This window comes from Kitasatospora sp. NPDC098663, assembly GCF_044760075.1.
Taxonomy (GTDB): domain Bacteria; phylum Actinomycetota; class Actinomycetes; order Streptomycetales; family Streptomycetaceae; genus Kitasatospora.
On record NZ_JBIWAP010000020.1, the window covers coordinates 115,343 to 173,013 of the forward strand.

Here is a 57,671-nt window from a genome sequence, read left to right on the forward strand (position 1 = left end):
GGCCGGCTCGACGACCAGGTCAAGCTGCGCGGCTACCGGATCGAGCCGGGCGAGATCACCGCGGCCCTGGACGCCCACCCGGGCGTCGCCGAGTCCGTCGTCCTGGTCCGCGGCGAGGCCGAGCACGCCCGCCTGGTCGCCTACCTGCGGCCGGCCGCGGGCGGCGTCCCCGGCGCCGCCGAGCTCGCCGGCTACCTCGCCGAGCGGCTCCCGGCCCACCTGGTGCCGGCCGCCTTCACCGAGGTGGAGTCCTTCCCGCTCACCCGGCACGGCAAGATCGACCGGGCCGCGCTGCCCGACCCCGCCGAGACGGCCGTCGAGGCCGCCGAGGAGTGGGTGGAGCCGCGCGACGAGACCGAGAAGCTGATCGCCGCGATCTGGTCCGAGACCCTGCACGTGGAGCGGGTCGGCGCGCACGACAGCTTCTTCGCCCTCGGCGGGCAGTCCCTGACCAGCGTGCAGGCGATCACCAGGATCAAGCAGACCTTCGGCATCCGGATCGCCTTCCGCAGCCTCCTGGAGAACCCCACCGTGGCGGGGGTGGCGCGACTCGTCGAGGACGCGCTGCTGGAGGAACTGGAGCGAGAGGCCGCGCGCCAGTCGGCGCCGGCGGCGGAGTAGGGGCAACCGACATGAGTGAGACCCAGACGTCCACGTCCCGCGAGGACCGCATCGCGGCCCTGCCCGAGCACCTGCGGGCCCTGCTGCGGGACCGCCTGGCGGGCGCCGAGGCGCCCGCCGCCGAGGCCGCCGCGAGCACCGCGCTGCGCCCCGCCGACCGCGACCGCCCGCTGCCGATGTCCTTCGCCCAGCAGCGGATGTGGTTCCTGTACGAGTTCGACCCGGAGTCGGTCGGCTACAACTCCTCCTTCGCGCTGCGGCTGCGCGGCGACCTCGACCGCGCCGCGCTGCGGGGCGCGCTGGCCGCCGTCGTCGACCGGCACGAGGCGCTGCGCACCACCTACGACCAGGTGGACGGCGTCCCGGTGCAGGTCCCGCACCCGAGCGTGGACATCCCGCTGCCGGTCGTGGAGGCCGGCGGCGGGACGCCCGAGGAGCGGGAGGAGGAACTGCTGCGCCTGGTCCGGGAGGAGGCCGGCCGGCCCTTCGACCTGCGCACCGGCCCGGTGCTGCGGACCCTCCTCGTCCGGCTCTCCGACCACGAGCACGTGCTCGTCCTGAGCATCCACCACATCGCGCACGACGGCTGGTCGCTGTCGATCGTCACCCGCGAGCTGGGCCAGTACTACGCGGCCGCGCTCCAGGGGCGCGAACCCGACCTGCCCGCGCCGGGGCCGCAGTACGCGGACTACTCGGTGTGGCAGCGCGAGCGGGCCTCCGGCGGGCGGCTCGACGAGCAGCTCGACTACTGGCGCGAGCAGCTCGACGGCGTCCCCGTGCTGGAGCTGCCGACCGACCGGCAGCGCCCCGCCGTGCCCACCGGGGCGGGCGCCTTCCACGAGTTCAGCGTCCCGGCGGAGACCGTCGCCGGGCTGCGCGAGCTCACCGAGTCCGCCGCGGCGACGCTGTTCATGACGCTGACGGCGGCCACCCAGCTGCTGCTGGCCCGGCTCTCCCGGCAGGAGGACGTCGCGATCGGCACCCCGGTGGCCGGCCGCGACGAACCCGAACTCGCCGACCTGGTCGGCCTGTTCCTCAACACCCTGGTGCTGCGCGCCCGGATCGAGCCGGGCCTGGGCTTCCGGGACTTCCTGGGCCAGGTCCGCGACACCGTGCTGGCCGGCTTCGACCACGCGGAGGTCCCGTTCGAGCGGGTGGTGGACGCCGTCCAGCCCGAGCGCGACCCCAGCCGGATGCCGCTCGCGCAGGTGCTCATCGTCCTGCAGAACGCCCCCGAGGCCGTCCTCGACCTGCCCGGGCTGACCATGGAGCAGCTGGCCCTGCCGCAGGCGAGCACCGGCTTCGACCTCGTGGTGGCCTTCGAGGAGCGTTCCGACGGCAGCCTCTGGTCCGCCCTGGAGTACAGCACCGACCTGTACGACGAGGCCACGGTGCGCCGCTTCGCCGGCCACCTGACCACCCTGCTCGGCTCGATCGCCGCCGACCCCGACCAGGAGCTGGGCCGGCTCGACCTGCTCGACCCTAAGCAGCACAATCGGCTCACCGTGGACTGGGCCCGCAACCCGGTGGCCTTCCCCGAGCAGGACCCGGTGCACCTGCTGGTGGCCAAGCGGGCCGCCGAACGCCCCGACGGCCTCGCGGTGGTGCGCGGCGACGAGCGGCTCAGCTATGCCGAACTCGACCGCCGGGCCGGGCTGTTGGCCGAGGTGCTGCGCTCCCGCGGCACCCGCCCCGGCGACGTCGTCGGCGTCTGCTGCGAGCGCGGCCCCGACCAGGTGGCCGCCACCCTCGCGGTGCTCAAGGCCGGCGCCGCCTTCCTGCCGCTGAACCCGCGCTTCCCGGCCGCCCGCCGGGAGCTGATGCTGGCCGAGACCGGCGCCGGGTTCGTCTTCACCGAACGCGCGCTGGCCGCCGACGCGGGCGAGTCCGCCGCCGAGCCGCTGATCCTGGAGGACCTGCGCCCGCAGCTCGACGCGCACACCGGCCCGGTGCCCGAGGGCGACCGGGTGGGGCCGGACGCGCTCGCCTACATCGTCTACACCTCCGGCTCCACCGGGACGCCCAAGGGCGTGCTGCTGGGCCACGGCGGCCTGACCAACGTGGTCAACGCCTCCCGGCTGATCGTCGGCACCGGCCCCGAGAACACGGTGACCCAGCTCTCCTCGCCCAGCTTCGACGGCGCGGTCTGGGAGACCTTCCTCGCCCTCGTCTCCGGCGCGGCGCTCGCCCTCCCGGCGGACGAGTCCGAGGCGCTGGGCAGCGAGCAGTTGCGCGCCATGGCGGGGGGCCGGCCCACCGTCCTCGCGCTGCCGCCCGCGGCCCTCGCGGCGGTCGAGCCCGAGGCGCTGCCCGCCGGCTCGGTGGTGCTCGCCGTCGGCGACCGCTGCCCGGTCGGCCTGGCCCGCAAGTGGTCGCGGGTCCACCGCTTCATCAACGGCTACGGTCCGACCGAGAACACCGTCGGCGCCACCATGTTCGAGGTCCAGGACGAGGAGGCCGGCAGCCGGCTGTCGATCGGCCGGCCGCTGCCCAACACCGAGGTCTACCTGCTGGACCCGCACGGCAACCCGGTGCCGCCCGCCGTCACCGGCGAGATCCACCTCGGCGGCCGCGGCGTCGCCCAGGGCTACCTGGGCCGCCCGGAGCTGACCGAGCAGCGGTTCGTCCCGCACCCCTTCGCGGACGACCCCGGGGCCCGGCTCTACCGCACCGGCGACCTCGGCGCCTGGCTGCCCGACGGGCGGATCGACTTCCGCGGCCGCGCCGACGACCAGGTCAAGATCCGCGGCTTCCGGGTCGAGCCCGGCGAGATCGAGTCGGTCATGCAGCGCCACCCCGCGGTCGACCAGGCCGCCGTGGTGATCCGCGAGAGCGACCGCGGCAAGCAGCTCGTCGGCTACCTGGTCGCCGCGCCCGGCCGTGACCGGGGCGAGGCGGTCCGCGAGGTCCGCGAGGCCCTGACCGAGGAACTGCCCGCCTTCATGGTGCCGGCCGCGCTGATCCCGCTGGACGCGATGCCGCTCACCACCAACGGCAAGGTCGACCGGGACGCCCTGCCGGATGCCCGGGAGGCCCTGACCAGGGTCTCCACCCCGCCGAACGGCCCGGTGGAGACCGCGCTGGCCGAGGTGTTCCGCTCGGTGCTGGGCATCGAGGACGTCGGCGCCGAGGACGACTTCTTCCTGCTCGGCGGCGACTCCATCCTCTCCACCCAGGTGGTCGCCCGGGCCCGCCAGGAGGGCCTGCACTTCACCGCCCGGGACCTCTTCCAGCACAAGACCGTCGCGGCGCTCGCCAAGGCCGCCGGGACGGGGGAGAGCGGCCCGGTCGAGGAGGACCCGTACGCCACCGGGCCCGTGCCGCTGACCGCCGTGCAGCAGTGGTTCTTCGAGCACCACACCGTCAACCCGGGCCACTTCAACCAGTCGCTGCTGTTCGAACTCGTCCCGGGCGCCGACACGGAGGCCCTGCGCGCCGCCCTGGCCGCGCTGGTCGGGCAGCACGACATGCTGCGCGCCCGCTACACCCGCGACGCCGGGGGCACCTGGTCCCAGGAGGTGGCGGCCGAGGCCGACGGCTGCTGGGACTTCCAGCGGCTCGACCTCGCCGGGGCGCCGGACGCCGAGGAGCGCGCCACCGAGGCGTTCCGGCAGGCCCAGAGCGGCCTGCGGCTGGCCGAGGGGCCGCTGCTGCGCGCCGTCCTGGCCGACCTCGGGCCGGACCGCCCGGCCCGGCTGTTCCTGACCGCGCACCACCTGGTGGTCGACGGCGTCTCCTGGCGCATCCTGCTCGACGACCTGCGCTCCGCCTACGCCGACCTGGCGGCCGGCCGGTCCGTGCGGCCCGCCCCGCGCTCCACCTCCTTCGGCCAGTGGTCCCGCCGACTGCGCGAGCACGCCCTGACCGGCGGCTTCGACGACGAGCTGGCGCACTGGCGGTCGCTGCCCGAGCCCGCCGGGGAGCCCCTGGACACCGGCCGGTTCGGCGACCGCCGCACCGCGCGGCACACCCTGACCGAGGACGACACGGAGGCGCTGCTGCGCCGGGTGCCCGGCGTGCTGCGCGCGCAGGTCCACGAGGTGCTGCTGACCGCCCTCGCCCAGGCGCTCGCCGCCCAGGGCCACGCCGGTGACGGCGGCACCGTGATCGACCTGGAGGGGCACGGCCGCGAGGAGATCCTGGACGGCGTCGACCTCTCCCGCACCGTCGGCTGGTTCACCACGATCTACCCGGTGCTGCTCGACGTGCCCGCGGACCTGGCGCCGACCGCCGCCGTCCGGGTGGCCAAGCGCCGGCTGCGGGCCGTCCCGCGCCGCGGCATCGGCCACGGCGTCCTGCGGCTGGCGGCGGCCGCCGAGGCCCGGGAGGACCTGCTGGTCCCGGCGCCCAGGGCCCGGATCGGCTTCAACTACCTCGGCCAGTGGGACAACCAGCTGCCCGAGGGGGACCGGCTGATCCTGCGCCACCTGGACCACGGCGGCGGCGACCACGAGCCGGCCGAGACCCGCACCTACGAGCTGGACGTCGCCGCCGCGGTCGAGGGCGGCCGGATGGAGCTGTCCTGCGTGTACGCGGGCGGCCGGTTCGACGAGGCGGCGGCCACCGCCCTGCTCCAGCGCATGCACGAGGCCCTGCGTGAGATCGTCCGGGCCTGCGGATGACCGGCCGGGCCGGTACGGACACGGCCCCGCGGGGCCGACGGAAGGAAGTGACCGTTTGAACGACGACCAACCCTGGCTGGTGATCCCCCGGCCGCGCCCGGAGGCGACCCGTCGGCTGGTCTGCCTGCCGCACGCCGGCGGCAGCGCGGGTTTCTACCGGCCCTGGGCCAACCACCTCTCGGCGGCCGTCGAACTCCAGCTCGTCCAGTACCCGGGGCGGGAGGAGCGGATCGAGGACCCCTTCGTCCAGGACGCCGCGACCCTGGTGGCCCAGCTGACGCGGGCGCTGCTGGAGACCGACCGCCCCGGTGTCGAGACGGTCGTCTTCGGCCACAGCATGGGCGCGCTGCTCGCGTACGAGACCGTGCAGTCGCTGCACGCGCAGGGCCTGCCGGTGGCCCGGCTGGTGCTCTCCGGCTACCCGCCGCCGCAGGCGCCGGCCGGCTCCGGCGACGGACCGGCCGGGCGGGCGCCGGCCCTGCCCCGCGGCGACGACGAGCTCCTCGCGACGGTCGCGGGCCACGGCGGGACCCAGATGTCGATCTTCGACGACCCGGACATCCGGGAGATGGTGCTGCCGATCCTGCGCAACGACTACCTGCTGATCGACTCCTACCGGCCCACCGCGCTGCGCCCGGTGGACTGCGGGGTCGTGGTGCTCACCGGGGACTCCGACGTCACGGTGAGCGTCGAGCGGGCCCGCGGCTGGGAGGCGCTGGCCGGCAAGGAGTTCGCGTTCCACGTGCTGCCCGGCGGGCACTTCTACCTGACCGCGCAGCGGGCCCGGGTCATCTCCTTGCTGCACGACTACCTGCTGGACGGGGGCTGAGCCGGCCCGGCCGGACCGCGAACCCCCGCCGAACGCCCGTCGAACCCCCGCCGAATTCCGGCGAGTTCCGGCGAGTTCCGCCGAACAGATGGCACCCCCAACCATCGGGTGCCATCTGTTCGGCATGTCGGAAAACCCCCGGCGAACGCCGGGACGCGCTGGAGTGCGTGTTTCCGCTGAGGCTTAAAAGCCTGTTTTCCGGAGGCTCCGCTGCCGCAGGATTTCGAGCCATGGGACAGCCCGGGGCTCCGGGTTGAACGACCGGCTGAGAGGGTCAGGAATGCTGGGCAACGTCGTCATCGTCGGTGGTGGGACATCCGGTTGGATGACCGCCTCGTACCTGCGCGCCGCATTCGGCGATCGCATTTCCGTCACGCTGGTGGAATCCAAGCGAATCAAGTCCATCGGGGTCGGCGAGGCGACCTTCAGCACCGTCCGGCATTTCTTCAACTACCTGGGCCTGCCGGAGCACGTCTGGATGCCCAAGTGCAATGCCACCTACAAGCTCGGCATCCGATTCGAGAACTGGCGGCGCAAGGGCCACTACTTCTACCACCCCTTCGAGCGCCTCCGGGTCGTCGACGGCCTGCCGCTCACCGACTGGTGGCTGAACAGCCGCTCCGGCGACCGCTTCGACCAGGACGTGTTCCTGATGGCCGCGATCTGCGACGCCGAGAAGTCCCCGCGCTACCTCGACGGCACCCTCTTCGAGCAGGACTTCAAGGAGGGCGGCAACACGGCCGAGCGCGACACCCTCACGGAGCAGGACACCCAGTTCCCGTACGCCTACCAGTTCGACGCCTCGCTGCTGGCCGACTTCCTCTCCGGGTACGCCACCGAGCGCGGCGCCAAGCACATCGAGGACGACGTCGTCGAGGTCGTCCAGGACGAGCGCGGCTGGATCAGCGGCGTGCGCACCAAGGAGCACGGTCTGATCGAGGGCGACCTCTTCATCGACTGCACCGGCTTCCGCGGCCTGCTGATCAACCAGACCCTGGAGGAGCCGTTCAACTCCTTCCAGGACACCCTGCCCAACAACCGCGCGGTGGCGCTGCGCGTCCCGGTCGACATGGAGAAGCGCGGCCTGCGCCCCTGCACCACCGCCACCGCCTCGGACGCCGGCTGGATCTGGACCATCCCGCTGTTCGGCCGCATCGGCACCGGCTACGTCTACTCCGACGAGTACGCGACGCCCGAGGAGGCCGAGGCCACGCTGCGGGCCAAGGTCGGCCCGGAGGCGGAGGGCCTGGAGGCCAACCACATCAGGATGCGGATCGGCCGCACCCGCAACGCCTGGGTCAACAACTGCGTCGCCATCGGCCTGTCCAGCGGCTTCGTCGAGCCCCTGGAGTCGACCGGCATCTTCTTCATCCAGCAGGGCATCGAGGAACTGGTCAAGCACTTCCCGGACGCCAACTGGGACCCGGGGCTGCGCCGCTCCTACAACCGCATCGTCGGCAACACCATCGACGGCGTACGGGAGTTCCTCGTCCTGCACTACAAGGCCGCGGCCCGCGAGGACAACGCCTACTGGCGGGACGCCAAGACCCGGGTGATGCCCGACGGCCTCGCCGAGCGGATCGAGCTGTGGAAGGCCAAGCCTCCGACGGAGGCCACCATCTTCCCGCACTTCCACGGGTTCGAGTCCTACTCCTACCTGGCCATGCTGCTCGGCCTCGGCGGCATCGAGCTCAAGGCCCCGCCCGCGCTCGCCCTTCAGGACGGCAGCCGCGCGGAGAAGGAGTTCCAGCTGCTGAGCGACCAGTCCGCCGAGCTCCTGAAGCGCCTGCCCAGCCAGTACGAGTACCTCGCCCAGATGCACTGACCCTTCGGCGCCCCGAGAAAGGAGGCACCATGGACAGTCTTCCGTACGTACCGGCCGCGGTGACGCTCGCTCTGCTCGTCCCCGTGGCACTGCTCGGACGCCGGCTGGCGAAGCTGCTGCGGCAGCCGGAGATCGTCGGCGAGATCATGGCCTGCCTCCTGCTCGGGGCGCTGCTGGCGAGCCAGTGGCACTGGAAGCCGGCCACCATGGACGGCGGGGCCGTCCTGGAGAAGGCGGGCCACCTCGGCCTCGCGCTCTTCCTGGTGGGCGCCGTCCACGAGATCCGGGCCGGCGGCAGCCGGCTGGGCGGGCGCACCATCGCGATGACCGCCGTGGGCTCGTTGCTGCTGCCGCTCGGCTGCGGCGTCGCGTTCGCCGCGTGGGTGCTGGCCGACGGCTCCCCGGCGCTGCGCGGCGGCGCCCCGGCCGGGGTGCTGGTCCTGATGCTGGCGATCGCGCTGGCGGTCACCGCCGTCCCGGTGCTGGCCGGCATCCTGGACGACCGCGGCATGCTCAACACCGCGATCGGCCGGCTCTGCATGGCGGTCGCGGTCTCCATCGACGCCGTCACCTGGTCGCTGCTGGCGATCGCGGTCGGCCTGGCGCACGGCGGCGGGAAGATCACCCCGTACCTGGTGTTCGTCGTCGGCCTGCTGGGCGCCTGGCTGATCCGCCGGGCCGGAGCCCTGCCCGGGCCCCGGGCCTGGGCCGAGCGGATTCCGGTGGCGGTGCCGATCGGGCTGACGGCCGCCGCGGCCGTGGCCGCCGCGCTGACCACCTCGCGGCTGGGCCTCACCGACGTGCTCGGCGCCGTCCTGGTGGCCCTGGCGCTGCCGGGCGACGACGGCGTCGGCCCCTGGACCAGGGCCGCCCACACCGTCGGCGGCTGGGGCCGGATCGTGCTGCCGCTGCTGTTCACGGTGACGGGCATGGGCCTCGCCTCGGCGCCGCTCAGCGTGTTCTCCTGGCAGGCCGTCGTCCTGTCGGTGGTGCTCGCGATCTTCGGCAAGCTGGTCGGCAGCTACTACGGCGCCCGGGCGGCCGGCCGGCCCCCGGTGGAGTGCATGCGGATCGCGGTGTTCCTCAACGCCCGCGGCCTGACCGAGCTCGCCGTCCTCCAGACGGGTTACCAGGCCGGGATCCTCACCCCGGCGCTCTTCCTCGCCCTCGTCGTGATGGCCCTGTTCACGACGGTGCTCAGCGGTCCGCTGCTGTGGGCCATCGACCGGCGCACGGCGAGCGCGGACGCGCCCCGGACCGCGGAGCCGGTCCCCTACCCAGTCGAGCGGTGAATCACGTGGAACTCGTCACCTCAACCCCCTCCGACTTCCGGACCTTCATGTCCGGCTTCCCGAGCGGCGTCGCCGTCGTCACCTCGCTGGACGACGTGGCCCGGCCCTGGGGCATGACCTGCTCCGCCCTGTGCAGCGTCACCGTCGAACCGCCCACCCTGCTGGTCGGCATGCGGGCGGAGAGCCCGACGCTGAAGGCCGTGCTGCGCAGCGGCCAGTTCGCGGTGAACCTGCTGCACGCCGAGGGCCGCGGCACGGCCGAACTGTTCGCCTCCGGCGACCCGGACCGGTTCGACGCCACCACCTGGCGGCTGCCCCCCGGCGCCGGCGGACCCCACCTCGTCCAGGACGCCCACGCGGTGGCCGACTGCCGGGTCAGTCAGCTGGTCCCCGTCGGCGGCCAGCGGATGGTCTTCGGCGAGGTCATCCGGATCACCGAGCTCAGCGACGCGTCGCCGCTGCTCTACGGGAGGAGACAGTTCAGCACCTGGCCCGCCTAGCAGAGCTAGCAGAGCGTCCCCACAGACGCCCAGACCACCGTTGTGGAGGAGAGATGACCGCTCAACCCACCGACGCGGACACGCCGCAGGGCACACCCGCCCGCGACCAGGGCATCCAGCGCCACAGCGCGATGCCGGTCCGGAAGTACCAGCCGTACCAGGCGGTCGGGCTGCCCGACCGCGGCTGGCCGGGCCGCCGCGCGGAACAGGCCCCGCTGTGGTGCAGCGTCGACCTGAGGGACGGCAACCAGGCCCTGACCGACCCCATGGACATCACCCGCAAGCGGCGGATGTTCGACCTGCTGGTCGCCATGGGGTTCAAGGAGATCGAGGTCGGCTTCCCCACCTCCTCGCAGGACGACCACGCGTTCCTCCGCCACCTCGTCGACTCCGGCGCGATCCCGGACGACGTCGTCGTCCAGGTCATGACGCCGATCCGCGGCGACTTCATCGAACGCACCGTCAAGGCCCTGGAGGGCGTGCCGCGCGCCGTCCTCCAGATCTTCAACCCGACCTCGGAGGTCCAGCGCCGCCTGGTCTTCCGCAAGGACCGCCGGCAGACCACCGCCATGGCGCTCGACGGGGCCGAACAGGCCCTCAAGCTCCAGGACTCGATCCCCGGCACGGAGATCTACCTCCAGTACGCGCCGGAGTCCTACACCCAGACCGAGCCGGACTACGCGCTCGAACTCTGCAACGCCGTCCTCGACTTCTGGGCCCCGCGGGCCGCGCACACGCTGCGGATCAACCTGCCCTCCACCGTCGAGGTGTTCCCGCCGCAGGAGTTCGCCGACCGGATCGAGTACACCCACCGCAACCTGCTCCACCGCGAGCGCACCATCCTCGGCGTGCACCCGCACAACGACCGCGGCAGCGGCGTCGCCGCCGCCGAACTCGCCGTCCTCGCCGGGGCCGACCGGGTCGAGGGCACCCTGTTCGGCAACGGCGAGCGCTCCGGCAACGTCTGCCTGGTCACCCTGGCCATGAACCTGTTCTCCCAGGGCGTCGACCCGATGCTGGACCTGGGCGACATCGACGGCATCCGCCGCATCGTCGAGAGCTGCAACCAGATGCCCGTCCCCGCCCGCCACCCGTGGGCCGGCGACTTCGTCTACACCTCCTTCGCCGGCTCCCACCAGGACGCCATCGCCAAGGGCCTGCGCGCCCGCGAGGAGTCCGGGCAGGAGGTCTGGGACGTGCCGTACCTGCCGATCGACCCGCGCGACATCGGCCGCGACTACCAGGCGCTGATCCGGATCAACACCCAGTCCGGCAAGGGCGGCATCGCCCACCTGCTGCGCACCGAGTACGGCATCGAGCTGCCGCGCCGCCTCCAGATCGACTTCGCCGCCGAGATGCAGGCGGTCTGCGAGGAGATCGGCGGCGAGATCACCGGCGACCAGCTGTGGGAGCACTTCGTCGAGCGGTACGTGGCGCTGGGCACCGAGACCGTGCCCGGCCTGCCGCAGCCGGAGCCGCTGACGGCGGAGCCCGGCGACACCCGCTGGAGCGTGGCGACCGCCGAGGCGGTGGCCGGCTACGGGCTCGACGCCGTCGTCCAGGGCCTCGTCGTGGAGCGGGCCGGCGCACCGCTGAACGCGGTCACCGCCGCCTTCGAGATCGTCGTGGACTCCCACTCCTACTGGGGGGTCGGCATCGCCGAGGAGGAGGGCGAGGCCGTCGGCCGGGCCGTCCGGGTCGCGTCCCTGCGGGCGCTGCTGGACACCGAGCGGTCAGGCCTGTCCGAGGCCCGCTAGGCCCTGTCCGGCCTAGGGCCGGCGGGCTTCACAGGGCCGACGGGCCGGGCCGGCAGGCCGAACAGGTCCGCAGGGCTTTGACAGGGCCGCCGGTGGGCGGGGGAGGGAGGAGCCAAGCATGCCCTGGAACACCTTGATCGACGTGGCGCGGGAGGACGTGCTCCCGCTGACCGCCCAGATCCGGGACGGCATCAAGCGGGAGATCGCCGAGGGGGCGCTGCACCCCGGCACCCGGCTGCCGTCGAGCCGTCAGCTCGCCGAGGACCTGCGGGTGTCCCGCAGCGTCGTCGTCGAGGCCTACGGGCAACTCGTCGCCGGCGGCTACCTGGAGGCGACCCGGGGATCGGGCACCCGGGTCGCCACCCACCTGGACCGGGGCACCCGGATGCCGACCCTGCTCGGCGACGCCCGCCCCGCCCCGGTGATCCGCTGGGACCTGCGGGCCGGCGGCGCCGACGCCTCCGCCTTCCCCCAGCGCGAGTGGCTGGCCGCCTACCAGCGGGCCGCGCGCCGGCTCGGCCCGCGCGACCTCGGGTACCCGCCGGTGTCCGGCGTCCCGGCGCTGCGCGCCGAACTCGCCCGCTACCTCGGGCGGGCGCGCGGCGTGCACACCACCCCCGAGCACGTCATGGTGGTCTCCGGATTCGCCCAGACGCTCGGCCTGGTCTGCGCCACCCTGCCCCGCACCGGCCTCGGCGCGCTCGCCGTCGAGGACCCGTGCCACCCGCAGCAGCGCCAGTTCATCGTCGAGTCGGGCCTGGACTGCCCGTCCGTCCCGGTCGACGAGCACGGCATCGACGTGGCCGCGCTGGCCCGCACCGGCGCCCGCGCGGTGCTGGTCACCCCCGCCCACCAGTTCCCCACCGGCGCCGTGCTCAGCGCCGAGCGGCGGGCCGCCCTGGTCCGCTGGGCGGAGGACGTGGACGGCTGGATCATCGAGGACGACTACGACGGCGACCTCTGGCTGGACCACGGCCGCCGGCCCACCGCGCTGCAACGGCTGTCCCCCTCCCGGGTGCTCTACGCGGGCACCGCGAGCAAGTCGCTGGCCTCCGGGATGCGGCTGGGCTGGCTGGTCGCCCCGCCCAGGCTGCGCCGCCGCCTGGAGGAGGTCCGCTCCCAACGGGACCTCGGCTGCGACGTGTTCACCCAGCACGCGTTCGCCGAACTGCTGGACGGCGGCGAACTCGACCGCCACCTGCGGCGCCAGCGCGAACGGCTGCGGGCCCGCCGCGAGGTCTTCCACGAGGCCGTGCGGCGCCGGCTGCCCGGGGCCCGGATCGTGGGCGCCTTCGCCGGGCTGCACGCCTACGTCCAGCTGCCGCACCGGGTGGACGAGGCCGCGCTGGTCGCCCGGGCGCTGCGCCGCTCGGTGCTGGTGCGCGGTGGCCGCTCGTACCACCACCGGTCCTGGCAGTCCGGGCCGGCCCTGGTGGTGGGGTACGCCGGGGTGCCCCGCAGCGGCGTCGCCGAGGCGGTGCGGGAACTGGGCGAGGCCTACGCCGAGTCGGCGGCGGACGGCTGCCTGCGCAGTGCCTGAGCCGCGCCCCGGCACGCGGCCGTACGAGACCGGGAGACGCCCGGACAGACAGCGGAGAGTCGAGGACACGGCATGGTGACGACGAGGACGGGCGGCGCCCCCGCGCCGCTCGCGGTGCGCGAGGCGGCCTGGCACCTGCCGGAGCAGCGGGTGCCGGTCGGCGAACTGCCCGAACTGGCGGGCCTGGACGGCGAACGCGCGACCACGCTGGCCGGCCTGGGGATCGACACCGTGGCCGTCGACCGCGAGCTCGGCCCGACCGGGCTGGCCGAGCGGGCGGCCCGCAGCGCGCTGGCCGGCGCCGGGCTCGCCGCCCAGGACCTGGACGCCCTGATCGTCGTCGACTCCCGGGCCCCCGAGACCCTGCTCAGCTCCGAGGCGACCAGGCTCCAGGCCCGGCTCGGTGCCGACCGGGCCGTCACCTTCGGCGTCGGCGGCCTCGGCTGCGTCTCGCTGGGCCCGGCCCTGCTCGCCGCCCGCGGACTGCTCGCCGCCGACCCGGACGTCCGGCACGTCCTGGTCGCCCACGCCTCCACCCCGGCCACTCCCGGCCGCTACCGGCACCCCGTCACCGTCAACGGGGACGCCGGGCAGGCCCTGCTGCTCGCCCGCACCGGCCCGGTGCGGGTGCTCGACCTGGTCCAGGAGACCAACGGCGCGTACTGGGACCTCTTCCGGGTGGACTACCGGGACCGCCCCTGGGAGAGCTGGCAGGAGGAGTGCCGGGACCTGCCCGGCTACTCCTTCCGGCTCGCGGTGGAGACCAGGAACCGGCTCACCGCGCTCCTGGAGCGGCTGCTCAAGCGGCACGGCCTCGACCGCGCCGACGTCGCCGGCTACGCCAGCCAGAACCTCTCGGCGGGCGGACTGCGCTTCCTGGCGGAGTCGCTGGGCGTCGACCTCCTGCCCGAGTGCCGGGAGAACCTGGCCCGGTACGGCCACCTGGGGCCGAACGACGTCTTCCTCAACCTCTGGACGGCGCTGGCGAACGGGCGGCTGGCCGAGGGCGACCGGGTCGTCCTGGTCAACGTCAGCCCGGTGGCGGCCTGGAACCTGCTGTTGGTGGAAATCGGACCCTGGGAGAGCACCGCGTGACCGACACGGCGATCGAGATACGGGAGTTCCTGACCGTCGCACTGCGCCGGCCGGTGGCGCCGGACGAGGACTACTTCGCACTGGGGCTCGCGGACTCGCTGTTCGCGCTGGAGCTGGTGGTCTTCGTCGAGGAGCGGTTCGACATCCGGATCGAGGTGGACGACCTCGACCTGGACTCCTTCCGCACCGCCGAGCGGATCGCCGCTCTGGTCGAGCGGAAGCGGGCCGGCCTGGCCCCGGGCGAGGAGACGGGGGCCGGCTGTGCCGCCCACGGCTAGCGAGACCAGGCCGTCCACCGGGGGGGCTTCGGTGGTCGACGCCGCGGCCGAACTGGCCGCCGCCGTCCGCGCCGAGGCCGCCCGCTGGGACGAGCAGGGCGCGCTGCCCGACGAGGCCGTCCGCGCGGTGGCCGCCGCCGGGCTGCTCGGCCTCGACCTGCCCGCGCGCCACGGCGGAGCCGGCGCCACCCCGGCCCAGCTGGGCGAGGCCGTCGCGCACCTGGGCGGCGTCTGCGGCGCCCTGCGCGCGCTGCTCACCGTCCAGGGCATGACGGCAGCGGCGCTGCTGCGCTGGGGCGGCGAGGAGCAGCGCGCGCGGTGGCTGCCCGCACTGGCCTCCGGCGAACGCCTCGCCGGCTTCGCCGCCACCGAACGGGAGGCCGGCAGCGCGCTCGCCGAGGTCGGCACACGGATCGAGGACGACGGCGAACGGCTGGTCGTCACCGGCGCCAAGCGCTGGGTGACCTTCGGACAGAGTGCCGACGTGTTCCTGGTGCTGGGGCGCACCGACGCCGGACCGACGGCCGTCCTGGTGGAGGCCGACCGGCCCGGGATCGTCCGCGAGCCCGTCAGCGGCCAACTCGGCCTGCGCGCCGCGCGGATCGCCCACCTGACCTTCGACCGGGTGCGGGTGCCCAGGGAGAACCTGGTGGCGCCGCCCGGGCTGGGCCTGACCCACACCTCCGCCGTGGCGCTGGACCACGGCCGGTTCACGGTGGCCTGGGGCTGCGTCGGCATGGCGGAGGCCTGCCTGGCCGACGCCGCCGAGCACGCCGCGCGCCGGGTCCAGGGCGGCGAGCCGCTGGCCGGGCACCAGCTGGTGCGCTCGCTGCTCGCCCGCTCCGCCGTCGACACGGCGGCCGCCCGGGCGCTGGCCGCGCGGGCCGCGGAGGCCCGGGCCGGCTCGCCGCTGGGCGCCGTCACCGAGACCGTGGTCGCCAAGTACGCGGCGGCCGGGGCGGCGAAGGCGGTCGCCGACCGGGCCGTCCAGATCCTCGGCTCGGCGGGCTGCGAGCCCGGAGTCCGGGCCGGCCGGTTCTACCGGGACGCCAAGGTGATGGAGATCATCGAGGGCAGCCCGCAGGTCGCCGAACTGCACATCGCCGACCGCCTGTTGCGTCAGGGGATGCGCCGATGACCGGGCCGCGGCAGAGCGGGGCTGAGCCGACCGTCAAGATCCTGGTCTGGGACCTCGACGACACCCTCTGGGACGGCACCGTCCTGGAGGGCGACGACCCGGTGCCGTTCCCCGCCGCGACCGCCGCCCTGCGGGCGCTGGACGAGCGCGGCGTCCTGCACGCCGTCGCCAGCCGGAGCGACCGGGCCGTCGCCACCGCGCACCTGGAACGGCTCGGACTGCACGAGCTGTTCACCGTGCTGGAGATCGGCTGGGGGCCCAAGTCGGGCGCGGTGCGCCGGATCGCCGAGGCCATCGGCATCGGGCTGGACACCGTGGCCTTCGTCGACAACGACCCGGTCGAGCGCGCCGAGGTGGCCGCCGCCCACCCCGTGGTGCGCTGCTACCCGGCCGAGCAGGTCGCCGCACTGGCCGAACTGCCGGAGTTCCGGCCCGAGTTCGTCACCGCCGACGCCCGCGAACGCCGGCTGCGCTACCGCGGCGAGGCGCTCCGCACCCGGGCCCGGGAGGATCACCAGGGCAGCCCCGAGGAGTTCCTCGCGTCACTGGGCCTGGAGTTGACGGTTCGTCAGGCAGGTCCGGACGACCTCGCCCGCGCCCACGAACTCACCGTCCGCACCCACCAGCTCAACACCACCGGCCGGACCTACGGCCTGCCGGAGCTGCGCGCACTGTGCGACTCGCCCGACCACCGGGTGCTGGTCGCCGAACTGACCGACCGGTTCGGCGACTACGGCACCATCGGCCTCGCGCTGAGCGAGCGGACCGGGCACCGGGAGGGCGACGGCCCGGCCGGGCCGGCCGAGGTGCTGCGGCTGCTCCTGCTGTCCTGCCGGGTGATGTCCCGGGGCATCGGGCCGGCGCTGATCGGGCACGTCGTGCGCGCGACGCTCGCCGAAGGGCGCCGCCCGCTGGCCGAGTTCGTGCCCACCGACGTCAACCGGGTGATGCTGGTGAACCTCCGGTTCGCCGGGTTCACCGTGGTGGGCCAGGAGGGGGAGGGACGGCTGCTGCTCGGCTACCCGCCCGCCGCTTCGCCGCCCCCGCCGCCGGGCCACCTGCGGCTGATCACCCCCGAGGCCCCCGCCGCTCCCGAGGCCGCTGCCACCCGTGAGGCCTCCGACGCCCGGAACCGGCCGTGACCGGGCCGGAATCCGTCGTGACCAGGAAGGACACCGTGCACCCGCAAGACACCCAGAACCGCGAGGCAGGCGAGGCCCGGGCGGCCCGCACCGACCGGATCCCGGTCGGGATCGTCGGCGCCGGCACGATGGGCACCGCCGTCGCCCAGGTCTTCGCCGCGGCCGGGCACCCCGTGGTGGTGGTCGACCGGCAGCGGGCCGCCCTCGACGCCGGCCCCGGCCGGCTGCGGGACGGCCTGCGCGCCGCGCGGCTGCTCGGCCGCCGCCCGGCCCCCGGTGGGGCCGGTGCCGGAACCCCCGGCGAGGCCCGCCCCTCGGCCGCGGAGACCGTCGAACTGGTCGACTGGACGGACGAGTTCGGGCGGCTCGCGGCAGCCGGCTTCGTGGTGGAGTGCGCCTCCGAGCGGCTGGCCGTCAAGGAGCAGGTGCTCCGGGAGCTCGACCGGGTCTGCGCCCCCGCCGCGGTGTTCGCCTCCTGCACCTCGGCGATCCCGGTCGAGCGGCTCGCCTCCTACACCGACCGGGCCGACCGGGTGCTCGCCACGCACTTCATGAACCCCGCGTACCTCAAGGAGGCCGTCGAGGTGGTGCGCGGCCCGGCCACCACCGCCCGGACGCTGGAGACCACCCTCGCCCTGCTCGCCGGGGTCGGCCGCCGCGCCCACGTCGTCCGCGACTCGCCGGGTTTCGTCTCCAACCGGGTGCTGATGCCGATGGTCAACGACGCGGCCGCCCGGGTGCAGGAGGGCGTGGCCGACGCGGAGACCGTCGACCTGATCTTCCAGGAGTGCTTCGGCCACGCCATGGGCCCGCTGCGCACGGCGGACCTGATCGGTCTCGACACCATCGTCGACACCCTCGACGTCCTGCTGGAGACCACCGGCGACGAGCGGTTCCGGACCTGCGACCTGCTGCTCGACCTGGTGCGGCGCGGACACCTCGGCCGCAAGACCGGGCTGGGCTTCTACGCCTACGGGACCCGCCCGTGACCGCCGGCCGTCCGGCCCCCGACGTGCTCGACCTGATCCGGGAACGGTTCCGCACGCTGCCCGACCGGACCGCCGTGGCGGTCGGCGGGCAGAGTCTGACGTATCGTCAACTCGACGTCGAGACGAGTGCGCTGGCCGACCGGCTGGCCGCCGCCGGGGTCGCCCCCGGCCGGCTCGTCCTGATCCACCGCCGCCAGGGCGTGCGCACCGTCGTCGGCATGCTGGCCGCGCTGCGGCTGGGTGCCGCCTGGTGCGTCCTGGAACCCGATCGCCCCGCCGCGATGGTGCGCGCCCTGCTGCGCGACAGCGGTTGCGCCGTCCTGGTGTACGACGACGGCGACCCGGCCACCCCGCCCGCCGCCGTGCGGGAGCTGACGGCCGGCTGCGGGCAGCCCGTCACGGCGGTGGCCGAGAGCGGACCGGCCCCCGCTCCCGCCGTGGCCGCCGGCCGGTCGGACGCCGTGGTGCCCCCGACCGCACCGGCCTACGCCGTCACCACCTCCGGGACCACCGGGGAGCCCAAGGCCGTCCTGGTCTCCCGGGGCGCGCTCGCCCACCTGGTCGCCTCCCGTGCCGAGGACCCCGCCGCGACCACCTTCACCGCCTCCCGGCTCTCCTGGGACGCACCGCTGCTGATGCTGTTCCACACGCTCTGCGGCGGCGGCACGGCGGTGCTGCCCGACGAACGGGCCCTGCCCGACCCGGAGGCCACCGCCGCGCTGATCCGCCGCCACCGGGTCGAGGTGGCGGTCGGCCCGCCCTCGTTCCACCTGCTGGTGCTGCCCCACCTGACCGGCGCCGACGCCCACCTGCGGCAGTGGATCCTCGGCGGGGAGGCGGTGTCGGCCGCGCAGGCCGAGCGGCACCGGGCCGTCCTGCCCGGCACCCGGCTGGTCAACGAGTACGGCGCCACCGAGACCACCGTCACCGTGCTCGCCCAGCCGATCGCGTCCGCGCCGCTCGACCCCGTCCCGATCGGGCGGTCCACCCCGGGCAACCGGGTCCACCTCCTGGACGAGCGGCTCGCCCCGGTCGGGCCCGGGCGGACCGGCGAGCTGTACGTGGCCGGGCCGCAGGTCGCCGAGGGCTACGCCGGGCGCCCCGCCGAGACCGCGCTGCGCTTCCTCCCCGACCCCTTCGCGACCACCCCCGGCGCCCGGATGTACCGCACCGGGGACCTCGCCTCCGCCGACCCCACCGGGGCACTGGTGTTCCGCGGCCGGGCCGACGGGCAGCTCAAGGTGCGCGGCGTCCGGGTCGAACGCGAGGCCGTCGAAGCGGCGCTGGAGCGCCACCCGGCCGTCCGGCAGGCCGCCGTTCTCGCCGTGACCGGCCCCGACGGCGCGACCGCGCTGGCCGCGTGCTGGCTCCCCGCCGACCCCGCCGCCCCCGCGCCGGACACCGCCGAACTGCTGGCGCACTGCACCGCCCTGCTCGGCGGCCAGGCCCGGCCGGAGCGTTTCGTCCGGGTGGCCGGCTTCCCGCTCGCGCCGTCCGGCAAGACCGACCTCCAGGCGCTGCACGCCCTGCTCGCCTCAGACCCCGAAGACCCCGAAGACCTCGAAGGTCTCGAAGACCTCGTCGAGACCGCCGAGGCGGACGGGGCCCCGCGACTCGTGACGCGCTACTGGACCGAGGTCCTCGGGCACGGCGACTTCGGACCGGACGACGACTTCTTCGCCGTCGGCGGCAACTCGCACCGGATCGTCGAACTCCACCTGCGCCTCGAAGGCCGCTGGCCCGGCGCCGTCCGCGTCGGCCGGCTCTTCGACCTGCGCACCGTCGCCGAGCAGGCCGCGGCCGTCGCCCCGGAGGCCGTCGCCCCGGAGGCCGCCACCCGGGAGGCCGCCACCCGGGAGCCCGTCGCCCCGGCGGCCGGAGCGCCCACGGGTGGCGCCCGGCCCGACGCCGCGTACGAAGTCTGACGAACGGGAGAGAGCAGCAGTGACCAGGACCCCAGCGACGGCCCCCGCCGACACCGACATCGCCGTCGTCGGCATCGGCGCCCGCTTCCCCGACGCCGACGACCTGGCGGCCTTCCGGGCCAACCTCGCCGCCGGCCGGGACTCCGTCGGGGACATGCCCGCCGCCCGGGCCGCCGCCACCGGACTCGACCCGGACGCGGGCTACCTGCCGATGGGCCACCTCGCCGACGTCCACACCTTCGACCACGCCTTCTTCGGCCTCTCCCGGCGCGAGGCCGCCCTGATGGACCCCCAGCAGCGGATCGCGCTGGTCCTCGCCCACCAGGCCGTCGAGGACGCCGGCCACGCCGCGAGCGCCCTGCGCGGACGCCAGGTCGCCGTGGTGCTCAGCGCCGCCGCCTCCGGCTACCTCGGCGCCGCCACCGAGCCCGGCCCGCTCAGTGCCCTCGGCAACGTGCCCTTCGCGCTGCCCGCCCGGATCGCCCACGTGCTCGGCTTCGAAGGCCCCTGCTACGCCGTCGACACCGGCTGCAACGGCTCGCTCGTCGCCGTCCACCAGGCCTGCCGCGAACTGCGCGACGGCGAGGCCGAGTACGCGCTCGCCGGCGGCTTCAGTCTGCGCCCCGGCGGCCTGCCCGCCCGGCAGACCGAAGGCATGACCGAACTCGTCTCCCCGAGCGGCCGCTGCCGGGCCTTCGACGCCGACGCCGACGGCACCGCCAGCGGCGAGGGCGGCGCCGTCCTGCTGCTCACCACCCTCGGCCGGGCCCGCGCCGACGGCACGCCCGTCCACGCCGTGATCCGCGGCAGCGCCGTCCGGCACAACGGCCGCGCGGCCGCCACCATCAGCACCCCGAGCGCGCCCGCGCACGCGGCGGTGATCGGCGCGGCCTGGCGCGCCGCCGGGCTCGACCCCGCCCTGGCCGGCTACCTGGAGGCGCACGGCTCCGGCACCCGGCTCGGCGACGCCGTCGAACTGGAGGGCCTGGCCCAGGTGTTCGGGCCGCGCGGGTTCGGGGCGCGGGGCCGGCGGCTGCCGATCGGCTCGGTGAAGACCAACGTCGGCCACCTCGACCACGCGGCCGGGATCGCCGGCCTGGTCAAGGCCGTCCTCGCGGTCGGCCACGGCGAGCTGTACCCGTCCCTGCACTTCCGCCGGCCCGTCGACGAGGCCGCCCTCGAACCCGTCGAGGTGGTCACCGCGCTGCGCCCCTGGGAGGGCGAGGAGCGGATCGCCGGCGTCAGCTCGTACAGCCTCGGCGGCATCAACGCCCACTGCGTGGTCCAGCGGCCGCCCGTGCCCCCGCGCGCCGACCGCCCGGGCACCCCCCGGCTCGTCGGCGTCTCCGCGCGCAGCCGCACCGCGCTCGCCCGGCTCTGTGCCGACCTCGGCACCGCGCTGACCGGCCCGGCCGCCCGCGACACCGACCTCGACGACGTCGCCCTCACCCTCAACTCCGGGCGCACCCACTACGGACACCGGGCGGCGGTGTGGGCCCGCGACACCGCCGGACTCGGCCGGGCCCTGCTCGAACGGGCGGCCCGGCTCGACGCCTCGGCCCCGGCCGGCGGCGCCCCGCGCGGCGGCCGGACCAGGCCGCCCGCCGTCTGCCTGCTGCTCTCCCCGGACGCCGCGCCCGACGCCCCCGGCCCGGCGGAGCCGCCCGAGGCGCTGCCCGCCACCGGCCCGGCGGCCCGGCTGCTCGCCGGCCAACTCGCCCTGCACCGCGAGCTGTCGCGCTGCGGCGTGCCCGTCGAGACCGTGCTGAGCAGCGGCGTCTCCCGGTACGCCGCCCGGTACCTGCTCGGCACCCTCACCGCCGAGGACACCCGCGAACTCGCCACCGCCACCGCCACCGGCGCCGAGGCCGCGCCGCCCGACCGGGACCGGCTCGTCGCGGCGGCCGAACGGCTCGCCGCCGCCGGACCGGTGGTGTTCCTCGACCCCGGCCCCGGCGGCGTCCTCGGCCGGCTGCTCGCCGAGCGGTTCGGCCCGGAGGGGCAGGACGGCGCCCGGCTGGTCACGGCCGCCGGCGGCGGCGACGGAGGCTTCGCCGCGCTGCTCGGCCGGCTGTACGAATGCGGCCTGGACCTGGACTGGCCGGCGCTCGGCCCCGAGCCCGGCACCGCCCGCCGGCTGCGCCTGCCCGGACACCCGCTGGCCGCCACCCCCTGCTGGATCCGGCCCGCACCGGCGGCCCCCGCCCTGCCCGTGGCGTCCGTCGTGCCCACCGCGCCCGTCGCGTCCGCGGCGCCCGCCGTCGAGCGCACCGGGACCGGCCCCGCCGAGGACCCCGAACGCTGGCTCGCCGAAGTCCTCGGAGAACTCCTGCACAGCGAGCAGCCGCCCGGCCCGGAGGCCGACTACTTCGAACTCGGCGGCAACTCGATCATCGCCCTCCAGCTCGCCGACCGGATCCAGACCCGCTTCGGCTTCCGCCCCCGGCTGCTCGACGTCTACGAACACCCCGCCGTCGGCGCGTTCGCCGACCTCATCCGCCGCCGGGCCGGCGCCCCCGCCGCCCCCGCCCTGCCGCCGATCACCCCGCGCGACACCCCCCCGGTCACCTCCTTCGGCCAGGACCGGATCTGGTTCCACCACCAGCTCGACCCCGACACCACGCTCTACAACCTCCCCATGGTCAGCCTGATCAGCGGCCCGCTCGACGTCGACGCCGTCCGCGGCATGTGGCACGACCTGATGCTGCGCCACGAGGTGCTGCGCTCCAACTTCGCCGAGGAGGACGACGAGCCGGTGCTGCGCGTCCGCCCGGAGCCCGGCGACTTCTTCACCTTCCATGACGTCTCCGCGGATCCGGACCCGCTCGCCGCCGCCCGCGAACTCGTCCGGCAGGCCGCCGAGCACCGCTTCGACCTCGCCCACGACCCCCTGGTGCGGGTGCTCGTGGCCCGGACGGCCCCCGAGCAGCACGTGCTCCAGGTGACCATGCACCACGCCGTCAACGACGGCGCCTCACCGCGGATCTTCGAAAGCGAGCTGCCCGAGCTGTACGCCGCCCGCCGCGAGGGCCGCCCGCACCGGCTCGCGCCGCTGCCGGTCCAGTTCGCCGACTACGCGGCCTGGCAGCGCGAACTGGTGGCCGGCTCGGCCCTGGACGGCGAACTCGCCTACTGGTGCGAGACCCTGCGGGACGCGCCGGTGCTGCGGCTGCCCACCGACTACCCGCGCCCGGCCCGCAAGGACCACGCCGGCGACCTCGCGGTGTTCACCGTGGACGCCGCCCTGATGCGGGAGCTGCGGCGGCTCGCGGCCGACCGCTCCGTCACCCTCTTCGTGGTCCTGCTCGCCGGCCTCTACCTGCTGCTGGCCCGCCGCAGCGAGCAGGACGACCTGGTCGTCGGCATCCCGACCACCGGGCGCAACCGGCCCGAACTCGAAGGCCTGATCGGCTTCTTCAACAGCACCGTGGCGCTGCGCGCCGACCTGTCCGGCGCCCCGTCGGTGACCGCCTTCCTGCACCGGGTGCGCGCCGTGGTGCTGGAGGCCCTGGAGCACCAGGAGATCCCCTTCGACCGGGTCGTCCAGGCGCTGACGGACGAGCGCGATCCGGGCCGGAGCCCGCTGTTCGACGTGTTCTACGTGCACCAGGAGCTGCCGCCGATCCAGCAGATCGAGGGCACCTCGACCGGGTACTTCGACATCGGCCACAGCGCCGGCAACCTGTTCGGCGGCCTGCCGGCGGGCACCGCCAAGTTCGACCTCACCCTGATCACCTCCGACCGGGTCGGCGACGACGCCATGACCGCCTGCCTGGAGTTCAGCACCCGGTTGTTCACGAGTGAGACGGCGGCCGCTTTCGTCGCGGAGTACACCGAGCTGCTCCGTGAACTCGCTTCCACTGACGGAGAGTTGCCTATCTCCAGGCTGTGGGCCGGGGCGCCGGTTCCCGCCTCCGCCGACGCGGCCCCGGCGGCCGGCCCGCCCGGGGCCGTGCGGCTCGACATCCCCACGGACCGCCCCCGCCCGGGCCGCCCCGACTACACCGAGCGCAGCGTCACCGTCCCGGTCGACGAGTCGCTGCGCGGCGCCATCGCCCGGTCCGGCCCGCACCCCGACCGGGTGCTGCGGGCCGGCTGGCTGGTGCTGCTCTCGTGGATCTCCGGCCAGGACGAGGTGGCGGTCGGCCTCCCCGGCGGAGCTCTGCTGCGGGCCGACCTCGCCGACGAGCCCGCCTTCACCGACCTGCTGGGACGAACCACCCCCGACGGGACGGCCGGCCCCGGAGCCGAGCCCCCGGTCCGCTCCCGGGGCGACGGGGACGGCGGCGGCGGTGACAGCGGCAGCGGCAGCGGCGTCGGCCTGCGCGGGGCCGAACTCGACCTGGGCTGGCGGGCGGAGAGCGGCGCCGCCCCCACGGCGCTGACCGTGCACTACGCCCCCGAACTCTTCGACCCGCCGACCGCGACCGGCTTCGCCACCGGCCTGCGCGAGCTGCTGCGCGGCCTGCTCGCCGAACCCGACCGCCCGGTCCACGACGTGGCGGCCGACTACGCCGACTACGCGGACCAGGCCGACTACGCGGACTGCGCGGACCACGGCGACGCGCCCGAGACCGTGACCCCGCACTCCGACGACGACACCGTGAGGGCCCTGTGAGCAGCTTCACCGCCACCCCGCTCGACGCCGCCCGGCGTGCCGTCCTGCGGGACACCCCGTCCCTGCCCGCCGACTGCGTGGCGCGCCTGGTCCGCTTCGAGGGCCCGGTCGGGCCGGACCGGCTGCGCCGCGCCGTGGCCCGGGCCCTGGCCGAGCGCCCGCACCTGCACACCGGCTACCGCGCCGCCGCCGGGGGCGGCCCCGGCCTGCTCCGCCCGGCCGACCCGGCCCAGCCGCCCGCCGTCGCGGTGATCGACCTCGACCCGGAGGAACTGGACGGCTGGCTCGCCGCCGAGCTCGTCCGCCCGCTCGACCTGCTCGGCGGGCCGCTGCTGCGCCACGTGCTGATCCGCCGGTCCGACGGCGGGCTCAGCTGGTTCCTGCGCCACCACCGGCTGGTCGACGACGACGCCGGGCTGGCCGCGCTCGTCCGCCGGGCCGGTGAGCTGTACGCCGAGGACGGCGGGACGGCCCCGGCCTCCCTCGCCACCCCGGCCTCCCTCGGCACCCCGGCCTCCCTCGGCACCCCTGCGCCCGCCCCGGACCCGGACGCCGACCGGCCAGCCGACCGGGCGTACTGGCGGGAGGTCCTGGGGGCCGCCGGCCCCGAGCCCGCCGCCGCCCGCCCGGCCGGGGCCACCGCGCCCCCGGCCGAACTGCCCTGGCTGCCGGTGGCCGACCCGGCCGCACTGGCCCGGGTCGCCCGGGCCGGCGGCGCGGGCCCCGCCGCGGTGCTGCTCGCCGCCGCCGCCGTCCACGCGCACCGGCTGACCGGCGCCCGGGAGCTGCTGCTCGGACACTGGCGCCCGGCGCCCGGCCCGGGCGGCCGCGGCCTGGTCGTCCCGGTGCGCCTCGCCCCGGCCCCCGGGCTCAGCTTCACCGCCGTCCTGCGGCAGGCGGGCCGCGCCCTGCGCGCGGCCCGCCGCCACGACCACCGGCCGGACCTCGACCTGCCCTGGGGCCCGTCCTCCGGGTACGGCCTGGTCACCGGGATCGCCGACAGCGCCGAGCGGGTGGCGTACGGCCCCGGGACGGTCGCCGTCCTGGCCCGCGCCTGGGGCGAGCCGCTGCCCGGCCTGTTCCTGCGCGCCGACCCCACCCCCGGCCCGGCGGACCGGGACGGGGCGTGGCGGGTCGCCGCGGGCGGCCACGGCGCCGATCCGGCGGCCCACCGCCGGCTGGTCCGGCTGCTGGCTCGGCTGGCGGCCCGGCCCGACGAGCCGATCCACTCCTTCGACCTCGCCGGCGAGGACGAGTTGGCCCTGCTGCGGAAGGCCAACGCCACCGGACACGCGGTGCCCGAGACCACCGTGCCCGCCGCGTTCGCCGCCCAGCTGGCGCGGACCCCGTCCGCCGTCGCGGTGCGCGGCGGGGGCGAGGTGCTGGACTACGCCGAGCTGGACGGGCGCTCCGAGCGGATCGCCCGGCTGCTCGCCGGCCTCGGCGTCGGCCGCGAGGACGTCGTCGCGGTGCTGCTACCCCGCACCCCCGCCCTGGTCGCGGCCGTGCTGGGCGTGCTGAAGGCCGGCGCCGCCTACCTGCCGGTCGACCCGGGCCACCCACGCGGCCGGGTGGAGTTCGTGCTCGCGGACGCCCGACCCCGGGTGGTCCTGACCACGGCGCAGCTGGCCGCCGCCGTGCTGCCGGAGCCGGCCGCCGACGGCCCGTCCGTCGTCCTGCTGGACGAGCCCGCCGCCGAGCCCGCTCCGGTCGAGAACGTCGCCTCCGCGCCCGCCGGGGTGGAGCCCACCGGCCCGCTGCCCGGCAACGCGGCGTACGTCATCCACACCTCCGGCTCCACCGGGACGCCGAAGGGCGTGGTGGTCACCCACCGGGCCGTGGCCAACCTCGCTGCCTGGGCGGCGGCCGAGCTCGGCCCCGAGGCCCTCTCCCGGGTGCTCGGCTCCACCTCGCTCTCCTTCGACCTGTCGGTCTTCGAGCTCCTGGTGCCGCTGTTCGTCGGCGGCAGCGTCGACCTGGTGGACAACCTGCTCACGCTGCTGGAACGCCCCGACTGGTCCGGCAGCCTGGTCAACACCGTCCCGTCGGTGTACCAGCAGGTCGCCCGGGCCGAGTGGGTGCGCGAGCGGGCGACGACCTACGTGTTCTGCGGCGAGCCGCTGCCCGCCGCGCTGGTCCGCCGGGTGCACGCCCGCAACCCGGACGCCCGGGTGCTCAACCTCTACGGCCCCACCGAGGCCATCGTGTACGCCACGGCCGGGGCCTGCCCGCCCGGCGCGGACGGTGAGCCGTCGATCGGCGTGCCGATCGGCAACGTGCGCGCCCACGTCCTCGACCCGGCCCTGCGGCCCGCGCCGGTCGGCGTCACCGGCGAGCTCTACCTGGCCGGGGACTACCTGGCCCGGGGCTACGCCCACCGGCCCGGGGCCACCGCCGAGCGCTTCCTGCCCGACCCGTTCGGCCCGCCCGGCGCCCGGATGTACCGCACCGGCGACCTCGCCCGCTGGACCGCCGCCGGGGAGCTGGAGTACGCCGGCCGCACCGACCACCAGGTGAAGATCCGCGGACACCGGATCGAACTCGGCGAGATCGAGGCCCGGTTGACGGAGCTGGACGGTGTCCGGCGAGCCGTGGTGGTCGCCACCGACGACGGCGAGGGCGACCGCCGCACGACGGCCTTCCTGGTCGCCGCCGAGGGCCGCCCGGCCGATCCGGAGGCCGTCCGGGCGGCGCTGCGCGAGGTGCTGCCCGCGCCGCTCGTCCCGGCCGCCCTGGTCTTCCTCGACGACCTCCCGACCAACGCCAACGGCAAGACCGACCGCGGCGCGCTCGCCGCCCTGGCCGCCGGAGCCGCGCCGGGGACGACGCCCGAGCCGCCCGCCGCCCCGGCCGCCGGCCCCGTCGAGGTGCTGCGCGAGCTCTTCGCCGGCGTCCTCGGCCTGCCCGGAGTCGGCCCGGACGACAGCTTCTTCGCCCTCGGTGGCGACAGCATCCGCTCCATCAAGCTGCTCCGCCGGGCCCGCCGGGCCGGGCTGGCGCTCGCCCCGGAGGACGTGTTCGCGCACCCGACCCCGGCCGGACTCGCGGCCGTCGCCACCGCGCTCGACCCCGCCGACCAGGGCGCCGGCCGGCCCGCCGACGGCGAACTGCTCCCGCTGGACGCCGCCGCCCGCGCCTGGTTGCGGGACCGGTTCCCGGGCCACCGGGACGTGCTGCCGCTGACACCGCTCCAGGAGCGGCTGCTCTTCCCCACCCGGCACGGCCAGGGCGGCGGCGGGGCCTACGTGATGCGGCTGTGGATGCTCTTCGACGGGCGGCTCGACCCGGTGGCGCTGCGCCGCGCCGTCGAGGCGCTCTGCCGCCGCCACCCGAACCTGGCGGCCGGGTTCGTCCGCCTCCCCGACGGCCGGCCCGTCCAGGTCGTCCCGGACCGCCTGCCGCCGTTCACGGAACTGGACCTCAGCGGCCTCACGGCGGCCGAACAGGAGGCGGAGACCGAGCGGTTGGCCGCCGAGGCCAGGACCACCCGGTTCGACCCGGCCGACCCGCCGCTGATCCGCTTCACCCTGCTGCGGCTGGGCCCCGGGGAGGGCACGGGAGCGCAGCGGTACCGGCTGGAGGTGGTCGCCCACCACACCCTGATCGACGGCTGGTCCAACCAGCTCCTCCTGCCGGAGCTGTTCGCCCTGTACCGGGACCCGGCCGGGCTGCCCGCGCCGGTGCCGCTGCGCGCCCACCTGGCCTGGCTGGCCGGCCGGGACCACGAGGCCGCCCGCCGGGCGTGGCGCGAGGCCCTGGCCGCGCCGATCGAACCCACCCTGATGACGCCGCCCGGGCTGCCGCCCGCCGCCGGGTGGCCGGGCCGCCGCTACCGGCCCCTGGGCGAGGAGCGCACCGAACGGCTCGGCGCCCTCGCCGCCGGGCTGGGCATCACGCTCAACACCGTGCTCCAGGCGACCTGGGCGCTGCTGCTGGCGGAGCGGACCGGCCGCCCCGACACCGTGTTCGGGATCATCGTCAACGGCCGCTCGCCGGAGCTGCCGGGCTCCGAGTCCGTCATGGGCTTCCTGATCAACACCCTGCCGCTGCGGATCACCCTGCGGCCGGAGGAGTCGCTGGCCGGGCTGCTGACCCGGGTCCAGCGCGAGCAGGTCCGGATGATCGCCCACCAGCACCTGGGAATCCCCGCGATCCAGCGGGCGACCGGCCTCGGCGAACTCTTCGACACCGTCATGGTGTACGAGAACTTCCCGCAGTCCGGCGACCAGGGCGACGCGCTTCCGGGGGTGCGGATCACCGGCTCGGGCAGCGAGACGGCCGCGCACTACCCGCTGTCGCTGATGGCCATCCCCAGGGACGGCGGGCTGGAACTCGACATCCTGCACCGGGAGGACGCCGTCGACGCCGAGGCCGCCGACGCCCTGCTGGCCCGGCTGCTGGGGCTGCTCGACACCCTCGTCGCCGAGCCGGACACCACCGTCGGGGCCCTCGGCCTGCTCGCCTCCTGGCCCGCGACCGCCGGGCCCGCCCGCATCCCGCTCCCCGCCGCCGACGCCCCCACGGACGCCACCGCCACCGCGGACGCCGCCGTACCCGCGCCGCCCGCCGACGGCCTGGAGCCCATGCTGGCCACCCTGCTGCCGCTGCGTTCGACCGGCACCGGCGCGCCGCTGTTCTGCGTGCACCCGGCCGCCGGGATCGGCTGGACGTACGCGGCGCTGCTGGGGCCGCTCGGCGACCGGCCGCTCTACGTCCTGCAGTCCCGCGGCCTCGACGGCCGGGGGCCGCTGCCGGCCGGCCTGGAGGAGGTGGCCGAGGACTGTGTGCGGGAGATCCGCGCCGTCCAGCCCGACGGTCCCTACCACCTGCTCGGCTGGTCGTTCGGCGGCCTGGTCGCCTACGCCGTGGCCGCCCGGCTCCAGCAGCAGGGCGCGGAGGTGGGCCTGCTCGCGATGCTCGACAGCTACGTGCTCGCCGACCTGCCCGCCCGCTCGGAGGCCGAGGTGCTCGCCGAGCAGGGCCACGTCCGCAACGCCCTGCTGCGGCTGACCGGGGTCGACCGGCCCGCCGACGCGCCCGCGCCGACCGCCGAGGAGTTCCTCGCCCTCGCCAAGGACTCCGACTCGCCGCTCTCCGTCTTCTCCGAACACCACCTGACCGCGCTCGCCGAGGTCTACGACAACAACGTCCGGCTCGGCCGGGCCTTCCGCCCCGGCGGGTACCGCGGCGACCTGCTCCTCATCGAGGCCGTCCCGGAGACCAGCGGGCCCGTCCAGGACCCGGAGAGCTGGCTGCCCCACCTGGACGGCGGCCGGCTGCTGCGGCACCGGACCGACCACGGCCACCAGGACCTCGGCGGCCCGGCCGCCCTCGTCGACCTCGCCCCGGCGCTGCTCGACCGGCTCGGCGACCCGTCCGACCCGTCCGGGCCGCACGCGTCACAGGGCCCGCACCAGCCGCACGAGCCGGAGAGGAGCTGACCGGATGTCCGCCACGCCCGCCACGCCCGCCCGACGATGGCCGCTCACGGCCCCGCAGGCGGGAATCTGGTTCGGCCACGAGGCCGACCCCACCCGGCGGCGGTTCACCGCCGGCCAGTACGTCCAGTTCCACGGCGCGATCGACGAGGAGCTGTTCGAACGCGCGCTGCGGGGCGTGGTGGCCGGCAGCGAGAGCCTGAGGGTGCGCTTCGAGCCGACCGCCGACAGCGCCGTCCAGATCATCGAGGACGCCGCCGACTGGCCGCTGCACCGGCAGGACCTGCGCCACCACGAGGACCCGGCCGCCGCCGCCCGCGCGTTCCTCGCCGTCGAACTCGCCCACCCCTACGACCTGACCGCCGGCCCGTCCTTCGACCACTTCCTGCTGCGGACCGGCGAGGCGGAGTACCTCTGGTACCTCCGGATCCACCACATCCTGTGCGACGGGGTGGGCGGGGCCGGGCTGATCCGCCGGGTGGCGGCCGAGTACACGGCGCTGCGCGCGGGCGAGCCGGCCTCCACCGGCGTGCACGACCCGCTCCAGGCCCTGCTGGACGACGACGCCGCCTACCGCGCCTCCGCCCGGTTCCGCACCGACGCCGCCTTCTGGGCCGAGGAGTCGGCCGGCCTCGGCGACCCGCCCCGCCTCGCGGGCGGGCGCGGCGCCCCGACCGGCTCGGGCCCGCGCCCGCCGGTCGCCGTCCGGACGGAGCTGTCCGCCGAACGCTGGGCCGCCGTCCGCGAGCGCGCCGGCGCGGGCTGGACGGCGCTGTTCCCGGCCGCGCTCGCCGTCGCGCTGCACGCCGACACCGGCGAGGGCACGGCGGTGATCGGCCTCGGCGTCCGCGGCCGGGACGCCGCGCTGGCCCGGCGGGCCCTCGGCATGACGGCGAACGTCGTCCCGCTGCGGCTCGCCGTCGACCCGGCCGCCACCGTCGGCGACCTGGTGACGGCCACGGCGGACCGGGTCCGGGCCGCGCTGCGCCGCCAGCGGTACCGCTTCGAGGACCTGCTCCGCGACACCGCCGCCGCCCGGGGCGACCGGCCGCTGATCGGCCCCACCCTGAACCTGCTGCCGCTCGACCCGGACCTGCGGTTCGGCGGGATCCCGGCCACCGTGCACGAGGTCTCGCCGGGCGTGCCCGAGGACTTCGCGCTCGGCGTCTACGACAACGGCCGCGCCACCCTGCCGGTGTTCGCCGACGCGGTCGGCGACTACCCCGAGGACACCGTCCGGGCCCACCTGGACCGGGTGCTCGACCTCGTGACGGCGCTGGCCGAGGCGCCCGAGGGGCTCCCGGTCGGCCGGCTGCGCACCGGCGGCGCCGTCGCCCTGCCCGCGCCCGCGTCCGGGTCCGGGTCGGCATGGACCGGCCAGGACGGCGACACCCTGGTCTCGCTGTTCGAACGGCAGGCCGCCGCCCGCCCGCAGGCACCCGCCGTGGTGCTGGGGGAGACCGTCCTCAGCTACCGCGAACTCGACCTGCGCGCCGACCGGTTGGCCCGCCGGCTCGCCGCCCGGGGCGTGCGCCGCGGCGACCTGGTGGGCGTCGCCCTGCCCCGCTCGCCGGACCTGGTGGTCGCGCTGCTCGGTGTCCAGAAGGCCGGCGCCGGCTACCTGCCGCTGGATCCGGACTACCCGGTCGAGCGGCTGCGCGCGACCATCGAGGACGCCGCGCCCCGGCTCGTGGTGACGGACGACTCCGCCCGGGCGGCGCTGCCCGACGGCGTCGGGACCCTGCCCGTCGACGGCGCGGACGAGCCCGCCGACCGGCCGCAGCCGCAGCGCCCCGCCCCGGACGGCGTCGCCTACGTCATCCACACCTCCGGCTCCACCGGCCGCCCCAAGGGCGTCCTGGTCACCCACCGCAACGTCACCCGGCTGCTCGCCACCACCGCCGACCGGTTCGGCTTCGGACCGGACGACACCTGGACCCTGTTCCACTCCTACGCCTTCGACTTCTCGGTCTGGGAGCTGTGGGGAGCCCTGCTGCACGGCGGCCGGCTGGTCGTCGTCCCCCGGGACACCGCCCGCTCGCCCGAGGAGTTCCTGCGCCTGCTCGCCGACGAGCGCGTCACGGTGCTCAACCAGACCCCCTCGGCCTTCACCCAGCTGGCCGCCGCCGACGCCGCCCACCCCGGCCCGAGCACCCGGCTCGCCCTGCGGTACGTGATCTTCGGCGGCGAGCAGCTCGAACCCTGGCGGCTCGCGGACTGGTACCTGCGGCACCCGCAGGACGCGCCCCGGCTCGTCAACATGTACGGCATCACCGAGACCACCGTGCACGTCACGGCCGGCGACCTCGACGCCGCCGCCGTGGCCTCGGGCACCGCCACCATCGGCCGCCCGCTGCCCGACCTGCGGGCGTACCTGCTGGACGCCGCCCTGCGGCCGGTGCCCGACGGCCTGCCCGGCGAGCTGTACGTGGCCGGCCCCGGCCTCGCCCGCGGCTACCTCGGACGCCCCGCGCTGACCGCCGGCCGCTTCACCGCCGACCCGTACGGCCCGCCCGGCAGCCGGATGTACCGCAGCGGGGACCGCGCCCGCCGCCGCCCCGACGGCGAACTCGAACACCTCGGCCGCACCGACCGGCAGGTGAAGATCCGCGGCTACCGCATCGAGCCGGGGGAGATCGAGGCCGTGCTCGCCGCGCTGCCCGGCATCTCCGGCGCGGCCGTCCTCGCCACCGAACGGGAGTCCGGGCACAAGGCGCTGACCGCCTACCTGCTCGGCACCGGGGAGGCCGTCCGCGCGGCCGCCGACCACGCCCACGCGTCGCTCCCGGCCCACCTGGTGCCCGCGGCCTTCGTCGCCGTCGAGGCCTTCCCGCTGACCGCCAACGGCAAGCTCGACGAGCACCGGCTGCGGGCCCTGGCGGCCAGGACGGCGGACGGCCGGGGCCGGGCGCCCAGCGGCGAGCACGAGACCCGGCTGCACCGGCTGTTCGCCGAACTCCTCGGGGCCGAGGGCTTCGGCGCGGACGAGAGCTTCTTCGCCCTCGGCGGAGACTCCCTCTCGGCGAACCGGCTGGTGGTCCGCGCCCGGGCCGAGCTGCCCGCCGAGCTGACCGCCGGACTGACCATCCGGGACGTCTTCGCGGCCCCCACCGTGGCCGGTCTGGCCGCCCGGACCGGTGCCCGTGCCGCCGCCCGCCAGGGTGCGGCGGCGGCCGGCCGGGCACGTCCGCAGCGCCCGCAGGCCGGCCCCCGCCCGGAGCGCATCCCGCTCTCCTACGCCCAGCGCGGCCTGTGGTTCCTGCACCGGCTCGGCGAGCAGGCGTCGACCTACCACGTCCCGCTCGCCGCCCGGCTGACCGGGCCGCTCGACCTGGCCGCGCTACGGGCCGCCGCAGGCGACGTCCAGCAGCGGCACGAGAGCCTGCGCACCGTGTTCCCGGCCACCGACGGGCAGCCGTACCAGCGGATCCTCGACGACCCGCCCCTCCCGCTGACCGTCCGGCACCCCGACCCCGCCGACCTGGACGCGGCCGTGCACGAGGAGGTCCACCGGCCCTTCGACCTCGAACACGGCCTGCCCTGGCGGCTGGTGGTGTTCACCGCCGGGCCCGGCACCCACCTGCTGCTGATCGTCCTGCACCACATCACCGCCGACGAGCAGTCGCTGGGCCCGCTGACCCGCGACCTCGCCGCCGGCTACGCCGCCCGGGCCCGCGGCCGGGCCCCCGAATGGCCCCGACTGCCGCTCCAGTACGCCGACTTCACGCTCTGGCAGCGCCAGGAGCTCGGCCCGGGCGGCGAGCCCGGCAGCCCGCTGGCCACCGAACTGGCGCACTGGCGCGAGACCCTGCACGCCGCGCCGGGGCGCACCGCGCTGCCGGTGGACCACGAGCCGCCGCCCGGCACGGCCCTGCGCGGGGCCACCGCCGAGTTCCGGTGGGGTGCCGAACTGGTGGCCGCGGCAGCCGAGTTGGCGGCCGGTCGGGGAGCCACCCTGTTCATGGTGCTGCACGCGGCCGTCGCCTGCCTGCTGGCCCGTTCCGGAGCGGGCACCGACTTCGTCCTCGGCACGGTCACCGCCGGCCGCGCCGACCCCGCCCTGGACGACCTGGTCGGCTACTTCGCCCAGCCGCTCGCCCTGCGCACCGACCTCTCGGGCCGCCCGGGCTTCGCGGAGCTCGTCGACCGCGTCCGGCACGCCGACCTCACCGCCTTCGCCCACGACCAGGCACCCTTCGACCGGGTCGTGGACGCCCTCGCACCCGACCGGAGACTCGGCCGCCACCCGCTGTTCCAGGTGATGATCACCCTGCATGGCGGACGCCGACCCGCGCTCACCCTGCCCGGCCTGTCCGGCGCTCCGCACCGGTTCGAGCGGGTGATGGCCAAGTTCCCACTGCTCTTCGAGTTCACCGAACAGCCGGACGGCACGGTGCGCGGCGTCCTGGAGTACAGCACCGGCCACTTCCGCCCCGAGACCGCCGAGCGCCTGGCGCAGGGCCTCGGCCGCCTGCTGGCGGCCGCCCTGGCCGACCCGGCGGCACCCGTCGACACCCTCGGCACCCTCGACGTCCTTGGCGCCCTCGACCTGCCCGACACCTCCGGCCCGGCCGCCCGCCCGCTCCCGGCGCCCGCCGCCGCCCGCCCGCAGCCCGTCACGGCCCCGGAGGGCGGCTCGCCCGCCGAGGAGCAGCTGCGGACCCTGTTCGGCAGCGTCCTCGGCCGGGCGCGGCCGGGGCCGTCGGAGGGATTCTTCCGGCTGGGCGGGGACAGCATCCTGGCGATCCAACTGGCCACCCGGGCCCGGTCGGCGGGAGTGCTGATCACGCCGAAGGACGTGTTCACCCACCAGACCCCGCGCGCCCTCGCGGCCGCCGCGGCCGTCGTCCCGGACGGGGGCCGCGCCCCGGCCGCCCGCCCGGCGGCGCCCGCGCCGCCCGGCGGGGAGCTGCCGCCCACCCCGATCGCGGACTGGCTGGCGGCCCGCGGCGGACCGATCCACGGCTACGCCCAGTCCCTGCTGTGCGACGTGCCGCCCGGCGCCACCGAACACACCCTGAGCGCCGCCCTCCAGCAGCTCGTCGACCACCACGACGCGCTGCGGACCCGGCTGACCGGGGCCCCGGGCGAGCCGCTCGCCTTCGAGATCCGGCCCGCCGGGACCGTCCCGGCGGCCCCGCTGCTGCACCGGATCGACCTCGCCCGCGAGGGCCTCGCCACCACCCCCGGCCGCGACCCGGCGCCCGCCCTGCTGGAACTCGTCGCGGAACAGCGGCACGACGCCCGCCGCCGCCTCGACCCCTACCGGGGCGAACTGCTGCGGGCGGTCTGGTTCGACGGCGACCAGGGCGGCCTGCTGCTGATGGTGATCCACCACCTCGCCGTCGACGGCGTCTCCTGGCGGATCCTGCTCGACGACCTCGCCCGGGCCCACCGGGCCGCCGCCGACGGCCACCCGGCCGACCTCGCCGCCGTCCCCGTCACCGCCGCCGACTGGGCCCGCGCGCTGCGGGCCGCCGAGGCCGACCCGGCGGTCGCCGCCGACCGCGACCACTGGCACGGCCTGCTGACCGCCGGCACCGGGACCATCGGCACCCGCCCGCTGGACCGCACCCGGGACACCGTGGCCGGGGCCGCGACCCTGCGCACCACCCTGGGCGGCGGCCCGACCGCCGCCCTGCTGACCGACCTGCCCGACCGGCTCGGCGCCGCCGTACCGGAGATCCTCCTCGGCGCCCTCGCCGCCGCCCTGCACGGCTGGCGCGCCCGCAGCGCGGACGGCCCGCTCCTGGTGGACGTGGAGGGCCACGGCCGCGACCCGGAACTCGCCGCCCTCGACGGCCTCGACCTCTCCCGGACGCTGGGCTGGTTCACGGTCATCCACCCCGTCCTGCTGGACACCGGCCCGGCCGGACCCGACACCGGGGGAGCGGCCCCCGCCGACGAACCGGCCCGCGCCGACGACCTGGCCCGCGCCGTCGCGGCCGCCCGGCAGCGCCTGCGCGCCACCCCCCACCGGGGCCTGACGTACGGGCTGCTCCAGCGGTCCGGCACGCTGCCCGACCGCCCGGCCCCGATCGCCTTCAACTACCTGGGCCGCTTCGACACCACCCGACGCGGCCCCTGGCAGCCCGTCCCCGGCACCCTGCGGGGCGAGGCCGACCCCACCCTGCCGCTCGCCCACACCCTCTCGGTCGACGCCTTCGTGGAGACCGGCCCGGACGGCCCGCGGCTGCGGGTCGAATGGGCCTGGCCGGCCGGGGTGCTGGCCGCCGACGCGGTGGCCGAACTCGCCGCCCGCTGGGAGCAGGCCCTCACCACCCTGTCGTCCGCCGGCCCGCCCCGGGCCGAGGGTCCCGCAGCCGACGCCCGGTCCGAGGAGCCCGCCGAAGCCTGTGCCGAAGCGCCCGCCGAGGCCGCCGTCCTGCTGCCCGCCACGCCGCTCCAGGCCGGCCTGCTGTTCCACTCCCGCTACGCCGCCCACGACGGCCGCCGCGACCCGTACCTTGTGCAGCTCGTCCTGGACCTCACCGGCGCGATCGACCCGGAGCGGCTCCAGGACGCCGCCCGGCGGCTGCTCGCGCGCCATCCGCAGCTCGCCGGGGCCTTCACCAGCGGCGAGTCCGGCCCGCCGCGGCAGGTCGTGCCGGCCGAGGTGACGCTGCCCTGGCGCACCGTGGACCTCGCCGGACGGGCGGAGCGGGAGCAGTCCGCCGACGCCCGGCGGCTCGTGGCGGAGGACCGCCGGCCGTTCGCGGTCGACACCCCGCCGCTGATCCGCTTCACCCTGCTGCGGCTGGCCGCCGACCGGTGGCGGCTCGTCTTCACCCACCACCACCTGCTGCTGGACGGCTGGTCGGTGCCGATCGTGCTGCGCGAACTGCTCGCGCTGCACCAGGGCGTCGACCTGCCCCCGGCGCCGTCCTACCGCCGCTACCTCGACTGGCTGGCCGGGCGCGACGACGCGGCCGCGCGCGGCGCCTGGCGCGCCGCCCTCGCCGGGGCCGAGCCCACCCGGGTCGGCCGGCCCGCGCCGGCCGGCGGCGAGGGCTCCGACGACGGCCCGTCGACGAGCGTCTTCACCCTGCCCGCCGGGCTCACCGCCGGGCTGCGGGCGCGCGCCGCGCAGTGGGAGGTGACGCTCGGCTCCCTGGTGACGACGGCGTGGGCGCTGGTGCTCGCCCACCTCACCGGCCGCGACGACGTCCTGTTCGGCACCACCGTCGCCCAGCGCCCGGCCGAACTGCCGGAAGCAGAGCGGCTCGTGGGCCTGCTGATCAACACCGTGCCGGTCCGGGCCCGGCTGCATCCGGGCGAGCCGCTGCGCGAGCTCGCCGCCCGGCTCCAGCGGGAGCGCACCGCGCTGCTGGACCACGAGCACCTGGGGCTCACCGCGGTGGAGGAGGCCGCCGGCGCCGGGCGGCTCTTCGACAGCTCACTGGTGTTCGAGAACTACCCGCTGGACGAGGCCGGGTTCGTCGAGCCCGCGCCGGGCCTGCGGATCGGCGCCGTCGAACCGTTCGACGGCACCCACTACCCGCTCTCGCTGGTGGTGCTGCCGCGCCAGGGCGGCCTGGACGTGCGGCTCCAGCTGCGCCCCGCCGAACTGGACCGGTACCTCGACGCGGACCGGCTGCGCACCGTGCTGACGGCCGCCTGCGCCACCCTGGCCGGTCCGGGCGCGGACGCGCTGACCACCGGCCGGGTCGACCTGCTGCCGCCCGTCCAGCGGGCGGGGCTGCGGGCCTGGGGCACCGGCCCGGCGGCCGACGCCGCACCGGTGTCGGTGGGCGCGCGGTTCGAGCGGCTGGCGGCCGACCACCCGGACCGGATCGCCCTGCGCCACGTCGGCGGCGCCGGCACGAACGGCACCGCGACGGACGCCGCCACCACGGACGCCACCACCACGTACGGCGCGCTGAACGCCGACGCCAACCGGCTGGCCCACCACCTGACGGCCCTCGGGGTACGCCCCGGCACCCGGGTCGCCGTACGGCTGCCGCGCTGCCCGGAGGTGCCGGTGGCGATGCTGGCGCTGGCCAAGCTCGGCGCCGTCTGCGTCCCGCTGCACCCGGGGTTCCCGGCCGAGCGGCTGCGCGCGCTCGCCGCCGAGGCGGGCACCGAGCTGCTGCTGGACGCCGAGGTGTTGGCGGCGGCCCGGCAAGCGGGCGGGAGTGCGGACGATCCCGGCGTGGAGGTGCCGCCCGGGCAGGTCGCCCAGTTGCTGTACACCTCGGGCTCGACCGGCCGCCCCAAGGGCGTGGCGGTCACCCACCGCAACATCCTCGCGCTGGCCGACGACCCGCTGTGGCACGGACCCGATCACGACCGGGTGCTGTTCCACTCGCCGCACGCCTGGGACGCCATGGTGTACGAGCTGCTCATGCCGCTGCTGACCGGCCGTCAGGTGGTGGTGGCCCCGCCGGGGGAGCTGACCCCGGCGGACTACGCCCGGGCCGTCGAGCGCGGCGGCGCCACCGCGGCCTGGCTGACGGCGGGCCTGTTCGACCTGCTGACCGAGCAGATCCCGGCGGCCCTGGCCCGGTTGCGCCTGATCTGCACCGGCGGCGACGTCGTCCCCCCGGCGGCGCTCGCCCGGGCCCGGCGGGCCGCGCCCGGCCAGCGGCTGCTGGACCTGTACGGGCCGGTGGAGAGCACGACCTTCGCCCTGGGCCACGAAGTCCCGGCGGGCCCGGTCCGCGAGGGCGAGGCCGTCCCGATCGGCCGCCCGCTCGCGGGGACCAGGGTGCTGCTGCTGGACGCCGCGCTGCGCCCGGTGCCGCCGGGCGTCCCCGGTGAGATCCACCTGGGCGGCGAAGGCCTGGCCGCGGGCTACCACGGCGCCCCGGCCCGGACGGCCGAGCGCTTCGTCGCCGACCCGTACGGCCCGCCGGGCGGCCGGCTGTACCGCACCGGCGACCTGGGCCGGTGGGACACCGAGGGCCGGCTGCACTTCCTGGGGCGCGCGGACCGGCAGGTGAAGATCAACGGGTTCCGGATCGAGCCGGGCGAGATCGAGGCCGCGCTGTGCGCCGAACCGGAGGTCACCGCCGCCCGGGTGGTGCCGCACGGGGCGGGCCCGGCGGGCCGCTCGCTGGTCGGGTACGTGGTCGCCGACCGGCCGGTGGCCGCCGGCGAACTGCGCCGCCGGCTCGCCGGGCGGCTGCCGCGCCACCTGGTGCCCGCCGTGCTCGTCCCGGTCGACACGCTGCCGCTGGACGCCAACGGCAAGGTCGACACGACCGCCCTGGGCCCGCCGCGGCGGGCGGCCCCGGGGCCGGCCCGTTCGCCCCGCCGGGAGGTCCTGGCGGCGCTGTTCGCGGAGGTGCTGCGGGTGCCGGCGGTCGCGCCGGAGGACGACTTCTTCGCGCTCGGCGGCAACTCGATCGCCGCGATGCGGCTGGCCGGGCGGATCCGGTCCACCCTGGGGGTCGACGTGCCGCTCGTCGAGCTGTTCGACGCGCCCACGGTGGCCGGGCTGGACCACCGGCTCGACCGCGCCGCCCGTACCGGCGGCACCGACGGCGGCGCCCCGGCGCTCGGCGACCGGACGACCCGGCCCGACCGGCTGCCGCTCGCCCCCGCCCAACTGCGCCTGTGGACGGCCAACTACCTGGGCGAGCACCGCCCGGACTACCTCACCACCCTGGCCCTCGACCTCACCGGCGGGCTCGACCCGGCCGCGCTGCGGGCCGCCCTCGGCGACCTGGTGGCCCGGCACGAGGCCCTGCGGACCGTCCTGCCGTACGGCCCGGACGGCCCCGAGCAGCGCATCCTCGGGCCCGCCGACGCCTCACCCGACGCCCCGCCCGCCGACGCCGACCTCGCCGAGGCCTTCCTCGCCGCCGTCCCGTCCGCCGCGCCCCGCCTCCTCGACGTAGCGCCGGAGCGGCTGGACGCCTGGATCGCCGCCGAACTCGACCGCGGCTTCGACCTGTTGACCGAACCGCCGCTGCGCACCGCCCTGCTGCGCAGCGGCCCCGACCGGCACACCCTGCTGCTGGTGCTGCACCACGCGACGGTGGACGGGCACGCGCTCGAACCGCTGCTGGCAGACCTGCGGTCCGCCTACCGGGCCCGGGCGGCCGGCGGGCCGCCGCGCTGGCCGGCGCCCGCCGTCCAGTACGCCGACCACGCCCTGTGGCTGCGGCGGCGGCTCGGCGACGAGGACCGCCCGGAGAGCCCGGCCGCCCGGCAGGCCGCCTACTGGCAGGGCGCGTTGACCGCCCTGCCGCCGTGGCGGGGCCTGCCGGACGCCACCGGCGCCCCGGGCGCCGGGCCGGGCATGGCCGGCACCGTCCGCTTCGCCCTGGACCCGGGGGAGCACCGCCGGCTGGCGGCCGCCGCCCGGGCCTGCTCGGCCGGCACCGGGATGGTGGTGCAGGCGGCGTTCGCCGCCGCGCTGGGCGACCTCGGCGCGGGGCACGACCTCCCGATCGGGGTGCCGCTGGCCGGCCGGGACGACGAGGCGCTGGACGGCGTGGTCGGCTGCCTGGTCAACACCGTGGTGCTGCGGGTCGACACTTCCCCTCGCGGCGCCGGGGACGCTCCTACCGGCGCCCCGACGGCCCGCACCCTGGTCGGGCGGGTCCGGGAGCGGCTGCTGGCCGCCCACGCCCATCAGGACCTGCCGTTCGACCGGGTGGTGGAGTTGGTCAACCCGGCCCGGCAGGCGGGCCGCCAGCCGCTGTTCGGGGTGGCGCTCTCCCATCTGGTGCGGGCCGAACCGGCCGACGGCGGGCGGTGGGACGACGCCGTGACGGCCGCCGAGCGGCCCGTCCCGATGGCCCGCACCGCCGTCGACCTGCTGCTCCAACTGGTGGAGCGGCGGACCGCGGCCGGCGCACCCGGCGGGCTGGAGTGCGCCCTGGTACACGCGCTGGACGGCTGCGACGAGCCGACCGCCCGGCGGGTGGTGGCCGCCTTCCGACGGCGGGTCACCGAGTTCTGTGACGAGCTGAACGACGAGTTGAACGACGAGGTCGACGGCGAGCTCAACGACGAGCCGGCCGACGAGTTGGACGACCTTGCCCAAGAGCACGACCACAACCATGAAGTGAGGGTCCGATGAGCAGCACCAACCCCTTCGACGACGAGCAGGGCGCGTTCCTGGTCCTGGCGAACGAGGAGAACCAGCACGCGCTCTGGCCCGCCTTCGTCGACGTGCCCGCCGGTTGGCGCAGCGTGTTCGGCGAGGAATCCAGGCAGGCCTGCCTGGACTACGTCGAGAAGAACTGGACCGACCTGCGCCCGCGCAGCCTCGCCGAGGCGATGGACGCCCGCGTCGACTGAGCGCGATCGGCCGGTCCATCAGGGATGTTCCGCCCTGGCTTAAGGATCTCCCGTCCCCCGCAAGTGAACTGACAGCATGTCAGGGACGGGCGCGGGGCCGGCCCGCAGGAACGAGTGCGGCGCGCCTGGGTTTCCCCCACGCCCGGCCGCGCCGCCGGCGAGCCGGCCCCGGAGCCCCGCAGGCACCCGATTGCCGCCCGTCCGGACCGCAGCGGCACCGCCCGTTGTCCGAAGCCCTCACGAGGAGTCACCGATGAACGCTGTCACCCCGCGCCCCGCCGAGCGCACGGCCCGGCCCCGGCACTACCTGATGTGCCGCCCCAGCCACTTCGAGGTCACCTACGCGATCAACCCGTGGATGGACCCGGCGAAGCCGGTCGACACCGGGCTCGCCGTGGCGCAGTGGGAGCGGCTGTACGCGCTCTACCAGGAGCTCGGCCACCGGGTCGACCTGATCGACCCGATCCAGGGCCTGCCCGACATGGTCTACGCCGCCAACGGCGCCACCGTGGTCGACGGCAAGGTGCTCGGCGCCCGCTTCCGCAACGCCGAACGGGCCGCCGAGGGCCCCGCCTACCTGGAGTGGTTCCGCGCCAACGGCTACCCCGAGCTGCACGACCCGGAGCACGTCAACGAGGGCGAGGGCGACTTCCTGGTCACCGCCGAGTACGTGCTCGCCGGGCGGGGTTTCCGCAGCACGCCGGCCGGTCACGCCGAGGCCCAGGAGTTCTTCGGGCGCCCGGTGATCGGCCTGGAGCTGATCGACCCGCGCTACTACCACCTGGACACCGCGCTGGCCGTGCTGGACGGCGACGAGATCATGTACAACCCGGAGGCCTTCTCCGCGGGCAGCCGCGAGGTGCTGCGCCGGCTGTTCCCGGACGCGGTGCTGGCCGACGCCGGCGACGCCGCCGTGTTCGGCCTCAACGCGGTCAGCGACGGTCTGCACGTGTTCCTGCCGGAGGCGGCCACCGGCCTCGCCGACAAGCTGCGGGAGCGCGGCTTCGAGCCGATCGGCGTCGACCTGTCCGAGCTGCTCAAGGGCGGCGGCAGCGTCAAGTGCTGCACGCTGGAGCTGCGCCACCGCGCCTGACCGCTGCCTGCCCGCCCGTCCGCCCCTTCGCCCGCCTCCGTGACGCCGGGGGCGGACGAACGGGGCGGGCGAACGGGGCGGACTCGGGCCGTAGCACCACCCCGCACCAACGCCGACGGGCCGCGCGGGCCTCCCCCCGAGGAGGTCCGCGCGGCCCGTCGGCGTCGCGCCCCGGTGCCGCCGCCCGTCGGCGGCGGCCCGGTGGCGGCTCAGTCCCGCCGCCCCGCGCGCGGCGGCCCGCTCTCGGCCCAGCGCTTCAGCAGGGCGGCCGCCGCGCCCGAGTCGACCGCCTCGGCGGCCCGGGGCAGCGCGGCCGCCAGCCGCTCGACCACCGGCCGCTCGGAGGGCGTCAGCGCCGCCAGTCCGGCCGCCGCGGACAGCAGGACGGCGTCGCGGACGGGGCCCTGCTCGCCGTCCAGGACGGCGTGGACCACGCCCGCGTTGTGGGCGGCGTCGCCGCCGCGCAGCGCGTCCGGGGCCGCCGTCGCGATCCCGAGCTCGCGCGGGTCGAGCCGCTCCTGCACGAACCGGCCGGTGGTCGCCGTCCAGACCGTGGAGGTGGTGGAGACGGACAGTTCGTCGAGGCCGTCGTCGCCCCGGAAGACCAGCGCGTCCACGCCCTGGCGGGCGAACACGGCGGCGATCAGCGGGCCCAGCCGGGGGTCGGCGACGCCGACCGCCATGGCCGTGGGCGAGGCCGGGTTGGTCAGCGGGCCCAGCGCGTTGAAGGCCGTCGGCACGCCCAACTCCCTGCGGGCGACGGCCGCGTGGCGGAACGCCGGGTGGAAGGCCGGGGCGAAGCAGAAGCCGATGCCGACCTCGCGCACCGAGCGGGCCACCTCCTCGGCCGAGAGCTCCAGCGCGATGCCGAGCCGCTCCAGCACGTCCGCCGAGCCGGAGGCGGAGGAGGCCGAGCGGTTGCCGTGCTTGACCACCCGGGCCCCGGCGGCGGCCGCCACGATCGCGGCCATGGTGGACACGTTCACGGTCTTGGCGCCGTCCCCGCCGGTGCCGACGATGTCCAGCGTCGGCCCCGGCACGTCGACCCGCACCGTGTGCTCGCGCGCGGCCCGGACCAGCCCGTCGACCTCCTCGGCGGTCTCGCCCTTGGCCCGCAGCGCCACCAGGAACCCGGCCAGCTGCGCGGGCGCCGCCTCGCCGCGCATCACCCGGTCCATCGCCCAGGCGGTGTCGGCGGTGCTCAGGTCCGTCCCGCCGATCAGCGCCGCGAGCAGCTGCGGCCAGCTGCGCGGTTCACCATTCCCTGTCACTGGTCACCCATTTCCGCTCGTCGATTCCGATGTGCGTGCGGTCAGCGCCCGGCGCCGACAGCGAGGAAGTTCTCCAGCAGCTGCATGCCGCCGGTGGTGGTGATGCTCTCGGGGTGGAACTGCACCGACTCGACGGGCAGGCTGCGGTGCCGCATGCCCATGACGTAGCCGTCGTCGTCGGCGGTCGCGGTGAGTTCCAGGTCCTCGGGCAGCGGCCGGGTGACGATCAGGGAGTGGTACCTGGTCGCGGTGAGGCTGTTGCCGAGGCCGGCGAACAGGCCGCGCCCGTCGTGCGTCACGGTGCTGGTGCGCCCGTGCATCAGCCGGTCGGCGACCTGGACCCGCCCGCCGAACGCCAGGCCGATCGCCTGGTGGCCCAGGCACACGCCGAGCAGCGGGACCTTCCCGGCGAAGTGGTGGACGAGCTCGACGTGGCCGGAGGCCGCCGGGTGCCCGGGGCCGGGGCCGAGCACGACCGCGTCGGGCGCGGTCGCGGCCAGCTGCTCGGGGGTGCGGGTGTGCGAGCGGACCACCTCGGTGTCCGCGCCGAGCGCCCGCAGGTACTGGTCGATGATGTGGACGAAGCTGTCCCGCGCGTCCACCAGCAGAACCTTCACGCCGTCAACTCCTCACCCGTCAGGGCCCAGTAGGCGGCGCCCAGCTTCGCCAACGTCTCGTTCCACTCGCCCTCGGGGGTCGAGTCGGCGACGATCCCCGCGGAACTCTGCACGGAGTACACCGCGCCGTCGTGCGCGATCGTGCGGATGCACAGGGCCAGTTCGCTCCAGCCGCCGACGTCGATCAGGCCGACGGCACCGGCGTAGGCTCCGCGCGGCTCCCGCTCGATCTCGTGGATGATCTCCATGGCGCGCAGCTTCGGCGCGCCGGTCATGGTGCCGGCCGGGAAGGTCGCGCACAGCGACCGCCACACGTCGGCGTCCTCCTCCAACTCGGCGCTGACCGTGGACACCAGGTGGAAGACGTGCGAGAAGGTCTCCACCACCATCAGGTCGTCGGCCGTCAGGGTGTGCGGCTTGCAGACCCGGCTGATGTCGTTGCGGGAGAGGTCGACCAGCATGACGTGCTCGGCCTGCTCCTTGGTGCTCGCCAGCAGGGCCTTGATCCGCCGCTCGTTCTCCTCCTCGTCCTGGTCGCGACGGGTGGTGCCGGCGATCGGGCGCATCACGATCCGGCCGTCCTCGATCCGGAACAGCAGCTCGGGGCTGGCGCCGATCAGCGTGCCCTCGCCGTTCGGGAGCAGGTACATGTGCGGGGAGGGGTTGCGCGAGCGCAGCCGCCGGTAGACCTCGACCGGCGTCAGCGCGGTGCGGACGTCGATCCGGTGGCCGACCTGGATCTGGTAGATGTCGCCGACCCCGATGTGCTCCAGGCAGCGCCGGACCCAGCCGTGGAAGGTGTCGCGGTCCACGCTGTCGTGCACGGACCGCGGGCGGACGGCCGGCGGGCACGCGGCCTGCGGCTCCTGCCCGGCCGCCTCCCGGGCCGCGCCCGCCAGGTCGTGGCGGCCGTGCTGGCCGAAGGCCGGGCTGTCGGCGGTCCGCAGGACCGGCGCGCCGTCGGTGCCGTAGTGCACGCTGTCGCGGAACAGCGTCAGCACGGCGTCCGGGCGGGCCGGCGGCAGCGCCCGGGCCGGCAGGTCCTCCATGTGCCAGGCCGCGTCGTAGCCGAACCGGGCCAGGAAGCCGAAGTGGAAGCGGTCGCCGGGCAGACCCGGCTCCAGGTCGAACAGGCCCTGCGCGCGCCGCAGGAACTCCCAGACGCGGGCCGGCTCGGGGGCCTCCAGCCGCCCGGGGGCGTCCGCGGCGGGGGTGAGGCCCGCCGCCTCGGCGGTCGCCCGCAGCACCGGGGCGAGCTCCGCGATCCCGTCGATCTCCAGGTACGAGCCGTACAGCCGGATCTCGGCGAGCGGTCCGCAGCCGAGCACCGCGGGCCCGCCCTGCCGGCCGGACTCGGTCAGGCTCTCCAGCAGGTACACCTGCTCCGCGCCGAGCCGGTCGCCCAGCCGCGTGTACAGCTCCAGCGGGTCGTGCGGCGGCAGCGGCTCGGTGCCGAGCCGGACGGCGAACGGAGGGTGCGATGGCGCGTCTGGCATCGGAATCCTCATCGTGAATGGCCGGCTGGGTACGGCCGGTGAACCAATGGCCTCCAGTCAATCCGTTCGTCCCGGAAGGCGGTCAGACCAGTTCTGCGGTGCGGGAGCAGGCCAATTCGCGGACGCTTGACCTTCTTTCCGCAGCCGGGCTGCAATGAGCGGGCCAGCGATTTCCGTTCCCATCCGAGGGCCGTGATGAATCGAATTCCGCAGACCGGAGCACCTGCCGCCTGGCGTTCCCTGCCGGCGGCCCAGCAACCGCAGTGGCCGGACCAGGCGGCGCTGCGCGAGGTGGTCGCCGACCTGTCGGCCGCCCCGCCCCTGGTCCTCGCCGAGGAGTGCGACCGGCTGACCGACCGGATGGCCGCCGTCGCCGCCGGCGAGGCCTTCGTCCTCCAGGGCGGCGACTGCGCCGAGACCTTCGGCGGGCTCAGCGCGGACGCGGTCACCGCCAAGCTGCGCACCCTGTTGCAGATGGCGGTGGTGCTGACCTACGCGAGCGGCGTCCCGGTCGTGAAGATCGGCCGGCTGGCCGGGCAGTACGCCAAGCCCCGCTCCCAGCCGGACGAGACCCGTGACGGCCTCAGCCTGCCCTCCTACCGGGGCGACGCGGTCAACGGCCCGGAGTTCACCGAGGCGGCCCGCCGCCCGGACCCGGCGCGGCTGCGGCGGATGTACGAGGCGTCCGCGGTCACCCTCAACCTGGTCCGCGGCTTCGCGGCCGGCGGCAGCGCCTCCCTCTACCAGGCCCACCAGTGGAACCGCGGCTTCCTGGAGGACTCCGCCGAGGCCCGCCGCTACGAGGAACTGGCCGACGGCGTGGACCGCGCGCTGCGCTTCCTGCAAGCCTGCGGCTGCGACCCGGCCGGGCTGCTGGAGGCCGAGTTCTTCGCCAGCCACGAGGGACTGCTGCTGGACTACGAGCAGCCCCTCACCCGCACCGACCCGCGCACCGGCGCGCACTACGCCACCAGCGGGCACCTGCTCTGGGTCGGCGAGCGGACGAGGGGCCTGGACGACGCGCACATCGCGTACTTCGCCGGGATCCACAACCCGATCGCCGTCAAGCTCGGCCCCACGACCACCGCGGACGAGGTCCTCGGCTACGTCGACCGCCTCGACCCCGACCGCCGGCCCGGCCGGCTGACCTTCGTGGTGCGGATGGGCGCGGGCCGGGTGCGCGAACTGCTGCCGCCGCTGGTGGAGAAGGTCACGGCGGAGGGCGCCCGGGTCGCCTGGATCTGCGACCCGATGCACGGCAACACCGTCCAGACCGACGACGGCCGCAAGACCCGCCGCTTCGACGACATCCTGGGCGAGGTCGCCGGCTTCTTCGAGGTGCACCGGGAGCTGGGCACGCACGCCGGCGGCATCCACGTCGAGCTCACCGGCGACGACGTCACGGAGTGCCTCGGCGGCGGCGACCAGGTCCGCGCCGAGGACCTGCACCAGCGCTACGAGACGGCCTGCGACCCGCGGCTGAACCACCGCCAGTCCCTCGACCTCGCCTTCCGGGTCGCGGAGCTGATGAAGGCCTGAGAACCGCCCGGGGCGACGGTTGGCCGGATCGGTGCGCGCCGATCCGGCCAACCGGCATTTCCGCGCCGATTCTTCGCCGGTCACCCGGGGCCGCGAACGCCGATCGCAGTCCTTCAGGCGGCGTCTTTTGGGGAGAACTGAATATCGTTGACCCATTGACCGGGCCGTCCTTAGAGTGCCTTGCGATCCTGCGCCTATTCCTCTGGGGGGAGTGGAAACGGTGGGGTACCGACCTGGTTCCGGCATACGCCACGACGGCAGTTCCTCACCCGTGCCCCGGGTCGAGTACCGCATTCTCGGCCCGCTCGAAGCGCTCGTCGACGCCAGGCCGCTGAACCTCGGCGGGATCCGGCAGCAGACGGTGCTCGCCGCGCTGCTCCTCGACGTCAACCGGGTGGTCAGCGTGGACCGCCTGGTCCGCGCCCTCTACGAGGAGGCCCCGCCGGCCACCGCCCGCGCGCAGTTGCAGATCAGCGTCTCCGCCCTGCGCCGGCTGTTCGCCGTGCACGGCCTCTCCGACGTCATCACCACCCACCCGCAGGGCTACATGGTGAAGGCGGCGGACGCCCAGCTCGACCTGCTCCAGGCCCGCGACTCGGTCGGGAAGGCGCGGGCGCTGCGCGACCGGAAGGCGGAGGCCCACGACCGGACGGCGGCGGACCGCGACCGGACGGCAGCGGACCGCGACCGCACGGCGGAGGCCGCCTCCCTCTTCCGGCAGGCGCTCGGCCTGTGGCGCGGCGACCCCCTCGGCGGCCTGCCCAGCGAGTCGATCCGGTCCGCCGCCGGCCAGCTCACCGAGCAGTGGGTCGGCGCCACCGAGGAGTGCATCCAGCTCGAACTAGCGCTCGGCCGGCACGGTGCGGCCGTCGGCGAACTCATCGGCCTGGTCGACGAGTTCCCGTTACGGGAGCGGCTGCGCGGCCAGCTGATGCTGGCGCTCTACCGCTCCGGGCGCCAGACCGAGGCGCTCCAGGTCTACCGCGACACCCGCCAGTGGATGATCGACGAACTCGGCGTCGAACCCGACCCCCGGCTGCAGCGGCTCGAACTCTCCATCCTCGCCGGCGACCCCCGGCTCGACCTGCCCGACGGCCGCCCGACCGCCGCCCACGGCGCCCCGGCCGCCGAACCCGCCGCCGCGCCGCCCGTGGCCCCCGCCGCCCCCGTCACCGTCACCGTCCCGGAGATGCTCCCCGCCGACCTCGCCGACTTCACCGGCCGCGAGCACCTGCTCGCCGGCCTGCGCGAACGGCTGCTGCTCTCCTCGCACGACCAGTCCCGGCTCGCCGTCCCGATCGTCTCCGTCGTCGGCAAGGCCGGGGTCGGCAAGACCGCCGTGGCCGTCCACGCGGCCCACCAGATCGCCGCCGAGTTCCCCGGCGGGCAGCTCTTCGCCGATCTGCACGCCGGGGCCCCCGACAGCGTCGGCCCGGCCCAGGTGCTGGAGCGCTTCCTGCGCGCCCTCGGCGTCAACGGCACCGCCATCCCCGACGGGCTGGAGGAGCGGGCCGAGATGTACCGGGCCCTGCTCGCCGAGCGCCGGGTGCTGATCGTCCTCGACAACGTCGCCACCGAGAGCCAGATCACCCCGCTGCTGCCGGGCAAGCCCACCTCGGCCGTGATCGTCACCAGCCGGCGGCACATCGGCAGCCTCGCCGGAGCCGTCCGGGTGGATGTCGCCACCTTCGACCCCGAGCAGTCCGCGGAACTGCTCGGCCGGATCGCCGGTCCCGCCCGGGTGGCGGCCGAACCGGAGGCGGCGAAGGCGCTCGCCGAACTCTGCGACCACCTGCCGCTGGCGCTGCGCATCGCCGGCGCCCGGCTCGCCGCCCGGCCGCACTGGGAGATCACCGAACTGGTGGAGCGGCTGGAGGACGGGACCCGCCGGCTCGACGAGCTCAAGTACGCCGACGTCGGCATCAGGGCAGGCCTCTCGCTCACCTACGAGAGCGTCAGCGAGGACGCCCGCCGGCTGCTGCGGCGGATCGCCCTGATCGACGAGGGGCCGTTCTCCACCTGGGTCGGCATGGCGCTGCTCGACCTGCCCGAGTACCAGGTCCAGGACCTGATCGACGAACTCTCCGACGCCCAGCTGCTGGACGCCGTCGGCACCGCGCCCGGACGCCACACCCAGTACCGGCTGCACAACCTGGTCCGGGTCTTCGCGCGCGAACGCCTCGTCGACGAGGAGAGCGTCGAGGAGCGGGAGTCCGCGCTGGCCCGGGTGATCGGCTGCTTCCTCTACCTGCTGATCGAGGCGAGGCAGCGCGAGTACGGCCGCGACGTGCTGATCCGCGGCCGCGGCACCGCCCTGCACCCGCTGCCCGCCCGGACGGTGGACCGGCTGCTGGCCGAGCCGCTGCGGTGGTTCGCCCGGGAGCGGCCCATGCTCGTGCCCCGGGTCAGACAGGCGGCCATGATGGGCCTCACCGCGCACTGCTGGGAACTCGCCGTCACCGCCGTGACGTTCCTGGAGACCCACGGCCGCCTCGACGACTGGCGCGACACCCACGAACTCGCCCTCGCGGCCGCCCGCAAGGGCGGCGACCGGCTCGGCCAGGCCGCCGCACTGCACTCCCTCGGCTCGCTCGCGCTGACCCGGCAGAACTTCGCCGCCGCCGAGGAGCGCTTCCGCCAGGCCGCCGGGATCTTCGCCGACCTCGGCGACGACCTCGGCTCCGCCCTCACCGCCCGCGGCCTCGGCTACCTCGCCCGGGTGGACGGCCGGATCGACGAGGCGACCGCCCACTACCAGGCCGCCCTCACCGTCCTGCGGGCGAGCGGCGGCTCCGTCGCCGTCGCCTACGTGCTGCACAACCTGGCCCAGCTCAGACTCGGCGCGGGCGACGAGGAGGGCGCCGGGGAGCTCCTCGACGAGGCGCTGCGGCTGAGCCGGGAGGGCCGCGGGCGGCGGGTCGAGGCCCAGGTGCTGCACCGGATGGGCCAGAGCCACCTGGAACGCGGCGGCTACGACCGGGCCCTGGAGGCCTTCTCCCGCGCCCTCGACGTCGTCCGGCTGATCGGCGACCACACCGGCGAGATCTACGCCCTGCACGGCATCGGGGCGGCCCGCCACCGGCTCGGCGAGAGCGGCGAGGCCGCCCACGCCCTGCACCGCGCCCTGCTCCTCGCCGAGGGCTCCAACGAGCGGCTGATCATGGGCCGGATCCTCGTCACCCTCGGCGAGTTGGCGCTCGGCACCGGGGAGGCCGACCTGGCGGTCCAGCACCTTCGGCGGGCCCGGCTGGTGTTCCGCCTGATGCGGACCCCCGCCGAGGAGGCCCGCACGCTCGACCTGCTGCGCTCCGCCCGGCTGGCCGCCGGCGACCCGGAGCCCCCCGCGGGCCCGGGTCCACCGTCCTAGTCGGCGATGAAGGCCACCGCGTAGTGGTTCAGTGAGAGGGTGAGGCTCACCCGGTGCCCCGACTCGCCGTCGGAGACCCGGAAGGTGGCCGCCACCTCGGGGTGCACGGTGAACAGGCCGAGCCCGCTGAAGTACCGGTCGACGTCGAACACCAGCCGGTAGAGGCCGCGCCCGCCGTCCGTCCCGCCCCACTCCTCGATCCGGCCGCTCGCGTCCGTTCTGCGCTCGACCACCGGCACCCACTCGTTGTCGACCAGCGACTCCAGTCTCGCGTCGAGGCCGGCGGCGGTGCGCCCGTGGACGCTGTCCAGCGCTTCGACGATGACCCGCGCCATCAGCCCACCCGCCCCGGGCTCGGTAACCGGGCCGGCGGACGTTCCTCGGACGGGATATCTCGCATGAAAACCACTCCTTGCCTCAGTACACGATGCATCGGGAAAATGGCGCGTCAAGCCTATTGTCAGGGGTCCCGCTATCGGCCCGCCATCGAATGATTATTTGTTCGAAGAGTCTTGACGGGCAGTGATTCCGGACCAGTAAAGTCACCGCTGCCAGCCACAATCCTCCGCCGCCGCACACCGCGACCTCCCGTCCGGTCGCCCGTCCGGCGGCGTTCCCGAAAGAGGCGGAAAATCCATGTCTTCGAAATCCGTCCCCACCGCACGGCGGCTCCGGGTATTCGACTCGACACTGCGCGACGGCGAACAGGCCCCGGGCAACGCGATGAACCCCGACCAGAAACTGGAGCTGGCCCTCGCCATCGAGGCCACCGGCGTCGACACCATCGAGGCGGGCTTCCCCAGCTCCTCACCGCGTGACTTCGAGGCGACCAGACTGATCGCGGGCGCGCTCACCACCGCCAAGGTGGCGACTCTCAACCGGGCCGTCCGCGCGGACATCGAGCTGGCCGCCGAGGCCGGCGGCGTCGACCGCCACCAGGTCCAGATCATGGCCACCGGCAGCGACGTCCACCTGGAGCACAAGCGCGGCCTCACCCGGGCCGAGGGCCTGCACGAGATCATCGACAGCATCCGGTTCGCCCGCGAGCTGGGCTTCACCGACATCACGCTCGGCATCGAGGACGCCAGCCGGGGTAGCGACGACCTGCTGCGCCCGATGATCGAGGCCGGCATCGAGGAGGGCGCCGTCACGGTGGCGCTCGCCGACACCACCGGCTGCCTGCTCCCGGCCGAGTTCGGCGCCCAGGTGGCGCGGGTCCGCTCCTGGATCCCGGACCACATCATCCTGTCCACCCACTGCCACCAGGACCTCGGGCTCTCCCTCGCCAACGCCCTGGCCGGCGTCGAGGCGGGCGCGGACGAGGTGCAGGCCACCATCGCCGGCATCGGCGAGCGCGCGGGCAACACCCCGCTGGAGGAGCTGGCCGCGGTGCTGCTCTACAAGGGCGAGCAGCTCGGCCTGACCAGCCGGCTGCGCACCGAGAAGTTCTACGAGGCCTACCAGCTGCTGGCCCGGATCATCGGAATGTCGACGCCGCGCAACAAGGCGATATTCGGGGAGAACGCCTTCGCCACCCAGGCCGGAATCCACCAGGCCGGAATGCTGCGCAATCCGGTGACCTACGAATACGTCGAGCCGCACAGCTTCGGCCGGGAGCGCGGAATTCTCATCGGCCGGCACTCCGGGCGCAATGTGGTCCGCAACCTGTTCGACCAGATGGGAATCGGCGCCGAGCGCGACCTGCTCGACGAGATCTACGAGACCTACATCGCGGGCCGCGCCGACGGCACCTGCATCGAACTGGGCGAGCTGCGCGGGATCATCGCCGAGCGCCTGGAGCGCACCAGCGAGATGGCGGTGGCCAGCTGATGGGCGGCACCGAGCGCAACCTGATCGAGAAGGTCTGGCAGAGCCACGTCGTCGACCAGGCACCGGGCGAGCCCGACCTGCTCTACATCGACCTGCACCTGCTCCACGAGGCGAGTTCCCCGCAGGCCTTCGACGGCCTCCAGCTGGCCGGCCGCCGGGTCCGCCGGCCCGACCTCGCGCTCGCCCTCGAGGACCACAACGTGCCCACCAACACGCTGCTGGTCAAGGACGCGATGGGCAGCGCCCAACTGGAGCGCCTGCGTGAGAACTGCGAGGAGCAGGGGATCGAGCTGTTCTCGCTCGGCGACGACCGGCAGGGCATCGTGCACGTGGTGGCGCCCGAACTGGGCTTCGTGCGCCCCGGCATGACCGTGGTGTGCGGTGACAGCCACACCTCCACGCACGGCGCCTTCGGGGCGCTCGCCTTCGGCGTCGGCACCAGCGACGTCGAGCACGTGCTCGCCACCCAGACGCTGGCGCTCCAGCGCCCCCGGACGATGTCCGTCGAGTTCGTCGGCGAGCCGCCGGCCGACGTCACGCCGAAGGACCTGATCCTCGCGCTGATCGCGCACATCGGCGCCAACGGCGCCAACGGCTACGCGATCGAGTACCGCGGCAAGGCCGTCGAGAACCTCTCCATGGAGGGGCGGATGACGGTCTGCAACATGAGCATCGAGGCGGGCGCCCGCGCCGGCCTGATCGCCCCCGACGACACCACGCTCGCCTACCTGCGCGAGCGCTGGGACCCGGCCGCCGAGGCCGACTGGGACGAGGCCGTCCGCTACTGGCAGTCCCTGCGCACCGACGAGGGCGCCGCCTTCGACCGCGTGGTCGAACTGGACGTCACCGGGCTCAAGCCCTTCGTCACCTGGGGCACCAACCCCGGCCAGGCCGTCCCGCTGGACGCCGCGGTGCCGGCGCCCGAGACCTTCGCGACCCCCGCCGAGCAGCAGGCCGCGCGCCGCGCCCTGGAGTACATGGGCCTCGAACCGGACGTCGCCCTGCGGGACGTCGAGATCAACACGGTCTTCCTCGGCTCCTGCACCAACGGCCGGATCGAGGACCTGCGGGCCGCGGCCGACGTGCTGCGCGGCCGCAAGGTCTCCGACCGGATCACCATGCTCGTCGTCCCCGGCTCGATGGCCGTCCGGGCCCAGGCCGAGGAGGAGGGCCTGGACCAGGTCTTCATCGACGCGGGCGCGCAGTGGCGGCTCTCCGGCTGCTCGATGTGCATGGGCATCAACGCCGACCGCCTCCAGGGCATCCAGCGGGTCGCGTCCACCTCCAACCGCAACTACGAGGGCCGGCAGGGCACCCACGCCCGCACCCACCTGGTCTCGCCCGTCGTCGCCGCCGCCACCGCCGTGGTCGGCCGCCTGGCCGCGCCGACCGAGCTGTGACCGCGCCCGCCGGGCACACCCGCCCGACCCGTTCCACCCGCCAGACCCGCCAGACCCGCCAGACCCGCCAGACCCGCCAGACCCGCCAGACCCGCCCGACCGACCGCAGCCAGACCGACCAGCAGGGGGCAGAGGCATGAAGGAGCCGCTCACGGCGCACACCGGACAGGCCGTGGCCCTGTCCCGGGACGACGTCGACACCGACCAGATCATCCCGGCCGAGTTCTGCAAGCGGCTGACCAAGACCGGCTACGCCGACACCCTGTTCGGGCACTGGCGCAAGGAGTCCGGGTTCGTCCTGAACCAGCCGGAACACCAGGACGCGAGCGTCCTGGTGGCGGGCCACAACTTCGGCACCGGCAGCTCCCGCGAGCACGCCGTGTGGGCCCTGCGCGACTGGGGCTTCCGGGCCGTCATCGCCACCAGCTTCGGCGACATCTTCCTGCGCAACGCGCTGAAGAACGGCCTGCTGGCCGTCGCCCTGCCGGTGTCCGTCGTCGCCGACCTCGCCGAACGCGCCCAGGCCGACCCGAAGTTCGAGATCACCGTCGACCTGGAGCAGCTGACCGTCGGCACCGACCTCGGGACCTGGGAGTTCGAGGCCGACCACCGCGCCCGCTGGCTGCTGCTCAACGGTCTCGACGACATCGACGTCACCCTGCGCAAGGCCGACGCGATCGCCGCCTTCGAGCAGGGCCGCCCGGCCTGGATGACCAGCATCACCCGCGGCGCCTTCTCCTCTCCGGACACCGCGAAGCAGCGCCGGGCCTCCTGACGACCGCGCCCCCCGGCGCAGCTCCCAGGGCCGCGCGGCGGTGACCCTGCCCCACGCCCCCGGCCCGGCCGACCCGACCCACAACCGGCCGGCCCCACCCCAGAAACGGTGAGAGACCCATGACCAAGACAGTGACCGTCATCCCCGGTGACGGCATCGGCCCCGAGGTGACCAAGGAGGCCCTGGAGACCATCGAGTCGCTGGGCCTGGACCTCGCGATCGACGTGCTCGACCACGTCAACGCCGACACCTACCTGCGGACCGGGGTCTCCCTGTCCGACGAGGACTTCGAGCGGATCAAGGCGAGCGACTCGGTGCTCTTCGGCGCCATCGGCGACCCCCGCGTGAAGACCTCGGACTACGGCCGCGGCGTCCTGCTGCGCCTGCGCTTCGACCTCGACCTGTACGTCAACCACCGCCCGGCCACCCTGCTCCAGGAGCGGCTGAGCCCGCTGCGCGACGCCCGGACCCGCGCCATCGACGCCGTGATCGTCCGGGAGAACACCGAGGGCCTCTACACCGACATCGGCGGCGTGCTGCGCGGGAACACCGTGCACGAGATGGCCGTCGACGCGGACGTCAGCACCTACATGGGCGTCTCGCGGGTGATGGAGTACGCGTACTCGATCGCCGAGCGCGGCGTCTGCATGGTCGACAAGTCCAACGCCGTCCGGCACGGCGGCCAGGTGTGGCAGCGGGTGTTCCGCGAGGCCGCCGCGAGGCACCCCGCCATCGACTCCACCCACCTCTACGTCGACGCCGCCGCGATGAAGCTGATCTCCGACCCGTCGCAGTTCGACGTGATCGTCACCAACAACTCGTACGGCGACATCCTCAGCGACCTGGCGGCCATGCTGGCCGGCGGCCTGGGCAACGCGGCCTCGGCCAACATCAACCCGGACACCGGGTTCGGCCTCTACGAGCCGGTGCACGGCAGCGCGCCCGACATCGCCGGCCAGGGCATCGGAAACCCCTTCGGCGCCATCCTCAGCTCCGCGCTGATGCTGGAGCGCCTGGGCTGGGCCGCCGAAGCGAAGGCGATCCAGCTGGCCGTCGGCACGGCCGTGGCGGAGGGCGCCTGCACGCCGGACCTCGGCGGCTCCCTCACCACCGAGCAGGTCGGTGCCGCGGTCAGGGCGGCCCTCGCCGCGGCCTGACGGCATGACCCGTCCCCCACCCCCCCAACCGCCGCCGTGGTCGCCCCACCGACCACGGCGGCCGGGTCCGTTCTCCCCGACACCGCCCGGCGGGCGGGCGTCCGGAGGCGGACCCAGGCCGCTCAGCCCCAGGGATTGTGCTCGTGCGATTCGCTGACCGCGGTACGGAACGTGGTGTGCTCGATCATCTCGTACGGACTCCAACTCCTGGACGGTGCGGCCGGTCGGCAGCGGTGGAAAGGTTGGCTGAAGCCTGGCAGCCCCGGCCATCGGCCCGCTATCGACGTCCGCCGGGTACGCCCGCCGGCGACGCCCGCCGCCCGGCCGGGCGGCGGGGCCGGCTCGGTAGGATCCTGGCATGGGTGCGCAGGATGAGGCGTGGGACACGGACGCGGCGGAGCGGGCGGTCGCGGTGCTGAAGGCGGTCGCCGACCCGTCCCGGTACCGGCTGCTCTGGGCGCTGACCCGGCGGGAGCTGCCGGTCAGCGAACTGGCGGAGCTGCTGGGCGCGCACGTGGCGGCGACCTCGCAGCACCTGGCCAGGCTGCGGGCGGCCGGGCTGGTCGTCTCGCGCCGGGAGGGCACCCGGATCTTCTACCGGGCCGCCGAGGTGCGCGGCCTGCTGACGGAGGCGGCGCTGATCGCCAACGACCTGCCCGGGCGCGGTGACGGCGGTGACGGCGGCGGTACCGGCCCGGCCGCCGCGACGGCCGAGCAGCCGTTCGCCCGCGCCGTCCGCTCCGCCCGCCGCCGCCCGGCCACCGGTCAGGCCTGATTCCGGCGCTTCAGGCGGTCTCCTCGTCGAGCCGGTACTCCCGCAGGGCGGCGTCGTAGCCGAACAGCCCGGCGTAGCGGCCCCAGTCGGTGGCGGTCTCCAGCTGCCGGTCGACCTGTTCGCTGGTGTAGTGGTGGGCGAGCAGGTCACGGAAGAAGCCGGCGCGCACGGCGGCGCCGGGGCGGCCGTGCAGGCCGTTGGTGATCAGCCGGACCAGCGGGACGTCCACCGCGGCTTCGGCGAAGATGCTCCGGGACTCCTGGACGTCGGCTCCGGTGAAGGCGGTGCCGGCGTCGGTGAGCAGCAGGTCGTCGCCGTGGATCTCGGCGAAGCCGAGCAGGTCGAGGGCGTCGAGCTGGGGGAGCATGTCGTCGATGTCGAGGCCGAGTTCGTCGGCGAGGTCGGCGAGGTCGCAGCAGCCGCCGCGGTGGGCGATCATCGCGGCGAGGCCGGCGAGGCCGTCCACGCTGGCGGTGGGCAGCGGGGTGTTGGCGACGGTGCGCCGGTCGGGCCGGGCGCCGTCGGCGCGGCCGGGCAGCCGGGTCTCCTTGGGGCGTCCGGTCATGATCCGGTAGACCCGGTCGACGAGTTCGTCGAAGGCGTCGGCGTCGCGGTCGCGGGGCCGGTCGAGGTCGACCTCGACGGTCTCCCGGATGGTGCCGTACGGGCGGGAGCCGAGGACGACGATGCGGTCGGCCATCAGGACCGCCTCCTCGATGTTGTGGGTGACCAGGACGACGGCGCGGGTGGGGAACTGGCCGGACTCCCACAGCTCCAGCAGTTCGCCGCGCAGGTTCTCGGCGGTGAGGACGTCCAGCGCGGAGAAGGGCTCGTCCATCATCAGCACGTCCGGTTCGACGACCAGGGCGCGGGCGAAGCCGACGCGCTGGCGCATGCCGCCGGAGAGCTCCTTGGGGTAGGCGGACTCGAAGCCGGCCAGGCCGATCAGGTCGATGGCCTGGACGGCGGCCTCGGCGCGTTCCCGGGGCGGCACGCCGCGGGCCTCCAGCCCGAGTTCGACGTTCTGCCGGACGGTCAGCCAGGGCAGCAGCGCGAACGTCTGGAACACCAGGGCGGTGCCCGGGTTGGCGCCGGTGAGCGGGGTGCCGCGGTAGGCGACGGTGCCGGAGCTGGGCGGGATCAGCCCGGACAGGCAGCGCAGCAGGGTGGACTTGCCGGAGCCGGAGCGGCCGAGCAGGGCGACGATCTCGCCGGCCCGGACGGTGAGGTCGATGCCGGACAGCACGGGCAGCGCGCCGTCGGCGCCGGCGTAGGCCTTGGTGAGGCCGACGGTCTCCAGCAGGATCTCGCCGTCGGCGGGGGAGCCGGGTGAGCCGGGGAGGTCGGGGGAGCCGGCGGGCGGGAACACGGCGGCGGCGGGCGGCGCGGTGCGGGCGGCGCGCGGGAACGGGAAGCGCATGCGGGGACCTCCGGGGCGGGGAGCGGGCGCGGGTCAGAGCGAGTAGCGGCGCTCGGCCAGCCGGTAGAG

General features: G+C 75.6%; 32 protein-coding genes (2 of these 32 running past the window's edge). 26 read left to right on the plus strand and 6 right to left on the minus strand.

Annotated features, from left to right (window positions below; genetic code table 11):
* The 19 genes from ACIQVZ_RS22345 to ddaH form a co-directional block, all read left to right on the plus strand.
* Positions 1-621, plus strand: partial view of an amino acid adenylation domain-containing protein gene (locus ACIQVZ_RS22345; RefSeq protein WP_402452367.1) — the 3' portion only. The gene continues 11,850 nt to the left of window position 1, outside the view; 621 of the gene's 12,471 nt are visible here — the last part of the coding sequence; the start codon falls outside the window, past its left edge; its stop codon occupies positions 619-621.
* Between the two features lie 11 nt (positions 622-632).
* Complete coding sequence (locus tag ACIQVZ_RS22350; protein WP_402452369.1) at positions 633-5,243, plus strand: amino acid adenylation domain-containing protein; 4,611 nt, start codon at positions 633-635, stop codon at positions 5,241-5,243.
* A 55-nt stretch (positions 5,244-5,298) separates the two neighbouring features.
* Positions 5,299-6,072, plus strand: coding sequence for an alpha/beta fold hydrolase (locus tag ACIQVZ_RS22355; RefSeq protein WP_363630427.1), 774 nt, complete (start codon positions 5,299-5,301; stop codon positions 6,070-6,072).
* Positions 6,073-6,352: 280 nt separating this feature from the next.
* Positions 6,353-7,897 (plus strand): tryptophan halogenase family protein, encoded by a 1,545-nt coding sequence (locus tag ACIQVZ_RS22360; protein ID WP_350880976.1) that lies wholly within the window; start codon positions 6,353-6,355, stop codon positions 7,895-7,897.
* Between the two features lie 29 nt (positions 7,898-7,926).
* Positions 7,927-9,189 (plus strand): cation:proton antiporter, encoded by a 1,263-nt coding sequence (locus tag ACIQVZ_RS22365; RefSeq protein WP_402452370.1) that lies wholly within the window; start codon positions 7,927-7,929, stop codon positions 9,187-9,189.
* A gap of 5 nt (positions 9,190-9,194) precedes the next feature.
* Positions 9,195-9,689 carry a flavin reductase family protein gene (locus ACIQVZ_RS22370; protein WP_350880972.1) on the plus strand — a complete coding sequence of 165 codons (495 nt, stop codon included), beginning with the start codon at positions 9,195-9,197 and terminating at the stop codon, positions 9,687-9,689.
* 53 nt (positions 9,690-9,742) lie between these two features.
* The gene (locus ACIQVZ_RS22375) at positions 9,743-11,446 is read left to right on the plus strand and encodes a 2-isopropylmalate synthase (protein ID WP_350880970.1); all 1,704 of its coding nucleotides are present in this window, start codon (positions 9,743-9,745) and stop codon (positions 11,444-11,446) included.
* A gap of 118 nt (positions 11,447-11,564) precedes the next feature.
* Positions 11,565-12,986: a PLP-dependent aminotransferase family protein gene (locus tag ACIQVZ_RS22380; protein ID WP_350880968.1), complete on the plus strand. Its 1,422-nt coding sequence runs from the start codon at positions 11,565-11,567 to the stop codon at positions 12,984-12,986.
* 72 nt (positions 12,987-13,058) lie between these two features.
* Positions 13,059-14,081, plus strand: coding sequence for a 3-oxoacyl-ACP synthase (locus tag ACIQVZ_RS22385; RefSeq protein ID WP_402452371.1), 1,023 nt, complete (start codon positions 13,059-13,061; stop codon positions 14,079-14,081).
* On the plus strand, positions 14,078-14,359 hold the full coding sequence (locus tag ACIQVZ_RS22390) for a phosphopantetheine-binding protein (protein WP_350880964.1): 282 nt from the start codon (positions 14,078-14,080) through the stop codon (positions 14,357-14,359). The genes ACIQVZ_RS22385 and ACIQVZ_RS22390 overlap by 4 nt, the downstream gene beginning before the upstream one ends.
* Positions 14,360-14,390: 31 nt before the next feature.
* On the plus strand, positions 14,391-15,497 hold the full coding sequence (locus ACIQVZ_RS22395) for an acyl-CoA dehydrogenase family protein (protein WP_402452373.1): 1,107 nt from the start codon (positions 14,391-14,393) through the stop codon (positions 15,495-15,497).
* The gene (locus tag ACIQVZ_RS22400) at positions 15,494-16,639 is read left to right on the plus strand and encodes an HAD-IIIC family phosphatase (RefSeq protein ID WP_402452374.1); all 1,146 of its coding nucleotides are present in this window, start codon (positions 15,494-15,496) and stop codon (positions 16,637-16,639) included. Before ACIQVZ_RS22395 ends, ACIQVZ_RS22400 begins: the two co-directional genes overlap by 4 nt.
* 17 nt (positions 16,640-16,656) lie before the next feature.
* Positions 16,657-17,628 carry a 3-hydroxyacyl-CoA dehydrogenase family protein gene (locus tag ACIQVZ_RS22405; RefSeq protein ID WP_402452376.1) on the plus strand — a complete coding sequence of 324 codons (972 nt, stop codon included), beginning with the start codon at positions 16,657-16,659 and terminating at the stop codon, positions 17,626-17,628.
* Positions 17,625-19,553 carry a non-ribosomal peptide synthetase gene (locus ACIQVZ_RS22410; RefSeq protein WP_402452378.1) on the plus strand — a complete coding sequence of 643 codons (1,929 nt, stop codon included), beginning with the start codon at positions 17,625-17,627 and terminating at the stop codon, positions 19,551-19,553. The genes ACIQVZ_RS22405 and ACIQVZ_RS22410 overlap by 4 nt, the downstream gene beginning before the upstream one ends.
* 19 nt (positions 19,554-19,572) lie before the next feature.
* On the plus strand, positions 19,573-24,171 hold the full coding sequence (locus tag ACIQVZ_RS22415) for a condensation domain-containing protein (RefSeq protein WP_402452379.1): 4,599 nt from the start codon (positions 19,573-19,575) through the stop codon (positions 24,169-24,171).
* A complete protein-coding gene (locus tag ACIQVZ_RS22420) occupies positions 24,168-29,612 on the plus strand; it encodes an amino acid adenylation domain-containing protein (protein ID WP_402452381.1) in 5,445 nt (1,814 codons plus the stop codon). The genes ACIQVZ_RS22415 and ACIQVZ_RS22420 overlap by 4 nt, the downstream gene beginning before the upstream one ends.
* 4 nt (positions 29,613-29,616) lie before the next feature.
* On the plus strand, positions 29,617-40,641 hold the full coding sequence (locus ACIQVZ_RS22425) for an amino acid adenylation domain-containing protein (RefSeq protein ID WP_402452382.1): 11,025 nt from the start codon (positions 29,617-29,619) through the stop codon (positions 40,639-40,641).
* Entirely contained in the window at positions 40,638-40,862 is a 225-nt protein-coding gene (locus ACIQVZ_RS22430; RefSeq protein ID WP_063349723.1) for an MbtH family protein, read from the plus strand. Before ACIQVZ_RS22425 ends, ACIQVZ_RS22430 begins: the two co-directional genes overlap by 4 nt.
* 253 nt (positions 40,863-41,115) lie before the next feature.
* A complete protein-coding gene (gene ddaH, locus ACIQVZ_RS22435; RefSeq protein ID WP_350880948.1) occupies positions 41,116-41,955 on the plus strand; it encodes a dimethylargininase in 840 nt (279 codons plus the stop codon).
* Between the two features lie 209 nt (positions 41,956-42,164).
* Here ddaH and trpD read toward each other — a convergent pair whose 3' ends face one another.
* The 3 genes from trpD to ACIQVZ_RS22450 are packed head-to-tail and all read right to left on the minus strand — an operon-like array spanning position 42,165 to position 45,339.
* Positions 42,165-43,226: an anthranilate phosphoribosyltransferase gene (gene trpD, locus ACIQVZ_RS22440; protein WP_350880946.1), complete on the minus strand. Its 1,062-nt coding sequence runs from the start codon at positions 43,224-43,226 to the stop codon at positions 42,165-42,167.
* Positions 43,227-43,267: 41 nt separating this feature from the next.
* Positions 43,268-43,843 (minus strand): anthranilate synthase component II, encoded by a 576-nt coding sequence (locus tag ACIQVZ_RS22445; protein WP_402452383.1) that lies wholly within the window; start codon positions 43,841-43,843, stop codon positions 43,268-43,270.
* Positions 43,840-45,339 (minus strand): anthranilate synthase component I family protein, encoded by a 1,500-nt coding sequence (locus ACIQVZ_RS22450; RefSeq protein ID WP_402452384.1) that lies wholly within the window; start codon positions 45,337-45,339, stop codon positions 43,840-43,842. Before ACIQVZ_RS22450 ends, ACIQVZ_RS22445 begins: the two co-directional genes overlap by 4 nt.
* A 195-nt stretch (positions 45,340-45,534) precedes the next feature.
* Between ACIQVZ_RS22450 and ACIQVZ_RS22455 the strand changes: the two genes are divergently transcribed.
* Both ACIQVZ_RS22455 and ACIQVZ_RS22460 read left to right on the plus strand, forming a co-directional pair.
* On the plus strand, positions 45,535-46,878 hold the full coding sequence (locus tag ACIQVZ_RS22455) for a class II 3-deoxy-7-phosphoheptulonate synthase (RefSeq protein WP_350881063.1): 1,344 nt from the start codon (positions 45,535-45,537) through the stop codon (positions 46,876-46,878).
* Positions 46,879-47,098: 220 nt separating this feature from the next.
* Positions 47,099-50,245: an AfsR/SARP family transcriptional regulator gene (locus ACIQVZ_RS22460; RefSeq protein WP_402452385.1), complete on the plus strand. Its 3,147-nt coding sequence runs from the start codon at positions 47,099-47,101 to the stop codon at positions 50,243-50,245.
* Here ACIQVZ_RS22460 and ACIQVZ_RS22465 read toward each other — a convergent pair.
* Positions 50,242-50,580 carry a hydroxyisourate hydrolase gene (locus ACIQVZ_RS22465; protein WP_063349729.1) on the minus strand — a complete coding sequence of 113 codons (339 nt, stop codon included), beginning with the start codon at positions 50,578-50,580 and terminating at the stop codon, positions 50,242-50,244. The genes ACIQVZ_RS22460 and ACIQVZ_RS22465 overlap by 4 nt on opposite strands.
* Positions 50,581-50,881: 301 nt before the next feature.
* Here ACIQVZ_RS22465 and ACIQVZ_RS22470 point away from each other — a divergent pair, with 301 nt between their 5' ends.
* From ACIQVZ_RS22470 to ACIQVZ_RS22490, 5 genes are all read left to right on the plus strand, one after another.
* Positions 50,882-52,075 carry a pyruvate carboxyltransferase gene (locus ACIQVZ_RS22470; RefSeq protein WP_350880939.1) on the plus strand — a complete coding sequence of 398 codons (1,194 nt, stop codon included), beginning with the start codon at positions 50,882-50,884 and terminating at the stop codon, positions 52,073-52,075.
* Entirely contained in the window at positions 52,075-53,475 is a 1,401-nt protein-coding gene (gene leuC, locus ACIQVZ_RS22475; RefSeq protein ID WP_350880937.1) for a 3-isopropylmalate dehydratase large subunit, read from the plus strand. The genes ACIQVZ_RS22470 and leuC overlap by 1 nt, the downstream gene beginning before the upstream one ends.
* Before the next feature lie 136 nt (positions 53,476-53,611).
* On the plus strand, positions 53,612-54,250 hold the full coding sequence (gene leuD / locus ACIQVZ_RS22480; protein ID WP_350880935.1) for a 3-isopropylmalate dehydratase small subunit: 639 nt from the start codon (positions 53,612-53,614) through the stop codon (positions 54,248-54,250).
* 119 nt (positions 54,251-54,369) lie between these two features.
* Positions 54,370-55,407 (plus strand): isocitrate/isopropylmalate dehydrogenase family protein, encoded by a 1,038-nt coding sequence (locus ACIQVZ_RS22485; RefSeq protein ID WP_402452388.1) that lies wholly within the window; start codon positions 54,370-54,372, stop codon positions 55,405-55,407.
* A gap of 358 nt (positions 55,408-55,765) precedes the next feature.
* Positions 55,766-56,182 (plus strand): metalloregulator ArsR/SmtB family transcription factor, encoded by a 417-nt coding sequence (locus tag ACIQVZ_RS22490; RefSeq protein ID WP_350880931.1) that lies wholly within the window; start codon positions 55,766-55,768, stop codon positions 56,180-56,182.
* 10 nt (positions 56,183-56,192) lie between these two features.
* Here ACIQVZ_RS22490 and ACIQVZ_RS22495 read toward each other — a convergent pair whose 3' ends face one another.
* Positions 56,193-57,602, minus strand: coding sequence for a nitrate/sulfonate/bicarbonate ABC transporter ATP-binding protein (locus ACIQVZ_RS22495; protein WP_402452391.1), 1,410 nt, complete (start codon positions 57,600-57,602; stop codon positions 56,193-56,195).
* 33 nt (positions 57,603-57,635) lie between these two features.
* Positions 57,636-57,671, minus strand: partial view of an ABC transporter permease gene (locus tag ACIQVZ_RS22500; RefSeq protein WP_402452393.1) — the final stretch only. 1,722 nt of this gene lie beyond the right edge of the window; only the last 36 of its 1,758 coding nucleotides appear in the window; its start codon lies off the right edge, out of view; the stop codon is at positions 57,636-57,638.

What these genes read in the sequence shown, in the direction of transcription:
- ACIQVZ_RS22450 (WP_402452384.1), bottom strand. Translation starts at nt 45,339, where the DNA reads ATGCCAGACGCGCCATCGCACCCTCCGTTCGCCGTCCGGCTCGGCACC.
- ddaH (WP_350880948.1), top strand. Translation starts at nt 41,116, where the DNA reads ATGAACGCTGTCACCCCGCGCCCCGCCGAGCGCACGGCCCGGCCCCGG.
- ACIQVZ_RS22400 (WP_402452374.1), top strand. Translation starts at nt 15,494, where the DNA reads ATGACCGGGCCGCGGCAGAGCGGGGCTGAGCCGACCGTCAAGATCCTG.
- ACIQVZ_RS22470 (WP_350880939.1), top strand. Translation starts at nt 50,882, where the DNA reads ATGTCTTCGAAATCCGTCCCCACCGCACGGCGGCTCCGGGTATTCGAC.
- ACIQVZ_RS22495 (WP_402452391.1), bottom strand. Translation starts at nt 57,602, where the DNA reads ATGCGCTTCCCGTTCCCGCGCGCCGCCCGCACCGCGCCGCCCGCCGCC.
- ACIQVZ_RS22455 (WP_350881063.1), top strand. Translation starts at nt 45,535, where the DNA reads ATGAATCGAATTCCGCAGACCGGAGCACCTGCCGCCTGGCGTTCCCTG.
- leuD (WP_350880935.1), top strand. Translation starts at nt 53,612, where the DNA reads ATGAAGGAGCCGCTCACGGCGCACACCGGACAGGCCGTGGCCCTGTCC.
- ACIQVZ_RS22425 (WP_402452382.1), top strand. Translation starts at nt 29,617, where the DNA reads ATGTCCGCCACGCCCGCCACGCCCGCCCGACGATGGCCGCTCACGGCC.
- ACIQVZ_RS22485 (WP_402452388.1), top strand. Translation starts at nt 54,370, where the DNA reads ATGACCAAGACAGTGACCGTCATCCCCGGTGACGGCATCGGCCCCGAG.
- ACIQVZ_RS22465 (WP_063349729.1), bottom strand. Translation starts at nt 50,580, where the DNA reads ATGGCGCGGGTCATCGTCGAAGCGCTGGACAGCGTCCACGGGCGCACC.
- ACIQVZ_RS22380 (WP_350880968.1), top strand. Translation starts at nt 11,565, where the DNA reads ATGCCCTGGAACACCTTGATCGACGTGGCGCGGGAGGACGTGCTCCCG.
- ACIQVZ_RS22490 (WP_350880931.1), top strand. Translation starts at nt 55,766, where the DNA reads ATGGGTGCGCAGGATGAGGCGTGGGACACGGACGCGGCGGAGCGGGCG.
- ACIQVZ_RS22360 (WP_350880976.1), top strand. Translation starts at nt 6,353, where the DNA reads ATGCTGGGCAACGTCGTCATCGTCGGTGGTGGGACATCCGGTTGGATG.
- leuC (WP_350880937.1), top strand. Translation starts at nt 52,075, where the DNA reads ATGGGCGGCACCGAGCGCAACCTGATCGAGAAGGTCTGGCAGAGCCAC.
- ACIQVZ_RS22350 (WP_402452369.1), top strand. Translation starts at nt 633, where the DNA reads ATGAGTGAGACCCAGACGTCCACGTCCCGCGAGGACCGCATCGCGGCC.
- ACIQVZ_RS22365 (WP_402452370.1), top strand. Translation starts at nt 7,927, where the DNA reads ATGGACAGTCTTCCGTACGTACCGGCCGCGGTGACGCTCGCTCTGCTC.
- ACIQVZ_RS22430 (WP_063349723.1), top strand. Translation starts at nt 40,638, where the DNA reads ATGAGCAGCACCAACCCCTTCGACGACGAGCAGGGCGCGTTCCTGGTC.
- ACIQVZ_RS22385 (WP_402452371.1), top strand. Translation starts at nt 13,059, where the DNA reads ATGGTGACGACGAGGACGGGCGGCGCCCCCGCGCCGCTCGCGGTGCGC.
- ACIQVZ_RS22375 (WP_350880970.1), top strand. Translation starts at nt 9,743, where the DNA reads ATGACCGCTCAACCCACCGACGCGGACACGCCGCAGGGCACACCCGCC.